This window comes from Xanthomonas sp. (genome assembly GCF_017163755.1).
Taxonomy (GTDB): domain Bacteria; phylum Pseudomonadota; class Gammaproteobacteria; order Xanthomonadales; family Xanthomonadaceae; genus Xanthomonas_A.
Map to the genome: position 1 here is coordinate 1 of NZ_JAFIWC010000025.1, position 57671 is coordinate 57671.

Annotated in this window: 41 protein-coding genes, 1 tRNA gene and 2 pseudogenes; 23 read left to right on the forward strand and 21 right to left on the reverse strand. The window is 69.3% G+C overall.

What is annotated here, in order from left to right:
* The first annotated feature begins 543 nt into the window (after positions 1-543).
* Positions 544-1443, forward strand: a complete 900-nt coding sequence (locus JR065_RS16280; RefSeq protein WP_206235357.1) for an alpha/beta fold hydrolase — start codon at positions 544-546, stop codon at positions 1441-1443.
* A gap of 176 nt (positions 1444-1619) precedes the next feature.
* On the opposite strand, the gene JR065_RS16285 is transcribed toward JR065_RS16280, so the two are convergent.
* Positions 1620-2159 (reverse strand): O-acetyl-ADP-ribose deacetylase, encoded by a 540-nt coding sequence (locus JR065_RS16285; RefSeq protein WP_206235358.1) that lies wholly within the window; start codon positions 2157-2159, stop codon positions 1620-1622.
* Between the two features lie 126 nt (positions 2160-2285).
* Between JR065_RS16285 and JR065_RS16290 the strand changes: the two genes are divergently transcribed.
* The gene (locus JR065_RS16290; protein ID WP_206235359.1) at positions 2286-2954 is read left to right on the forward strand and encodes a hypothetical protein; all 669 of its coding nucleotides are present in this window, start codon (positions 2286-2288) and stop codon (positions 2952-2954) included.
* Between the two features lie 104 nt (positions 2955-3058).
* Here JR065_RS16290 and JR065_RS16295 read toward each other — a convergent pair whose 3' ends face one another.
* The gene (locus JR065_RS16295; RefSeq protein WP_206235360.1) at positions 3059-3565 is read right to left on the reverse strand and encodes a methyltransferase family protein; all 507 of its coding nucleotides are present in this window, start codon (positions 3563-3565) and stop codon (positions 3059-3061) included.
* A 308-nt stretch (positions 3566-3873) separates the two neighbouring features.
* Here JR065_RS16295 and JR065_RS16300 point away from each other — a divergent pair, with 308 nt between their 5' ends.
* Positions 3874-4128 (forward strand): hypothetical protein, encoded by a 255-nt coding sequence (locus JR065_RS16300; protein ID WP_206235361.1) that lies wholly within the window; start codon positions 3874-3876, stop codon positions 4126-4128.
* Between the two features lie 249 nt (positions 4129-4377).
* Positions 4378-5484, forward strand: coding sequence for a nucleoside hydrolase (locus JR065_RS16305; RefSeq protein WP_206235362.1), 1107 nt, complete (start codon positions 4378-4380; stop codon positions 5482-5484).
* A gap of 268 nt (positions 5485-5752) precedes the next feature.
* On the opposite strand, the gene cysK is transcribed toward JR065_RS16305, so the two are convergent.
* Both cysK and cobA read right to left on the reverse strand, forming a co-directional pair.
* On the reverse strand, positions 5753-6712 hold the full coding sequence (gene cysK / locus JR065_RS16310; RefSeq protein WP_206235363.1) for a cysteine synthase A: 960 nt from the start codon (positions 6710-6712) through the stop codon (positions 5753-5755).
* A gap of 26 nt (positions 6713-6738) precedes the next feature.
* Positions 6739-7938: a uroporphyrinogen-III C-methyltransferase gene (cobA, locus tag JR065_RS16315; RefSeq protein ID WP_206235364.1), complete on the reverse strand. Its 1200-nt coding sequence runs from the start codon at positions 7936-7938 to the stop codon at positions 6739-6741.
* Positions 7939-8102: 164 nt separating this feature from the next.
* On the opposite strand from cobA, the gene JR065_RS16320 reads away from it, so the two are divergent.
* Positions 8103-9086: a LysR family transcriptional regulator gene (locus JR065_RS16320; protein ID WP_206235365.1), complete on the forward strand. Its 984-nt coding sequence runs from the start codon at positions 8103-8105 to the stop codon at positions 9084-9086.
* Positions 9087-9152: 66 nt separating this feature from the next.
* Here the strand turns inward: JR065_RS16320 and arsH are convergent, their stop codons facing one another.
* The 3 genes from arsH to JR065_RS16335 form a co-directional block, all read right to left on the reverse strand.
* Complete coding sequence (gene arsH / locus JR065_RS16325) at positions 9153-9881, reverse strand: arsenical resistance protein ArsH (protein WP_206235366.1); 729 nt, start codon at positions 9879-9881, stop codon at positions 9153-9155.
* 19 nt (positions 9882-9900) lie between these two features.
* Positions 9901-10326 (reverse strand): arsenate reductase (glutaredoxin), encoded by a 426-nt coding sequence (arsC, locus tag JR065_RS16330; RefSeq protein ID WP_206235367.1) that lies wholly within the window; start codon positions 10324-10326, stop codon positions 9901-9903.
* A gap of 71 nt (positions 10327-10397) precedes the next feature.
* Positions 10398-10718, reverse strand: coding sequence for an ArsR/SmtB family transcription factor (locus JR065_RS16335; protein WP_206235368.1), 321 nt, complete (start codon positions 10716-10718; stop codon positions 10398-10400).
* A gap of 137 nt (positions 10719-10855) precedes the next feature.
* Between JR065_RS16335 and JR065_RS16340 the strand changes: the two genes are divergently transcribed.
* The 3 genes and pseudogenes from JR065_RS16340 to JR065_RS16350 all read left to right on the forward strand — a co-directional run bounded on the left by JR065_RS16340 (position 10856) and on the right by JR065_RS16350 (position 13189).
* Positions 10856-11224, forward strand: coding sequence for a DUF2946 family protein (locus JR065_RS16340; RefSeq protein ID WP_343237288.1), 369 nt, complete (start codon positions 10856-10858; stop codon positions 11222-11224).
* A gap of 91 nt (positions 11225-11315) precedes the next feature.
* Positions 11316-11711 (forward strand): annotated as a pseudogene (locus JR065_RS16345) (TonB-dependent receptor domain-containing protein); the annotation flags it as partial.
* On the forward strand, positions 11708-13189 hold the full coding sequence (locus JR065_RS16350; protein ID WP_206235370.1) for a PepSY-associated TM helix domain-containing protein: 1482 nt from the start codon (positions 11708-11710) through the stop codon (positions 13187-13189). The pseudogene JR065_RS16345 and the gene JR065_RS16350, both read left to right, overlap by 4 nt.
* Before the next feature lie 516 nt (positions 13190-13705).
* Here JR065_RS16350 and JR065_RS16355 read toward each other — a convergent pair.
* The 3 genes from JR065_RS16355 to JR065_RS16365 form a co-directional block, all read right to left on the reverse strand.
* Positions 13706-14446 (reverse strand): phosphoadenylyl-sulfate reductase, encoded by a 741-nt coding sequence (locus JR065_RS16355; RefSeq protein WP_206235371.1) that lies wholly within the window; start codon positions 14444-14446, stop codon positions 13706-13708.
* The gene (gene cysI / locus JR065_RS16360) at positions 14443-16167 is read right to left on the reverse strand and encodes an assimilatory sulfite reductase (NADPH) hemoprotein subunit (protein ID WP_206235372.1); all 1725 of its coding nucleotides are present in this window, start codon (positions 16165-16167) and stop codon (positions 14443-14445) included. Before cysI ends, JR065_RS16355 begins: the two co-directional genes overlap by 4 nt.
* A 120-nt stretch (positions 16168-16287) precedes the next feature.
* Entirely contained in the window at positions 16288-18156 is a 1869-nt protein-coding gene (locus JR065_RS16365; protein WP_206235373.1) for an assimilatory sulfite reductase (NADPH) flavoprotein subunit, read from the reverse strand.
* 202 nt (positions 18157-18358) lie between these two features.
* Between JR065_RS16365 and cysD the strand changes: the two genes are divergently transcribed.
* From cysD to JR065_RS16405, 8 genes are all read left to right on the forward strand, one after another.
* A complete protein-coding gene (cysD, locus tag JR065_RS16370; protein WP_206235374.1) occupies positions 18359-19267 on the forward strand; it encodes a sulfate adenylyltransferase subunit CysD in 909 nt (302 codons plus the stop codon).
* The gene (gene cysN, locus JR065_RS16375; RefSeq protein WP_241093686.1) at positions 19267-21318 is read left to right on the forward strand and encodes a sulfate adenylyltransferase subunit CysN; all 2052 of its coding nucleotides are present in this window, start codon (positions 19267-19269) and stop codon (positions 21316-21318) included. Before cysD ends, cysN begins: the two co-directional genes overlap by 1 nt.
* Before the next feature lie 524 nt (positions 21319-21842).
* The gene (locus tag JR065_RS16380) at positions 21843-22916 is read left to right on the forward strand and encodes an efflux RND transporter periplasmic adaptor subunit (protein WP_206235376.1); all 1074 of its coding nucleotides are present in this window, start codon (positions 21843-21845) and stop codon (positions 22914-22916) included.
* A complete protein-coding gene (locus JR065_RS16385) occupies positions 22913-26038 on the forward strand; it encodes an efflux RND transporter permease subunit (protein WP_206235377.1) in 3126 nt (1041 codons plus the stop codon). The genes JR065_RS16380 and JR065_RS16385 overlap by 4 nt, the downstream gene beginning before the upstream one ends.
* Positions 26039-26193: 155 nt before the next feature.
* Complete coding sequence (locus tag JR065_RS16390) at positions 26194-26697, forward strand: GNAT family N-acetyltransferase (protein ID WP_206235416.1); 504 nt, start codon at positions 26194-26196, stop codon at positions 26695-26697.
* A gap of 153 nt (positions 26698-26850) precedes the next feature.
* Positions 26851-28365 carry an alanine/glycine:cation symporter family protein gene (locus tag JR065_RS16395; protein ID WP_206235378.1) on the forward strand — a complete coding sequence of 505 codons (1515 nt, stop codon included), beginning with the start codon at positions 26851-26853 and terminating at the stop codon, positions 28363-28365.
* Complete coding sequence (locus tag JR065_RS16400) at positions 28358-29197, forward strand: TrmH family RNA methyltransferase (protein ID WP_206235379.1); 840 nt, start codon at positions 28358-28360, stop codon at positions 29195-29197. The genes JR065_RS16395 and JR065_RS16400 overlap by 8 nt, the downstream gene beginning before the upstream one ends.
* A 4-nt stretch (positions 29198-29201) precedes the next feature.
* Positions 29202-30767, forward strand: coding sequence for a carboxylesterase family protein (locus JR065_RS16405; protein ID WP_206235380.1), 1566 nt, complete (start codon positions 29202-29204; stop codon positions 30765-30767).
* 472 nt (positions 30768-31239) lie between these two features.
* On the opposite strand, the gene JR065_RS16410 is transcribed toward JR065_RS16405, so the two are convergent.
* Positions 31240-33210, reverse strand: coding sequence for a glycoside hydrolase family 97 protein (locus JR065_RS16410; RefSeq protein ID WP_206235381.1), 1971 nt, complete (start codon positions 33208-33210; stop codon positions 31240-31242).
* Positions 33211-33387: 177 nt separating this feature from the next.
* Between JR065_RS16410 and JR065_RS16415 the strand changes: the two genes are divergently transcribed.
* The 4 genes from JR065_RS16415 (at position 33388) to JR065_RS16430 (ending at position 45355) form a co-directional block, all read left to right on the forward strand.
* Positions 33388-36858, forward strand: a complete 3471-nt coding sequence (locus tag JR065_RS16415) for a glycosyl hydrolase 2 galactose-binding domain-containing protein (protein ID WP_206235382.1) — start codon at positions 33388-33390, stop codon at positions 36856-36858.
* A 148-nt stretch (positions 36859-37006) separates the two neighbouring features.
* Entirely contained in the window at positions 37007-39958 is a 2952-nt protein-coding gene (locus tag JR065_RS16420) for a TonB-dependent receptor (RefSeq protein ID WP_206235383.1), read from the forward strand.
* Positions 39959-40367: 409 nt separating this feature from the next.
* Entirely contained in the window at positions 40368-44870 is a 4503-nt protein-coding gene (locus tag JR065_RS16425) for an RHS repeat-associated core domain-containing protein (protein WP_206235384.1), read from the forward strand.
* On the forward strand, positions 44870-45355 hold the full coding sequence (locus JR065_RS16430; protein ID WP_206235385.1) for a hypothetical protein: 486 nt from the start codon (positions 44870-44872) through the stop codon (positions 45353-45355). Before JR065_RS16425 ends, JR065_RS16430 begins: the two co-directional genes overlap by 1 nt.
* Before the next feature lie 296 nt (positions 45356-45651).
* Here JR065_RS16430 and JR065_RS16435 read toward each other — a convergent pair whose 3' ends face one another.
* The 6 genes and pseudogenes from JR065_RS16435 to JR065_RS16460 form a co-directional block, all read right to left on the reverse strand.
* The gene (locus tag JR065_RS16435; RefSeq protein ID WP_206235386.1) at positions 45652-46698 is read right to left on the reverse strand and encodes a LacI family DNA-binding transcriptional regulator; all 1047 of its coding nucleotides are present in this window, start codon (positions 46696-46698) and stop codon (positions 45652-45654) included.
* Positions 46699-46764: 66 nt separating this feature from the next.
* The gene (locus tag JR065_RS16440) at positions 46765-48180 is read right to left on the reverse strand and encodes a M28 family peptidase (protein WP_206235387.1); all 1416 of its coding nucleotides are present in this window, start codon (positions 48178-48180) and stop codon (positions 46765-46767) included.
* 68 nt (positions 48181-48248) lie between these two features.
* The gene (gene mscL, locus JR065_RS16445) at positions 48249-48677 is read right to left on the reverse strand and encodes a large-conductance mechanosensitive channel protein MscL (protein WP_206235388.1); all 429 of its coding nucleotides are present in this window, start codon (positions 48675-48677) and stop codon (positions 48249-48251) included.
* 369 nt (positions 48678-49046) lie between these two features.
* Positions 49047-49231, reverse strand: a pseudogene (locus JR065_RS21905) (hypothetical protein); the annotation flags it as partial.
* A 26-nt stretch (positions 49232-49257) separates the two neighbouring features.
* Complete coding sequence (locus tag JR065_RS16455; protein WP_206235389.1) at positions 49258-49968, reverse strand: fumarylacetoacetate hydrolase family protein; 711 nt, start codon at positions 49966-49968, stop codon at positions 49258-49260.
* 95 nt (positions 49969-50063) lie between these two features.
* Positions 50064-50327: a hypothetical protein gene (locus JR065_RS16460; protein WP_206235390.1), complete on the reverse strand. Its 264-nt coding sequence runs from the start codon at positions 50325-50327 to the stop codon at positions 50064-50066.
* A 300-nt stretch (positions 50328-50627) separates the two neighbouring features.
* On the opposite strand from JR065_RS16460, the gene JR065_RS16465 reads away from it, so the two are divergent.
* Entirely contained in the window at positions 50628-50966 is a 339-nt protein-coding gene (locus tag JR065_RS16465; protein ID WP_206235391.1) for a Rieske (2Fe-2S) protein, read from the forward strand.
* A gap of 258 nt (positions 50967-51224) precedes the next feature.
* Here the strand turns inward: JR065_RS16465 and JR065_RS16470 are convergent, their stop codons facing one another.
* From JR065_RS16470 to thiS, 4 genes are all read right to left on the reverse strand, one after another.
* Entirely contained in the window at positions 51225-53093 is a 1869-nt protein-coding gene (locus tag JR065_RS16470) for an SLC13 family permease (RefSeq protein ID WP_206235392.1), read from the reverse strand.
* Between the two features lie 113 nt (positions 53094-53206).
* A complete protein-coding gene (trmB, locus tag JR065_RS16475) occupies positions 53207-53965 on the reverse strand; it encodes a tRNA (guanosine(46)-N7)-methyltransferase TrmB (RefSeq protein ID WP_206235393.1) in 759 nt (252 codons plus the stop codon).
* A gap of 10 nt (positions 53966-53975) precedes the next feature.
* Complete coding sequence (locus JR065_RS16480; RefSeq protein WP_206235394.1) at positions 53976-54770, reverse strand: thiazole synthase; 795 nt, start codon at positions 54768-54770, stop codon at positions 53976-53978.
* 76 nt (positions 54771-54846) lie between these two features.
* On the reverse strand, positions 54847-55047 hold the full coding sequence (thiS, locus tag JR065_RS16485) for a sulfur carrier protein ThiS (RefSeq protein ID WP_206235395.1): 201 nt from the start codon (positions 55045-55047) through the stop codon (positions 54847-54849).
* Positions 55048-55204: 157 nt separating this feature from the next.
* Between thiS and JR065_RS16490 the strand changes: the two genes are divergently transcribed.
* Positions 55205-57025, forward strand: a complete 1821-nt coding sequence (locus JR065_RS16490) for an autotransporter outer membrane beta-barrel domain-containing protein (protein ID WP_206235396.1) — start codon at positions 55205-55207, stop codon at positions 57023-57025.
* A 210-nt stretch (positions 57026-57235) separates the two neighbouring features.
* Positions 57236-57309 (forward strand) — tRNA-Gly (locus tag JR065_RS16495).
* The last annotated feature ends 362 nt before the right edge of the window (positions 57310-57671 follow it).

Genomic DNA, 57671 nt, shown 5'->3' on the forward strand with positions numbered 1-57671 from the left:
CAGCGACTGCGAGAACTTCCGGAACACGTCCTCGACCAGATGGTTGCCCCTTCATGAAAAACGTGGGGATGCCTCAGGGTCGGACCGCTTTCCCGCCGGAACGCGCATCCAGGTGCCCACCGGCGTGGCGGCCTTTCCCGATCCGGTGTTCTGCCCACTCCGCGCACGTTCGCCGAGAAGACGTATCCCATCGTGCATTGGAGCCAGATGCGCAGAGGCGGCCACTTCGCCGCCTGGGAGGAGCCGCAGCTGATGCTCGACGACCTGCGCGCCTTCGTCGCCACGGTGCTGGCGCGCTCCTGAAGGCGATGACGCCGCTTTTCGAAGCGCGGCGCGCGGGGCTTGCGGTGCAGTCCTGCACTGCTGCGCAGGCACTGCGGCATCGGTGGCGCGCACGGGTGGGGCGCAGGTTCTTCGCCCGCTGCTGCATGCCGCGTTTCCCGCACGGATTCCATGACAAGGCAGACGTGCCGTCCTGCCGCAATGCCGAAGCGCTGTTTCGGCCTATCGGGAACGGACGTCTGGCAACCGAGGTGAATCGCTATGAACGAGCAGAGAGAACGTAGCGTCGAGACCGATACCCTGCGGATCGCCTATGTCGAGCATGGCCCCGCCGGGGGCTGGCCCGTGATCCTGTCCCACGGGTTTCCCTATGACATCCATGCCTTCGACGAGGTGGCCGCGGTGCTCGCCGGCGCGGGCGCGCGGGTCGTGGTTCCCTATACCCGCGGGTTCGGTCCGACCGGCTTCGTTTCCGATGCCATCATGCGCAGTGGCCAGCAAGCCGCGCGCGGCCGCGACATCGTCCAGCTTGCCGACGCCCTGGGCCTGGAGCGCCCGATCCTGGCCGGTTTCGATTGGGGCGGCAACGCGTCCTGCGTGGCGGCGGCGCTGTGGCCCGAGCGCATCGGCGGCCTGGTCTGCTACGCCGGCTACGACATCATCGACGTGCATGCGCAACGGCTTGCGGCCACGCCCTCGCTCGAGCGCGTCTGCTGGTATCAGCATCTTTTCCAGACCGAACGCGGGCGCCAATGCTTGGCCGGGCATCGCCGCGACCTGTGCCGCCTGCTGTGGGAGGCGTGGTCGCCCGGCTGGCAGTTCGACGATGCGACCTTCAGGCAGAGCGCAAGCGCGTTCGACAACCCGGACTTCGTGGACGTGGTGATCCACGCCTACCGCCACGCGTTCGGCCGGGAAGCCGGCGACCCGGCGTTGCAGCCACTCGAAGACCGCCTGGCGGGCCGGCCGCCGATAACGGTTCCGGCGGTGACGCTCGACGGCACGAGCGACCCGCTCAAGCCGGGAGGGACCGGGAGCCACGCGCCCATGTTCGTCGGGTTGCACGAGCACCGGGTCGTCGATGCCGGGCACAACCTGCCGCAGCAGCGGCCGCAGGCGTTCGCCGACGCGGTAATGAACGTCCACGGGTGGCTCGACTGACGCCAACGATGGCGAGGCCTGCCAGCGCTGCTACGCGGCCTGCGCGCACCCATCGAACGCGTAGCGCCTCGGAAGATGCCGGCCAGACCCACTAATCCTGTCAGGCCCGGCAGGCTATTGAAGAAAGCGTTGTGAGGCGGTCGCGGCCAGCCTGCGTCGGCCGTGGGCCGCGCAGCTCAGGCGACCTGCAGCTGGCTCTGCGTCAGCGCCTGCTGGTAGGCCTTGTAGGCCGCCTCGTTGTAGGCGACCAGGATCACCCGCTTGGGGACCGCGTGCGCGCGCTGCCAGGCGGTGGTCTCGGCCACCGCGATGCGCGCGGCCTGGTGCAGCGGATAGCCGTACACGCCGCAGCTGATCGCCGGGAACGCCACCGAGTGCAGGCCCATCTGCTCGGCCAGGCGCAGCGAACGCCAATAGCAGTTGGCCAGCAGCGCCGGCTCGTCGTGGGCGCCGTCGCGCCACACCGGGCCCACGGCATGCAATACGTGCCGCGCCTTGAGCCGATGGCCGGCGGTGGCGCGCACCTCGCCCACCGGGCAGCGCACGCCGGGCTTGAGTTCGGGCAGCTGCCGGCATTCCTCGAGCAGCGCCGGGCCGGCCGCACGGTGGATCGCGCCGTCCACGCCGCCCCCGCCGAGCAGGGATTCGTTGGCGGCGTTGACGATGGCGTCCACGTCCAGTTCGGTGATGTCGCCTTGCCAGATTTCGATCTTCATGCGCTGATCTTTATGCGGTTCCAATGATGGAGACGTGATGAGCGAGGCGGCCAGGCCACGCCAGGCCAACGGCGCCTTAACCCCTGAACGCGGAGACTGCTCTTCCTTCATCTCATCGCCTGCGACATGCCCCCGACCTTGCCGCCGCCGCTCGTCGCCGATGCCCTTGCCCACGGCAACATCATCCTTGCAATCAAGCTGTTACGCGACCAGACCGGAATGGACCTGGGCAGCGCCAAGCGCCAGGTCGACCGCTGGATGCAGGAGGGCGCCGCGCAGGCCGTCTCGGCCGCGCTGAGCCGGCACGGCAGCGCGCCGTCCGCGCACGGCGGCGGGTTCCGGGCCGACGCGCTGCCGCCGGCCGCGGTGCTGGCGGTGGGGCAGGGCAACCCGATCCAGGCGATCAAGCTGACCCGCGAGCACCATCCGGGCCTGTCGCTGGCCGAGGCCAAGGCGATGGTGGAGGACTATCGCGACCGGCACCCGCTGCAGGCGGAGACGCGTCCGGCCGTCGCGCACGGCGGCGGGTTCCGGGCCGACGCGCTGCCGCCGGCCGCGGTGCTGGCGGTGGGGCAGGGCAACCTGATCCAGGCGATCAAGCTGACCCGCGAGCACCATCCGGGCCTGTCGCTGGCCGAGGCCAAGACGATGGTGGAGGACTATCGCGACCGGCACCCGCTGCAGGTGGGGACGCGGCCGACCGTGGCCAGCGGCGACCGGCCCGGCGGGATCTGGCTGTGGGGCATGCTGGCGTTGCTGGCCGGCGCCGCGCTCGCCTGGTGGCTGCGCGGCTAGCGCATCGCCGACGGACGGCTTGCCGCGCCGTGCCGGCGCGCTGGCTTGCACCACGTCACGCTGCCGGCTGCGCTGGCTCGCCCTGCGTCACGCTTGAAGCGGCGCTACAGCCAGCGCGGAACCTCGGCGCAGTAGCGTTCGTAGGCGCCGCCGAACTGCGCGCGCAGCCGCGCTTCCTCGAACGGGATCACCACCCGCTGCAGCGCCAGCCAGGGTAGCGGCAACAGCAGCGCCGCCCAGGGCAGTCCGGTCTGCACGCACAGCCCGACATAGCTCAGGACCAGGCTCACATACATCGGGTTGCGGCTGTAGCGATACGGGCCGCGCAGCACCAGGCTGGACGGCGGCTGCGCCGGCAGGATCGTGGTCCTGCGCCGCGCGAACAGCACGAAACAGGCCAGCGCCAGCAGCAACCCGGCGCCGGCGATGGCGCCGCCGCCGATCTGCATCCATGCCAGCGCGCGGCCCTGCGGCAACGGCAGGGCGAGCGCGTGCTGCAGCAGGGCGCCGAGCAGCAGCGCGACGAAGAAGTGCACTGGCGAAGTGGAACGTACCAGCAGCGGCACACGTGCAGGCCGGCGCGCGTGCCGGCCAGAAACTCGATTGCTCAACGATCCTTCTCCATTCCCCGGGCTCCCAGCGCGGCTACTTTAGCGTGCCGGTCGGGGGAGGTGGCAAAAGCTGCACTGCTAGTCTGGAAATAGTGGAACACGTGTCGCAGGGACGGTATGAGCGGATTGACGGATTTCCATCTTTTCTGGGGCGCTGCCATGGGCGTCGCGGAACAAGGGCCCGCGTCGGTGGAGGAGGAGGGTGCGGAGGATTTCGTCGAGGCCTTTACGGCGAGTATGTCGCGCAAGGCTCTCCGAAGAACAAGAAGCAATGGTTGTCGGAGCGCCTGAAGAACGAGTTTCTTTGCTTGAACGAAAATCCGGTGTGGGTAGGCGAGCCAGCCTGGGCGTACCACCGGCGGCAGCCAATGGTGTTCCTGCAGCAGGTGCTCGTTGCGCCCTCGGCGCAGCACATCAAGGAAAGGCTGTCGCTTGGCGATACCGTCTACGTGTTCGGATCCAGGCATCGTCTCAAGCGGTCGCCAGAGGAGAAGGGATCGGACGTCTATCGGACGGCAGTCCAGACCTTCGAAGCGAACGCCGCATACGGGATCCGGGAATAGGACGCCAGATCCGGCGCTCTGGCCGGTAAGGGACGCGCCTATCGCTCGCAGGGCCGGGCAGGCCGGGCCAAGCGGCCGCATACGCGCACATCGCGTTTGCCGATGCGCCATTGCCAAGACGTATGGATAGCGTCTGCGGTGCAAACCCCGCTACCCTAGGCGATCGTCCGATGCCGGTATTTCCCACGCGTGGCGTCGTGCGCGCGCTGCCCAAGCGCCTCGCATTTCCTCCCTCGCCAGTTCCGATCCATGCCCACGCCACAAGCCTCCGCCGACGCCGCATCCGTCCCGCGCCGCCGCGTCATCCTCGAAGACGACATCGATGGCTTCACCCCGGCGCAGCTGTTGCTGCTGCAGTCGCCGGAGGTCGAGGTGCTCGGCATTTCCGTGGTCAGCGGCAACGTCTGGCGCGACGAGGCGCTGGCGCATACGCGCCGGCTGCTGGAGATCGCCGGGCGCCCGGAGATCCCGGTGCTGCCCGGGCCGGTGCACCCGCTGCTCAACAGCGAACTGGCCACTGAACGCTGGGAGGCGCTGTACGGCAGGCTGTTGTGGAAGGGCGCGTGGACCCGGCAGTGGGTGGAGCACGACACGGTGCAGAGTTCGCCGCGCTACCACGCCCACGACGTGGTGCCGGACCTGGCGCTGGGCAATCCGTCGGTGGTCGAGGCGGCCAGCGAGCCGGCGGCGATGTTCATGATCCGCAAGGTGCGCGAGTTTCCCGGCGAGGTCAGCATCGTCGCCACCGGCCCGCTGACCAACCTGGCGCTGGCGCAGCGGCTGGACCCGCAGTTCGCATCGCTGGCCAAGGAGCTGGTGTACATGGGCGGCAGCCTCAATCCGCGGCAGCGGCGCGACAGCGTGTCGGCGCGGCAGTTCGCGCGCGAGTTCGTCAATTCGCCGCGGCGCGAATTCAATATCCGCTGGGACCCGGAGGCGGCGAGCATCGTGATGCGCGCGCCCTGGCGGCACATGGTGATGGTGCCGGTCGATCCGTCCACCGCCACCGAGCTGACCCCGCAATTGCTGGCGCGCATGAGCGCCGCCGACACGCCGATCGGGCACGCGCTGCGCCGGCGCGAGCCGGGCTTCCCGCTGTGGGACGAGCTGGCCACGGCGTTGTGGCTGCGCCCGGAGCTGGCCACGCTCAGCGAGCGGCTCTACATCGATGCCAACACCGAGTTCGGCGCCGGCTACGGCGACATCCTGTCGTGGGCCCCCGGCTATCAGCCGGGGCTGGGCGAACAGGCGCAGACGGTGGTGCGCGAGGTGGACGTGGAAGCGATCGAGCAACTGTTGGTGGAGCGTTTGACCGCGCCGCAGCCGCCGGCGCGGGGCGCGCCGTTGCCGGGCTAGCATGTCGGCTCGGCTGTTTGCGCCGCGAAGCGCTGCAGGTGCGGCTCTGTACTCCTGTAGGAGCGGCTTCAGTCGCGACGAGCGAAGCGGTGGTCGCTCCGGCGCCGGAACCGGTCGGGGCTGAAGCCCCTCCTACAGTGCACCCAGCGCCGGCAGCAAGTTCACTGTGGGAGCGACTTCAGTCGCGACGAGCGAAGCGGCGCACTGCCCGATATCGGAAGCATCGGGGCCGACGTCCAGCATGACGCGCCGCCACGCTAGTTCCCGGTCACGGCAGGCCGGCCAGCCAGTCGTCGTCGGAGCCTTCGTTGATGTCGGCGAACAGCGGGGTGGAGAAGTAGCGTTCGCCGGTGTCGGGCAGCATCGCCAGGATCACCGAGCCGGGCACCGCGGTTTCGGCTACGCGCAGCGCGGTGGCGACGGTGGCGCCACCGGAGATGCCGGTGAAGATGCCTTCCTCGGCGGCCAGCCGGCGCGAGGTGGCGATGGCGTCGCTGTCCTCCACGCTCAGCACCTGGTCGTAGACCTCGCGGTTGAGCACTTCCGGCACGAAGTCCGGGGTCCAGCCCTGGATCTTGTGCGGCTGCCAGTCCTTGCCCTGCAGCAGCGCCGCGCCGGCCGGCTCGGTGGCGGTGATCTTGACGTCCGGGCGCGCCACGCGCAGCACTTCGCCGACGCCGGTGAGGGTGCCGCCGGTGCCCCAGCCGCTGACGAAATGGTCGAGCCGGCGCCCGGCGAAGTCGCGAAGGATCTCCGCGGCGGTGGTGCTGCGGTGGTAGGCCGGGTTGGCCGGGTTGGCGAACTGCCGCGCCAGGAACCAGCCGTGCTGCTGGGCCAGTTCCTCGGCCTTGCGCACCATGCCGCTGCCGCGCTCGGCGGCCGGGGTCAGGATCACCTTGGCGCCGAACGCGCGCATCAGCTTGCGGCGCTCGATCGAGAACGTCTCCACCATCGTCGCCACGAACTTGTAGCCGCGCGCGGCGGCGACCATCGCCAGCGCCACGCCGGTGTTGCCGGAGGTGGCCTCGACGATGGTGTCGCCGGGCTTGAGCAGGCCCTTGGCCTCGGCGTCGAGCACGATCGCCAGCGCCAGGCGATCCTTGACCGAGCCGCCGGGATTGAACGCCTCGACCTTGACGTAGAGGCTGACGTGCTCGGGCGGCAGGCGGTGCAGCCGGACCACGGGCGTGTGACCGATGGTGTCGAGGATGTTGTCGTAGATGGCCATGCGGAAATCTCCGTGGAGGATTCGGGCTAAGCGGCGTGCGCCAGGGTAGGCGCGTGCGGCTTCGGAAAAAGTGATGGGGTGGCGCCCAGCGGCGGCGCGCCGAACCAGTGCAGCGACGCAGCCAGCGCGGCCACTTCGCCGACGATCAGCAACGCCGGCGAGCGCACCCGATGCGCGCGCGCGGTGTCGGGCAGGTCGTCCAGGGTGCCGGTGACCACGCGCTGTTCGGGGCGCGAGCCGTTCTCGACCAGCGCGAACGGCGTGGCCGGCGCGCGTCCGGCCAGCAGCAGGCGCTCGCGCACCGTGTCCAGCCCGGCTACGCCCATGTACACCGCCAGGGTCTGCCGCTCCTGCGCCAATGCCGCCCAGTCCAGCGTGTCGAGCGAATCCTTGCAGTGCGCGGTGGCCAGGCGCAGCGACTGGGCATGGTCGCGATGGGTCAACGGGATGCCGGCGTAGGCGGCGCAGGCCAGCGCCGCGGTGATGCCGGGCACCACCGCGTAGGCGATGCCGTGGGCGCGCAGGAATTCCAGTTCCTCGCCGCCGCGCCCGAACACGAACGGGTCGCCGCCCTTCAGCCGCACCACGCGGTGGCCGGCGCGCGCGTGCTCGAGCATCAGTGCGTGGATCTGCTCCTGGCGAACGCTGTGGCCCTGCGCCGACTTGCCGACCTCGATGCGCTGCGCATCGGCGCGGCCCAGTCGCAGGATCGCCGCGCTGACCAGGCGGTCGTGCAGGATCACGTCGGCCTCGTCGAGGGCACGCAGCGCGTTCACGGTGAGCAGGCCCGGATCGCCCGGCCCGGCGCCGACCAGGGTCACGCTGCCCGGGCGCAGCGCGCGTGGCGAGGGCTGCGCAGCGGCGGTGTCGGCCGTTGGCGACGCGACGGCATCCGCCACCGCGATAGCGTCCACGGTGTGCACCAGCAGCCGTCGCGATGCGGCGGCGTCGGTGGCGTCGCGGTTGACGCCGGCGTCGGCGCTGGCGGCGACCACCAGCCATGTCTCGTCCAGCCAGGCCGGGTCGAAGCGCCCTGGCAGCCAGCGCACCCGCTGCGCATCGGCCAGCCCGTGCAGGCCGGCGCTCAGCGCCGGGGCGCCGACCAGCGGCCGCGCGCCGGCGGCAAGCAGTGCCTGCACCTGGCGTTCGGCCGCCAGGCCGCCGCCGACCACCAGTACCGGGCGGTCGCGCAGGTCGGCGGACAGGGAGAACGGGGCAGGGCTCACGGCGGTCGCGGCATAGGAGAGCGGGAGGCGTGACCGTAGCGCCGGCTTATAGCCACCGGAAATGACTTCATGCATCCGCCAGATAGCTTTCGGTTATAAGGTGGATATGCTATTTCCACTACAGTCGTGACCTGCTCCCGCCAGGCGGCGCCTCCCCCGATCCGATGACGCTGACCCAACTCCGCTACCTCGTGGCGATCGCCGACGCCGACCTCAACATCACCCTGGCGGCGGCGCGCGTGCATGCCACCCAGCCCGGCCTGTCCAAGCAGCTCAAGCAGCTGGAGGACGAATTGGGCTTCCTGTTGTTCGTGCGCAAGGGACGCAGCCTGGAAGCGGTGACGCCGGCCGGCCGCGAGGTGATCGAGCGCTCGCGCGCGGTGCTGGCCGAAGCCAACAACATCCGCACCTACGCCGCCAACCAGCGCCGCGAGAGCCAGGGCCAGCTGACCCTGACCACCACGCATACGCAGGCGCGCTTCGTGCTGCCGCCGGCGGTGGCGCAGATCAAGCAGGCCTACCCGCAGGTCAGCGTGCACCTGCAGCAGGCCGCCGAGAGCGCGGCGCTGGACCTGCTCAGCCAGGGCGACGCCGACATCGCCATCGTCAGCACCGCCGGCAGCGAGCCCGGCGCCGGCATCGCGGTGCCGCTGTACCGCTGGCGGCGGCTGGTGCTGGTGCCGCGCGGGCATGCGCTGGACACGCCCAAGCGCGTGCCGGACATGGCCGCGCTGGCCGCGCAGCCGCTGATCAGCTACGAATCCTCGACCCGCTCCGGCTCGTCGTTGCAGCGCGCCTTCGCCAGGCTCGGCCTGGAACCGAGCATCGCGCTCACCGCGCTGGACGCCGACCTGATCAAGACCTACGTGCGCGCCGGCCTGGGCGTGGGCCTGCTCGCCGAGATGGCGGTGCACGCCGGCGACACCGACCTGCGCGCATGGCCGGCGCCGGCGGAGATTCCCGAATGCACCGCCTGGGCGGTGCTGCCGCGCGACCGCGTGCTGCGCGACTACGCGCTTGAACTGGTGCACGTGCTGGCCCCGCAGATCGACACGCGCGACCTGCGCCGGGTGATGGAAGGCAACCAGGAACCGGACTGGCCGACCCCGCCGACCTGGGAAGCGCTGACCCAGACCATCACCAGCTAGGCGGCCGCGGACTCGCTTCGCGTGGCCGCCGTGCTGCAGGCTGGCCACGCCGCCGCAGCGCAGCGCTCAGCTGCTCGCCGCGCCCGACGCGGCCGCCAGCGCGCCGGACGTGGCGATCTGGCGGCGTTCGCTGTAGCGGTCCACCAGGTACGGCGCCACGTCGCGGGTGAGCAGGGTGAACTTGACCAGTTCCTCCATCACGTCCACCACCCGGTCGTAGTAGTCCGACGGCCGCATCCGCCCCGGCTCGTCGAACTCCTGCCAGGCCTTGGCCACCGAGGACTGGTTGGGGATCGTCAGCATCCGCATCCAGCGGCCGAGCACGCGCATCTGGTTGACCGCGTTGAACGACTGCGAGCCGCCGGAAACCTGCATCAGCGCCAGGGTCTTGCCCTGGGTCGGGCGCAGCGCGCCGTGGCTGAGCGGGATCCAGTCGATCTGTGCCTTGAGGACGCCGCTCATCGCCCCGTGCCGTTCCGGCGAGGACCACACCATGCCTTCGCTCCACAGCGCCAGCTCGCGCAGTTCCTGCACCTTCGCGTCGCTGTCGGGCACCGCGTCGGGCAGCGGCAGGCCGGTGGGATCGAAGACGCGCGTTTCGGCGCCCATCGCCTGCAGCAGCCGTGCCGCTTCCAGCGCCAGCAGCTTGCTGTAGGAGCGCGTGCGCAGCGAGCCGTACAGCAGCAGGATGCGCGGCCGATGGCCGGCGCGCGCGGGTGCGGCGAGCGTGGCGGGGTCCGGGCGCGCGAACGCGTCGGCCTGCAGGTTCGGCAGCGTGCTCAGGTCGGCGGACATGTGGGCAGCGCTGCGCGGGTCAGAGGACACGTCGGCCATCGGCATCGATCACCTGTTCGCCGTCTTCCTTGGCGAAGGGGCCGCGCTGCGGCGACGGCAGGATGTCCAGCACCGCCTCGGACGGGCGGCACAGGCGGGCGCCCAGCGCGGTGACCACGATCGGCCGGTTGATCAGGATCGGGTGCTGCAGCATCGCGTCGATCAGCGCGTCGTCGTCCAGGACGGGATCGTCCAGGCCCAGTTCCGCGTACGGCGTGCCCTTGCGCCGCATCAGGTCGCGTACCGGCAGGCCGATGGCGGCGATCAGCTCCTGCAGCGTGGCGCGGTCCGGCGGCGTCTTCAGGTATTCGATGACGGTGGGCTCGGCGCCGCTGTTGCGGATCAGCGCCAGCGTATTGCGCGAAGTGCCGCAGGCGGGGTTGTGGTAGATCGTGATCGCGTTCATCGCATGCTCTCGAGGGAAAGGGAAGGCGCCGTGCGCGCGTGCGCCAGGCAGGGCCGGCGCCGGTGCCGTGGTCAGCCGCTGCGCGCCGGTGCGGGCGCCGCGCAGCGTTCGCCGGCGCAGCAGTTTTCGGTAAGGAAGCCGATCAGGCCGTACATGCGCGCGTAGTCGGCACGCAGGCGGATCACCCGGCCCTGGCGCTGGTCGACGATGAGCCCGGCGCCGCGCAGCACGTTGAGATGCGCGGTGAGCGTGGCCGCCGGCAGGTCCAGCGCGGCGCGCAGTTCGCCGACCGCCATGCCGTCGGCACCGGCCTGGACCAGGGCGCGATAGGCGGCCAGTCGATGCGCATGGGCCAAGGCGCGCAGCGCGGCGAGGGTGGTGGCGGTGTCCATGATTCGATAATTCCAGAATTATCGAATTGGCGCAAGCCATGCCGCGCCGCCGGCTGGCCCGCCCGACGGCCGCTCGCTAGACTGCGGCGATGATCCGCCAGCGACGGTTCCAGCACAGCCTGCACATGCTCGCCACCGTGGCGGTGCTGCTGATGCTGTGCGCGCCGTTGCTCAGCCGCTGGGGGCAGTCGCGCGACAACGGCATAGCTGCCGCGCTGTCGGCGTTGTGCAGCAACCGCAGCATGGACGTCATTCCCTCCCATGCGCTGCCGACGTCGCATCCGCTTGCCGGTGCGGGTGCGGGCGATGGCGAGCACGGCATGGCGGACGAAGCGGCGTGCGACTACTGCCTGCTTGCGGCGCGCCTGCTGCCGTGGCTGGCGGCGCTGGTGCTGTTGCTGCCGCTGCTTCGCAGCGCCGCGGCGTCGCCGGCAGGGCGGCGGCCCTCGTCGCGTTCCCTGGTCTGGCGCGCTCACGCCGCACGCGCGCCGCCGCTGTTCTCCTGAGTCACGAGCCTTCTGTCCGTGCCGCGCCCGCGCGGTGCGTCTTCGTGCCCATGGAGTGCGTTTCATGCCGTTTTCCTTCTTCGCGCCGTGGCTGTGGCTGGCGTATTCGCGGCAGCGTGCGACCCTCGTGGTTCCCGATCCCACCGCGCCTGCAACGCGGGGCAGGGAGATCGGGAACGTGCCGCGCTACCCGGCCACTGCCGGCATCGACTGGCAGGCGACGCCGCGGCTGAAGCTGTCGGCCTGGGGCAACGCGCCGGGCGACTGCTACGTGGAGCGCAGCAACACGCTTGGCCGCTACGGCGGCCACGCGCTGGCGAACCTAGGCGCGAACTGGGCCTGGCGCGAGCGCCGCGAGCTGTCGTTGCAGCTGAAGAATCTCGCTGGCCGCAATTACCTATACGCCTGGTACGACAGTGGCGCGTCGCGCTATTGGCCGGGCGACGGGCGCGCGCTATACCTCAGCGTCAGCTGGGGGCGGCGATGAACGCGGCCGTGCAATCGCCGGCAGCGGCGTGGCGCTTCTACCGCGCGGTGTGGCGCTGGCATTTCTACGCCGGCCTGCTGGTGCTGCCGTTTCTGGTGTGGCTGGCGGTCACCGGCGCCGCCTTCGTCTACCAGCAGCCCATCGACCGCTACTTCCACGCTGCGCTGAAGACGGTAGCGGTACCGCCGCACGTCGCGACGCTGTCGCCGCAGCGGCTGCTGGATGCGGCGCTGGCCGCGCAGCCCGGCCGCGCGCTGCGCTATACCTCGCCGCCACAGGCCGACGCGAGCGCCGAGGTGCTGGTGGCGGGCGCGGATGGCCGCCGCACGGTGGTGTACGTGGACCCGTACCGCGCCCGCGCGCTGGGCGCCTTGCCCGAGCGCGGCACGCTGGCATGGACGATCCGCCGCCTGCACAGCCTCGACTACCTCGGCGCCTTCGCCAACGCGCTGATCGAGGTGGCGGCCGGCTGGGCGATCCTGCTGGTGCTCAGCGGCGTGTACCTGTGGTGGCCGCGCGGTCGCCGCGGCGGCGTGCTGAGCGTGCGCGGGCGGCCCGCGCAGCGCGTGTTCTGGCGCGACCTGCATGCGGTCACCGGCGTGTTCGTCGGCGCGATGCTGCTGTTCCTGGCGCTGACCGGCATGCCGTGGTCGTGGTTCTGGGGCGAGCAGGTCAACCGGATCGCCAACGGGCACCACTACGGTTATCCGGCCGGCGTGCGCGTGGACGTGCCGATGTCGACGCAGCGCTTGCGCGACGAAGGCGTGCCGGCTTGGTCGCTGCGCCAGGCGCGAGTGCCGCAGTCCGCGCTGCCGCAGGCTGAGGCTGAGTCGATGCCGATGCCAGCAGGGGCGCATGCGCCCCCGGTGCCAAGCATCGAGGACAGCGGCAACGCGGCACATGCGGAGCATGCCGCGCATGGCGCCATGGCGATGGACGCGATGGCGCAGGCGCAGGCGCCTGCGGCACCCGGCGCGATCGGCCTGGACGCGGCGGTGGCGCGATTCCAGGCGCGCGGCATCGCCGCCGGCTACAGCGTCAGCTTGCCGGTCGGCGCGCGTGGCGTGTACACCGCATCGGTGTATCCGCCCGACCTGGCGCAGCAGCGGGTGATCCACCTCGATCAGTACAGCGGCAAGGTGCTGCTGGATATGCGCTATGCCGACTACGGCCCGCTGGCCAAGGCGTTGGAATGGGGCATCAACGTGCACCTGGGGCAGCAGTACGGCACGTTCAACCAGTGGCTGCTGATCGCCTCGTGCGTGGGGATCGTGGTGCTGTGCGCCAGCGCGGCGGCGATGTGGTGGAAACGGCGCCCGGCCGGCGCGCTGGGCGTGCCGCCGCTGCCGGCGGACCGGCGCACGTTGCACGTGGTGATCGCGCTGCTAGCGATCGGCGGGTTGCTGTTCCCGTTGGTCGGCGTATCGCTGCTGCTGATGCTGGCGCTGGACTGGGTGTGCGTGTTGCGGCGGGCGTGAGCGATGCGGCTGGCCAGGCCTCGAGCCTTGGCCGCAGAGGTTGTGGGTATGGCTCCAGTACCGGCGACGACTGGAGCCGGAAGGCCCACCACTTCGTTCCACCGGGAGAGGATTGGGGGAGAGTACGGAACGGGTCGTTGGGTTTGGGTGCGCAGGGGCTTCGCCCCGTACCCTCATCCGGCCCTGCGGGCCACCTTCTCCCGGTGGGAGAAGGAACAGCCTGGCGACTCTGGCCCATCTCCCACCGGAGAGGGTTGGGGCGGGGGCACGGGTGCACTGTAGGAGGGGCTTCAGCCCCGACAGTATCCGAAACCGGAAGGTTCATCGCGCCGTTCGTCGCGGCCGAAGCCGCTCCACAGGGAGCGGCGATCAGCACGCTAGGTGCACTGTAGGAGGGCTTCAACCCCGACAGTGTCCGGAGCCGGAAGGTCCATCGCGCCGTTCGTCGCGGCTGAAGCCGCTCCTACAGGAGCTCGCGATGAGCTGTGGGCGCCTGGGCAACACCTCGCGTCGAGGTCAGATGTCCTCGTGGATACCGCACTCGCGCTTGAGGCCGAAGAAGCGCGTGTCTTCCTCGCGCATGCCCGGTTCCCAGCGGCGGGTGGTGTGGAAGTCGCCGATCGACACGTAGCCTTCCTCCCACAGCGGGTGGTAGGGCAGGCCGTGCTGCTGCATGTACTGCCACAGGTCGCGGTCGCTCCAGTCGGCGATCGGGTTGATCTTGTAGCGCTCGCCGCGCTTCTGCACGAACGGGGTCTGCGCGCGGCTGTCGGACTGGCTGCGGCGCAGGCCGGTGAACCAGGTGCCCACGTGCAGTTCGTCCAGCGCGCGCCGCATCGGCTCGACCTTGCGCAGGTTGTTGTACTGCTCGATGCCGACCATGCCCTGTTCCCACAGCCGGCCATGGCGCGCTTCCATCCAGGCGCGGCTGACCAGCGGCCGGTACACCTTCAGGTTGAGCTTGAGCTTGTCGGTGAGCTCGTCGGCGAAGCGGTAGGTCTCGGCGAACAGGTAGCCGGTGTCGATCAGGATCACCGGGATCTCCGGCAACTGCTGGGTCAGCAGGTGCAGCGTCGCCGCCGACTGCGCGCCGAAGCTGGACGACAGCGCGGCTTCCGCCGGGCCGTGCTGCAGCGCCCAGGCCACGCGCTGCGGTGCGGTCATCGGCGCCAGCAGCGCGTTGACCGCGTCGAGGTCCCACGCGGTCGCCGGCGCATTGGCGGAGTCTTGTTGGGCGGAGGCGGGCAGGGCGCTCATGCGTGCAGTTCCGAAGGGATGAGGTGGCGGTGGGTGGGATAAGGCGGCAGGTCGACCAGGCCGCTGCGGTGCAGGAAGTCGCCGAACCCCTCGTCGCGCTCGCGTTCGCCGGCGTAGCGCGCGAACAGCGGGTCCAGCGCGTCGAGGATCTCCGGCTCGGTGATGTTCTCGCGGTACAGCGTGTTCAGGCGCTGGCCGCGGTGATCGGCGCCGAGCATCAGGTTGTAGCGTCCGGGGGCCTTGCCGACCAGCGCGATCTCGGCCAGGTACGGCCGCGAGCAGCCGTTCGGGCAGCCGGAGATGCGCAGCAGGATCGGCGCCTCGCGCAGCCCGTGCCGGTCCAGCAGCGGTTCCAGCTTGCCGGCGAAGTCGGGCAGGTAGCGCTCGGCCTCGGCCATCGCCAGGCCACAGGTCGGCAGTGCCACGCAGGCCATCGCCGCGCGCGCCAGCGCGGTACGCGCCCGGTTGCCGGTGTCCAGCGCGTGCGCGCGCACCAGCGTGTCGATCGCCTCGCGCTGGGCGGCGGGAATGCCGGCGATGACCAGGTTCTGGTTCGCGGTCATGCGCAGGTGCGCGCCTTCGCCGTCGCGCTGCAGGTGCCGGGCGATCTCGCGCAGGCCGCTGAGATGGGGCGCACCATCGTCGTGGTCGGCGATGCGACCGGCCGGCAGCGACAGGGTCAGGTGCCAGCGCCCGTCTTCGCCTTCGCTCCAGCCGTAGCGGTCGCCGTTGTGGTCGAAGGAGAAGGCGCGGGTCGGCTGCAGGCGCACGCCGGCACGGCGCTCGATCTGCGCCACGACGGTATCCAGGCCGTGGTCGTCGATGGTGTACTTGAAACGCGCGCGCTTGCGCACCAGGCGGTTGCCGAGATCGCGCTGGGTGGTGACCACCGCGGTGGCGACGTCGAGCAGGCGGTCGCGTTCGATGAAGCCGATGACGTTGGCCACGCGCGGATAGGTCTCCGCGTCGCCGTGGCTGGCGCCCATGCCGCCGCCGATGCTGACGTTGTAGCCGACCAACTCGCCGTCGGCACCCGGTACGCCGATGAAGCCCAGGTCGTTGGCGAACACGTCCACGTCGTTGACCGGCGGCAGCGCGAAGCCGATCTTGAACTTGCGCGGCAGGTACGTGTCGCCGTACACCGGCTCGTCTTCCTGGCCGCTGCCGACCACCTGTTCCTCGTCCAGCCAGATCTCGTAGTAGGCGCGGGTATTGGGCAGCAGGTGCTCGGATACGCGCGCGGCATCGGCGTACAGCGTGGCGTGCGCGCGCGAGGCCAGCGGGTTGGCGGCGACCTGCACGTTGCGGTTGACGTCGCCGCAGGCGGCCAGGGTGTCGATCAGCGCGGCGTTGATCGCCTGCATCGTCGCCTTGAGCTCGCGCTTGATCACGCCGTGGAACTGGAACGCCTGGCGCGTGGTCACGCGCAGCGAGTGGTTGCCGTAGGTGGTGGCGATGGCGTCGAGCTTGAGCCACTGCTCCGGGGTGATGACCCCGCCCGGCGTGCGCGTGCGGATCATGAACTGGTAGGCCGGCTCGAGCTTCTGCCGGCGGCGTTCGTCGCGCAGGTCGCGGTCGTCCTGCTGGTAGCTGCCGTGGTACTTGATCAGCGTCTGGTCGTCCTCGCGCAACGCCCCGGTGACCGGATCGGCCAGGCTCTGCAGCAGCGACCCGCGCAGGCGGCGGCTTTCGGCCTTGATGTCTTCGACGGAGTGGCTCATGGGCGTGGGGACCGGGGACCGGGGACCAGGGAACGGGGAAAGTCACCAGCAACGGCAAAGGCGGCAGCTGGCGTCGTTGCTGTTCCGGGTCCCCGGTCCCCGGTCCCCGGTCCCCAAAGATCAATAGACATCGCGCGCATACCGTCCCTCCCGCTGCAACGAAGTGAGATAGGCCGCCGCGTCCTCGGCGGACAGCGCGCCGTGCTCGACCACGATCTGCTGCAGCGCCGCGTGCACGTCCTTGCCCATGCCGATCGCGCCGCACACGTACAGGTGCGCGCCGCTCTGCAGCCAGTCGTAGACGTCGCGGCCGTGCTCGCGCAGGCGCTGCTGCACGTAGACCTTCTGCGGCGCCGCATCTTCGCGCACCGGCTGCACGTCGCGCGAGAACGCCAGGTCCAGCCGGTGCAGTTCGCCGCTGCGCAGCGCCTGCTGCCACTCGGCCTGGTACAGGAAGTCCTGGTTGAAGTGGCGCGCGCCGAAGAACAGCCAGTTGCGCCCGCTGGCGCCGCTCTCGGCACGTTCCTGGACGAAGCCGCGGAACGGCGCCACGCCGGTGCCGGGGCCGATCATCAGGATGTCGCGGCTGCCGTCGGCCGGCACCTGGAAGCGTTCGTTGGGTTCGATGTAGACCGGGGCGGTGTCGCCCTCGGCCAGCGCCGCCAGATAGCCGCTGGCCGCGCCGCCATGGACGTGGCCGTGGGCCTGGTAGGCCAGCACGTCGACGGTGAGGTGGACCTCGTCGCCGACCCGCTTGCGGCTGGAGGCGATGGAATACAGGCGGGGCGCCAGGGGCCGCAGCGCTTCCAGCAGTGCGCTGTGGTCCCAATCCGCCGGCCAGCGTCGCAGCACGTCGATCACCTGGTGATCGGCCAGCAACGCCGCCAGACCGGCGGTCTGGGTAGGGTCGAGCAGCTGTTCCAGCGCCGGTGCGGCTGAGCGGCGGGCCACCGCGGCCAGGAACGGCCGCGATGCCCGGGTCAGTTCGCGATGCGCGGCGAGCCACTCGTGCAGGGAGAGAGTTTCCGCACCGACGGTGACGTCTGCGTGACCGTCCAGTCGCGTCGCCGTCAGCACGGCCTCGACCAGCGCCGGCGGGTTGCGGTGGCGGATGCCGAGCGCGTCGCCCGGCTCGTAGTGCAGGCCGCTGCCGGCCAGCGACAGCTCGATATGGCGCACGTCCTTGTCGGCACCGCCGTGCGCGGCGTAGCGCGGGCCCTTGAAGTCGCGTCCGCTGATCGGCTGGTTGGCCAGCACCTCGGCCGCGAACGGGCGCTCGTGAGTCCAGCTGGCCGCGCTGCGCAGCGGCGTCACCGTCGCCGAGGGCGCGGCGGGCGCGCCCTTGAGCAATTCGCGCGCTTGCGCCAGGGCCTGCGCGCGCCACGGCGCGGCGACGGTATCGATGTCCAGGTCGGCCTCGCCCAGCGGCAGCACGCGCTGCGCGCCGAGTTCGGCCAGGCGCGCGTCGATGCGCTTGCCGATGCCGCAGAAGTCGGCGTAGCTCGAATCGCCCAGGCCCAGCACCGCGTACCTGAGCTCGGGCAGCTTGGGCGCGCGGCGGCCCTGCAGGAACTCGACCAGGCCGATCGCGTCGTCCGGCGGATCGCCCTCGCCCTGGGTGCTGATGACCACGTACAGCAGGCGTTCGCCGGCCAGTTCGCGGGTCGGGTAGGCGTCGGCGCGCAGCAGGCGGACCGCCAGGCCGGCCGCTTCGGCCTCGGCGGCGACCTGCTCGGCGGCGCGGCGGGCGTTGCCGGTCTGGCTGCCGTAGACCACGGTCAGGCGCTGGCTGGCCTGCGCCGAGGCGGCGCCGCCCGGCAGTACCGCCAGCGTCGGCGGCGGGTGCCCCTGGGCCTGGGCCAGGCCGGCGGCATAGCCGGACAGCCACCACAGGCTGGCGCCGTCCAGGCCTTCCACGGTCCGCGCCAGCAGCGCCTTGCGTTCGTCGGGCAAGGGGCTGGGCGGCAGAGCGGGTGAGGCGGCGGTCATGGCCGGTCCGGTGGGAGCTAGGGATGACCGATGTTAGGGATGCGTTGCCCCGTGCAGAAAGGAACAGGGGTTATCGGCTTATGCCCGGCGCTTATTTCGACCTGCACCGGCGGCGCGACACACTGCCGGCCCAGGCCAGACCCGGCGCATCCCCGCGCTGCTACCCTGGAACCGGCCCGTAATGACTGTCGCGTTGCCCTTGATGACTGCCAGTGCCCTGTCCCACCTCGACCGGCTCGAGGCCGAGAGCGTCCACATCCTGCGCGAGGTCGCGGCGGAATTCCGCAACCCGGTGCTGCTGTATTCGGTGGGCAAGGACAGCTCGGTGCTGCTGCACCTGCTGCTGAAGGCGTTCGCGCCCGGGCCGCCGCCGATCCCGCTGCTGCACGTGGACACGCGCTGGAAGTTCCGCGAGATGATCGCCTTCCGCGACCGCCGCGCCGCCGAGACCGGGGTGGACCTGCGCGTGCACATCAATCCCGACGGCATCGCCCAGGACATCGGGCCGTTCACCCACGGCGCCACCGTGCATACCGACGTGATGAAGACCCAGGGCCTGAAGCAGGCGCTGGACCAGGGCAGGTTCGACGCGGCAATCGGCGGGGCGCGCCGCGACGAGGAGAAGGCGCGGGCCAAGGAGCGAGTGTTCTCGTTCCGCAACGACCGCCACCGCTGGGACCCGAAGAACCAGCGCCCGGAGCTGTGGAACCTGTACAACCCGCGCATCCATTCCGGCGAGAGCGTGCGGGTGTTCCCGCTGTCCAACTGGACCGAGCTGGATATCTGGCTGTACATCTATCGCGAGCGCATCGCGGTGGTGCCGCTGTACTTCGCCGCCGAGCGTCCGGTGGTGGAGCGCGATGGCGCATTGATCCTGGTCGACGACGAGCGGCTGCCGTTGCGCGAGGGCGAGCGTCCGCAGCTGCGGCAGGTGCGGTTCCGCACCCTGGGCTGTTATCCGTTGACCGGAGCAATTGAGTCGCAGGCCGATACGCTGGAGAAGATCATCGCCGAGATGCTGCTGGCGACGTCGTCGGAACGGCAGGGGCGGGTGATCGACCAGGATCCTTCGGCGTCGATGGAGAAGAAGAAGCTGGAAGGGTATTTCTGATGGCTATTAATGCGGGACCCGGGACCCGGGACTCGGGACTCGGCGTAAAGCCGGGATTCGCGACGGGGAATTCTGTGCCGGATATGGCAGGCGGCGCCGGCCGATCGCCTGGAGCCGAGGCGGACCCGCAGCCCGCGGGATCCTCCGAGTCCCGAGTCCCGAGTCCCGAGTCCCGCAGCGGCGGCGACGCCATCGCCGCCTACCTGCAGCAACACGAACACAAGCCGCTGCTGCGCTTCATCACCTGCGGCAGCGTCGACGACGGCAAGAGCACCTTGATCGGGCGGTTGCTGTACGACAGCAAGCGCCTGTTCGACGACCAGCTCGCCGCGCTCAGCGCCGACAGCAAGCGCCACGGCACCCGCGGCGGGGAGATCGACTACGCGCTGCTGCTCGACGGTCTGGCCGCCGAGCGCGAGCAGGGCATCACCATCGACGTGGCCTACCGCTACTTCGATACCGACAAGCGCAAGTTCATCGTCGCCGATTGCCCCGGCCACGAGCAGTACACCCGCAACATGGCCACCGGCGCGTCCACCGCCGACGTGGCGGTGGTGCTGGTCGACGCGCGCAAGGGCCTGCTGACCCAGACCCGTCGCCACAGCTACATCGTCTCGCTGCTCGGCATCCGCCACGTGGTGCTGGCGGTCAACAAGATGGACCTGGTCGGTTTCGACCAGGCCGCCTTCGACGCGATCGCCGCCAGCTACCAGGCGCTGGCCGCGCAGCTGGGCATCGCCCAGGCGCAGTGCATTCCGCTGTCGGCGCTGGACGGCGACAACCTGTCGCAGCGTTCGCCGCGCACACCGTGGTACGCCGGCCCGGCGCTGCTGGAACACCTGGAAGGCCTGGACCTGGACGCGCGCGATGCCGACAGCGGGCTGCGCCTGCCGGTGCAGTGGGTCAACCGGCCGAACCAGCACTTCCGTGGCTTCGCCGGCACCATCGCCGCCGGCCAGGTGCGCCCGGGCGACGCGGTGGTGGTGCTGCCGTCGGCGCGCCGCTCCACCGTCGCCACGGTGCTCGACGTCAACGGCGAGGTCGCATCGGCCGGCGCCGGGCAGGCGGTGACGCTGACCCTGCGCGACGAGATCGACATCAGCCGCGGCGACGTCATCGCCGCCGCCGACGACCCGCCGGAGGTGGCCGACCAGTTCGCCGCGCACGTGCTGTGGATGGACGATGCCGCGTTGCTGCCGGGCCGTCCGTACTGGCTGAAGATCGGCGCGCGCACGGTGTCGGCCAGCGTCAGCGAGATCAAGCACCGCATCGACGTCAACACCCAGGAGCGGCTGGCGGCCAAGCGCCTGGAGTTGAACGAGGTCGGCTACTGCAACCTGGCGCTGGACGAGCCGGTGGCGTTCGCCGCGTACGCGCGCAACCGCGCGCTCGGCGGTTTCATCCTGATCGACCGGCAGAGCAACGCCACCGTCGCCGCCGGCACCCTGGACTTCGCGCTGCGCCGCGCCGGCAACGTGCACTGGCAGCACCTGGACGTGGACAAGGCGGCGCGCGCGCGGATCAAGGGCCAGGCGCCGAAGGTGCTGTGGTTCACCGGCCTGTCCGGCGCCGGCAAGTCGACCATCGCCAACCTGGTCGAAAAGCGCCTGCACGCGCAGGGCCGGCATACCTTCCTGCTCGACGGCGACAACGTGCGCCACGGGCTCAACCGCGACCTGGGCTTTACCGACGAGGACCGGGTGGAGAACATCCGCCGCGTCGCCGAGGTGGCCAGGCTGATGGCCGATGCCGGGCTGATCGTGCTGGTCAGCTTCATCTCGCCGTTCCGCGCCGAACGCGAGATGGCGCGCGCGCGCTTCGACGCCGGCGAATTCGTCGAGGTGTTCGTCGACGTGCCGCTGGCGCTGGCCGAGCAGCGCGACGTCAAGGGCCTGTATCGCAAGGCGCGCGCCGGGCAGATCCCGAACTTCACCGGCATCGATTCGCCGTACGAGGCGCCGGAGCGTCCCGAGCTGCACCTGCGCGCCGGGGACGCCAGCCCCGAGGCATTGGCCGCCCAGGTGCTGGCCTGGCTGGGCGCGAACGACTAGGGCCTGTCAACGCGATCGGGATAGGCCACGCCGCGCCTGGGCGCGTGCGGGGCAGGCAGGAGCGAGGGCGCTTATGCCGATAGGCGACCGAGTGATGACGCTGCACCGTGCGTGCCCGAGCACGGCCCTTCTTGGGCTGCCCTGTCCGGCCCAAGCGGCCGCGCGCGGCTTGGACAGGCAGCGAGCCTGCCGCGCCGCCGCACACGGCCGCCTGGACGCCGGACATGACAACATGACCTATCCCGATAGCGTTGACAGGCCCTAAGCCGCAGCGCGGCGTTCGCCGCTCTATTCGGTGGCGTACGGACGCGCTCGCGTTCGCGGCGCGTATCGAACCTCAAATGCCGTTCGCGGCGGCAAGCGCCAGTTGCCGCGGCGCGTCCGCGCCGCGGTGGCACCGTGGCGGCGCCGGCCAATGCCGCATCGCGCGTGCCGGCAAGGGTCTTTGGTCATGGTCGATGCGTGTCAACGGCCGTCACGCCGGGCCGTTAAACTGGGCTGAACCTCACGTGCCCGGAATCCTCATGCCGCACCGTCCACACGCCGGCGTCCGTCTGGCGTGCCTCGTCTCGCTGTCCGTCGCCCTGCTCGCCTGCGGCAAGCCGCCCGTCCCGGCGAAGGCCGCCGAGGCGGTCCCGGTGACGCTGCAGACGGTGGCCACGCAGCGCTGGAGCGACAGTCTGTCGTCGCTGGGCACCGTGCGGGCGCGCGAATCGGTGACCCTGACCGCCAAGGTCAGCGAGATCGTCGAGCGGGTGCATTTCGACAGCGGGCAGGAAGTGAGCGCCGGCACGCCGCTGGTGACGCTGCGCGGGCAGAGCCAGCTGGCGGCGCTGCGCGAGGCCGAGGCCACCTTCACCGAAGCCGAGCAGCTGTACCGGCGGCAGAGCGAGCTGGTCGGGCGGCAGCTGGTGTCCAAGGCGCAGCTGGACACCCAGCGCGCCCTGCGCGACGCCGCCGAGGCGCGGGTGCTGCAGATGCGCGCGGACATCGGCGACCGCAGCGTGCGCGCGCCGTTCGCCGGCGTGCTCGGCCTGCGCCAGATCAGCCCCGGCTCGCTGCTGACCCCGGACACCGCCATCGCCACGCTCGACGACATCGCCCGGGTCTATGTCGATTTCCAGGTGCCGGAGGCGTCGATGGCGTCGGTGACCGTGGGCGACAAGGTCAGCGGCCGCAGCGTGGCCTATCCGGCGCGCGAATTCGTCGGCGCGGTCAGCACCGTCGATGCGCGGGTGGATACCGCCACCCGCGCGGTGACCGTGCGCGCCGACTTCCCCAACCCCGACCGCGCGCTGCGCCCGGGCATGCTGATCGACGTGCGCATCTACCGCCCCGAGCGGCAGGCGCTGGTGATCCCGGAGATCGCGGTGGTGCAGGTCGGCCGCGACTCGTTCGTCTACCGTGTCGGCGACGGCGGCACGGTCGAGCGCGCCGACGTGCGCACCGGCGTGCGCCGCAGCGGACGGGTGGAGATCCTCGACGGGCTCGCCGTCGGCGACCGCATCGTGGTCGACGGCACCGGCAAGCTGCGGCCCGGGGCCAGCGTGGTCGACACCCAGGACGCCGCGCCGCGCCGCGCCGGAGCCGCCGGATGAAGCTGTCGGACGTCTCGATCACGCGGCCGGTGTTCGCCGCGGTGATGAGCCTGCTGCTGCTGGTGCTCGGGGTGATGTCGTACAGCCGGCTGACGCTGCGCGAACTGCCGGCGATCGATCCGCCGATCGTCTCGGTCGAAGTGCGCTATCCGGGCGCGTCGGCGGCGGTGGTGGAAAGCCGCATCACCCAGGTGCTGGAGGACGCGCTGGCCGGCATCGAGGGCATCGAGACCATCGAGGCGCGCAGTTCCAACGGCGTGGCCGACATCAGCATCGAGTTCCGCGCCAGCCGCGACATCGAGGCCGCGGCCAACGACGTGCGCGACGCGGTCAGCCGCGTGCTCGACCGCATGCCCGACGAGGCCGACGCGCCGGAGATCGCCAAGGTCGAGGCCGACGCCGACGCGATCATCTGGCTCAACATGAGCTCCAGCACGATGGACGCGCTGCAGCTGTCCGACTACGCCGAGCGCTACGTGGTCGACCGCCTGTCCAGCATCGACGGCGTGGCCCAGGTGCGCCTGGGCGGGCGCCAGCGCTACGCGATGCGGATCTGGCTGGACCGCGACCAGCTGGCCGCGCGCAACCTCACCGTCAACGACGTGGAGAACGCGCTCGACCGCGAGAACGTCGAGCTGCCGGCCGGGCGCCTGGAATCGGCCGACCGCGATTTCACTCTGCGCGTGGAGCGCGGCTACCGCGAGCCGGCCGATTTCGCCTCGATCCCGCTCGGCAAGGGCGCCGACGGCTACGTGGTGCGCCTGGGCGACGTGGCCAAGGTGGAACTGGCCTCGTCCGAGCGCCGCGCCTATTTCCGCAGCAACGGCGTGCCCAACGTCGGCCTGGGCATCGTCAAGACCTCCACCGCCAACAGCCTGGACGTGGCCCGCGCCGCGCGGGTGGAGGCGGAGCGGATCCAGCAGGCCCTGCCCAAGGGCACCAACATCTTCGTCGCCTTCGACACCACCATCTTCATCGACGCGTCGGTGGAGCGGGTCTACCACACGCTGGTGGAGGCGGTGGTGCTGGTGCTGGTGGTGATCTGGCTGTTCCTGGGCAGCGTGCGCGCCGCGCTGATCCCGGCGGTGACGGTGCCGGTGTGCCTGATCGCCGCGTTCATCGCGCTGTACGCGTTCGGCTTCTCGATCAACCTGCTGACCCTGCTCGCGCTGGTGCTGTGCATCGGCCTGGTGGTCGACGACGCGATCGTGGTGGTGGAGAACATCCAGCGCCGCGTGGACCTGGGCGAGCCGGCGCTGGTCGCCGCGCGCCGCGGCACCGCGCAGGTGGCGTTCGCGGTGATCGCCACCACTGCGGTGCTGGTGGCGGTGTTCCTGCCGGTCGGCTTCCTCGAGGGCAATACCGGGCGCCTGTTCCGCGAGCTGGCGGTGGCGCTGGCCGCGGCGGTGGCGATCTCCGCGTTCGTCGCGCTGACCCTGACCCCGATGATGTCGTCCAAGCTGCTCAAGGCGCATGCCAAGGAGAAGCCCAACCGCGTGCACGGCTGGATCAACGCGCGGCTGCAGCGGGTCAGCGACGGCTACCGCCGCGTGCTCGAGCGCCACGTCGGCCGCTACTGGCTGTTCGGCGCGCTGATGCTGGCGGCGATCGCCGCCAGCGGCGTGCTGGCGCACTACATTCCTTCCGAGCTGGCGCCGCCGGAGGACCGCGGTTCGTTCCAGGTGATGATCGATGCGCCGGAAGGCGCCGGTTTCGACTACACGGTCGGGCAGATGCAGCAGGTGGAGAAGATCCTCGACCGCCACCGCGGCGACGGCAAGCCGATCCAGCGCGCCAACCCGCGCGTGCCCGGCGGTTGGGGCGCGACCGAGGAAATGCACACCGGCCGGGTCAGCGTGTTCCTGCGCGAGTGGGGGCAGCGCGACGTGGCCACCGCGCAGGTCGCCGCGCAGCTGCAGCAGGACCTGGCCGCATTGCCCGGCGTGCGCGCGCGCACCCAGGTCGGCGGCGGGCTGGTCAACAGCCGCGGGCAGCCGTTCCAGATCGTGCTCGGCGGCCCGGAGTACACCGAGATCGCGCAGTGGCGCGACCGCATCCTGGCGCGCATCGCCGACAACCCCGGCCTGGTCGGCGCCGATTCGGACTACAAGGAGACCCGGCCGCAGATGCGGGTGGAGATCGACCGCCAGCGCGCGGCCGACCTGGGCGTGCCGGTGACCGAGATCGGCCGCGCGCTGGAGACGCTGATGGGCTCGCGCCAGGTCACCACCTTCGTCGACAACGGCGAGGAGTACGACGTGATGCTGCAGGCCAGCCGCGACGGCCGCGCCACGCCGGACGACCTGGCCGCGATCCGGGTGCGCGCCGACAGCGGCCAGCTGATCCCGTTGTCGAACCTGGTGTCGCTGCGCGAGGTCGCCGAGCCCGGCAGCCTGCAGCGCTTCAACCGGCTGCGCGCGATCACCATCAGCGCCGGGCTGGCGCCGGGCTACCGGCTGGGCGATGCGATCGTCTGGGCGCAGCAGGTGGCGCGCGAGGAACTGCCCGACTACGCGCAGATCGACTGGAAGGGCGAGTCGCGCGAATACCAGAAGGCCGGCGGCGCGGTGCTGCTGACCTTCACCCTGGCGCTGCTGATCGTGTACCTGGTGCTGGCGGCGCAGTTCGAGAGCTTCATCCATCCGCTGGTGATCATGCTGACCGTGCCGCTGGGCGTGCTCGGCGCGCTGATCGGCCTGGCGGTCAGCGGCGGCACGCTCAACCTGTTCAGCCAGATCGGCATCGTCATGCTGGTGGGGCTGGCGGCCAAGAACGGCATCCTGATCGTGGAGTTCGCCAACCAGCTGCGCGACGAAGGCCGCAGCGTGCGCGAGGCGATCGTCGAGTCGGCCGCGGTGCGCCTGCGCCCGATCCTGATGACCTCGCTGGCCACGGTGGTCGGCGCGGTGCCGCTGGTGGTCGCCGGCGGCCCGGGCTCGGCCAGCCGCGCGACGATCGGCATCGTGGTGATCTTCGGCGTGTCGGTGTCCACGCTGCTGTCGCTGTTCGTGGTGCCGGCGTTCTACGCGCTGCTGGCGCCGTACACGCGCTCGCCGGAGGCGGTGAAGCAGCGCCTGGAGCTGCTGGAACGGCAGACGCCGGCGGTCGGCGGGCACGCCTGAGGCCATGGCGTCCCTGCGCGGCGCCGTGTGCGCCGCGCGCCGTGCGGGTTATCTTCGTCGCCCAGCCCCAGCCGACGAGCCAGCCGATGACCCACGCGGATCCTGCGACCGCCGACGCCGACCCCTGGCGCGACCTGCGCCTGCCGGTGGACGCCATGCGCCTGCGCCGCTGGCGCGCCGACGACCTGCCGGCGCTGCTGCGCCATGCCGACGACGCGCAGGTGGTGCGCGGGCTCAGCGAGCGCTTCCCGCATCCGTACACGCGCGCCGACGGCGAGGCGTTCCTGGCCGGGCGCGTGGTCGACCTGCGCCATCCGGTGCTGGCGATCGAGATCGACGGCCAGGCCTGCGGCAGCATCGCCGCGCGCCTGGGCCAGGGCGAGCGCCGCCACAGCGCCGAGCTCGGCTACTGGCTGGGGCGCGCCTACTGGGGCCAGGGGCGCATGACCCGGATCGTGGCCGCGTACGCGGACTGGGCGATGCGCACGCTGCCGCTGTACCGCCTGGCCGCGACCGTGCTCGACAGCAATCCGGCCTCGGCGCGGGTGCTGCTGAAGAACGGCTTCGTCGAGGAGGGCACGCAGCGCGCCGCGCTGCTCAAGCCCGACGGCGTGCACGACCTGCGCTGCTTCGCGCGCGTGGCGCTGCCGCCGGGCTGAGCCGCGGCGGCGGACGCGGCCAGCGGCGGGCGTGGCCATGGCCGCCGGCAGAGGCGGGTTTTTCGCCAATTCGCCCCGTGCCGGGCGTTTTCGGTAAGAATCGCGGGGTCCCCACTCACGGGGTTATCCATCCTCGACGCGCCGGAGCCCCGCATGGAGAATGTCATCTCGGTCATCAACAGCATCATCTGGAGCAAGGCGCTGATCTTCATGTGCCTGGCCGCCGGCCTCTACTTCACGCTGCGCACCGGCTTCATGCAGGTGCGCGGGTTCGTGGAGATGATCCGCCTGACCGCGGGCGGGCAGAAGTCCGACGCGGGCGTGTCCTCGTTCCAGGCGCTGGCGATGTCCATGGCCGGGCGCATCGGCATCGGCAACATCGCCGGCGTGGCCACCGCGATCGCCTTCGGCGGGCCCGGCGCGATCTTCTGGATGTGGGTGATGGGCTTCCTCGGCGCGTCCACCTCGTACGTGGAGTCCACCCTGGCGCAGATCTACAAGGTCAAGGACGCCGAGGGCCGCTATCGCGGCGGCCCGGCGTACTACATCGAGAAGGCGATGGGCCTGAAGTGGTACGCGCTGATGTTCGCCGTCGCCACCATCGTCGCCACCGGCTTCCTGATGCCCGGCGTGCAGGCCAACGCGATCGCCGACAGCGTCGCCAACGCCTGCCAGGGCACCGCGCTGTGCGGTCCGCTGGATACGCAGTGGCTGGGCATGCCGGTGCGCGACGCGCTCAAGCTGGGGATCGGCATCGCGGTGGCGCTGCTGCTGGCGGTGATCATCTTCGGCGGGGTCAAGCGCATCGCCAACTTCGCCGAGATCGTGGTGCCGTTCATGGCGCTGGGCTACATCCTGACCGCGGTGGTGGTGATGCTGCTCAACGCCGAGCGCGTGCCGGAGATGTTCGGCACCATCTTCAGCAGCGCCTTCGGCACCCATGCCGCGTTCGGCGGGTTGATCGGGCTGGCGGTGGAATGGGGCGTGAAGCGCGGCATCTACGCCAACGAGGCCGGGCAGGGCACCGGCCCGCACGCCGCCGCCGCCGCCGAGGTCTCGCATCCGGCCAAGCAGGGCTACGTGCAGGCGTTCGCGATCTATTTCGACACCATGATGGTGTGCACCGCGACCGCGTTCCTGATCCTGTCCACCGGCATGTACAACGTGCGTTCGCCCGACGGCGGCGCGCCGCTGCACGCGGGGCTGGTGGGGGTGGAAGAAGGCCCGGGCTACGCGCAGGCGGCGGTGGAATCGGTGTTTCCCGGCCTGGGCGCCGGCTTCGTCGCGGTGGCGATGTTCTTCTTCGCCTTCACCACGATCATGGCGTACTACTACATGGCCGAGACCAACCTGAGCTACATCAACGGCAAGAACCGGCGTCCGCTGACCGTGCTGCTGCTGCGCCTGGGCATCATGTTCATGGTCGTGTTCGGCGCCTTCCACAACGCCAGCCAGGCGTGGGCGCTGGGCGACATCGGCGTGGGCCTGATGGCGTGGCTCAACATCATCGCCATCCTGATCCTGCACAAGCCGGCGATGCTGGCCCTGCGCGACTACGAGCGGCAGAAGAAGCTCGGCCTGGACCCGGTGTTCGACCCGGAGCCGCTGGGGATCAAGAACGCCGATTTCTGGCGCGAACGCGTACTGGAGAAGAACAGAAGTGAATGACCCCTGGAGCGCTTCGCGCGGCTCGGCGCCGCGCCCGCCGCGCGCCGCGCGCGACGCCGGCGAGGAAGGCACCGCGCCGCGGCGCGGCGGCCACGACGAACTGCGCCTGTACGGGCTCAACGCGGTGCGCGCGGTGCATGCGCGCCGGCCCGAGGCGATCCGCAAGCTGTACCTGGCGCAGGCGCGCATCCCGGTGCTGCAGCCGCTGCTGAAGTGGTGCGTGTCCAACCGCGTGGGCTACCGCGTGGTCGAGGAGGCCGACCTGAACAAGCTCGCCGCCAGCGCGCACCACGAAGGCGTGGTGGCCGACGTGCTGCGCGAGGAGCCGCTGGCGCTGGCGCCGTGGCTGCAGGCGCTTGCGCCGGGGCCGGCGCTGGCGTTGTGGCTGGACGGGGTAGGCAACCCGCACAACTTCGGCGCGATCCTGCGCTCGGCGGCGCACTTCGGCGCCTCTGCGATCCTGCTGCCGGAGACGGCGACGCTGGCCTTGTCCGGCGCCGCCGCGCGCGTGGCCGAAGGCGGCGCCGAGGCGGTGCCGCTGGTGCGGCTGCCGCCGACCGCGCAGGCCATGGCGCAGCTGCGCGCGGCCGGCTTCGCGCTGGCGGCGACGCTGGTCGACGGCGGCGACGACGTGTTCGCCGCGGCGCTGCCGCCGCGGCTGGTGTACGTGATGGGCGCCGAGCGCGAAGGCATGGACCGCGAGTTCGCGCGCCAGTGCGAACAGCGGCTGTCGATTCCCGGCACCGGCGTGGTCGAGAGCCTCAACGTCGCCGCGGCGACGGCGGTGCTGCTCGGCGCCTGGCGCAGCCGGGTCGGCGCGCATACGGGCTGAGCCGATGGACCTGGGCCGGCGTCGGCATCGGGCGGTTTCCCTCGCGTTGGCGCTGGCCTGCGCCGCGTGCCCCCTGCCCGCCTTGTCGACCGCGGCGGCGGCCGGGCCAGCCGCCGCGCCGCAGGTGACGATCGCCGACGGCGCCCTGCGCGGACAGCGGCAGGCCGACGGCAGCGTGCTGTTCCGCGCGATTCCGTTCGCCGCGCCGCCCACCGGCGCGCGGCGCTGGCGCCCGCCGCAGCCGCCGGCGCGCTGGCACGACGTGCGCGATGCGACGCAGCCGGCACCGACCTGCGCGCAGCCGGCGATCGGCTGGAACGACGCGCTCGCGCGCCGCTCCAGCGAGGATTGCCTGTACGTGGAAGTGCAGACGCCGCGCCTGGACCCGGCGGCCAGGCAGCCGGTGATGGTGTGGATCCACGGCGGCGCCAACGTCGCCGGCGGCGCCGACATCCTGCCGTCGCGGCTGGTCGAGCAGGGCGTGGTGCTGGTCACCGTGCAGTACCGGCTCGGCGTGTTCGGCTTCCTGTCGCTGCCGGAACTCAGCGCCGAATCCGCGCAGCGCGCGTCCGGCCATTACGCGCTGCTCGACCAGATCGCGGCATTGCGCTGGGTGCGCGACAACATCGCCCGTTTCGGCGGCGACCCGGCGCGGGTGACCGTGTTCGGCCAGTCCGCTGGCGCCCAGGACGTGGGCCTGCTGCTGCTGTCGCCGCTGTCCAAGGGCCTGTTCGGCGCGGCGATCGAACACAGCGGCACCGCCGGGTTCGGCCTGCCGCCGCGCAGCCTGGGCGAGAACGAGGCGCTGGGCCAGCGCATCGCCCAGCGCGCCGGCGCGGACGCCGCGCCCGCCACCGCACCGTCGGATGCGCGCCTGGCGACGCTGCGGCGCCTGCCGCCGGCGCGGCTGATCGCGGCCGCGCAGGGCATCGACGTGCCGGCGATCGACGACGACGGTTACCTCTGGCTGCAGGCCATCGTCGACGGCTACGTGATTCCGCGCGCGCCGGCGGCGATGCTGGCGGCGGGCGAGCAGCATCGCGTGCCGTTGCTGCTGGGCAGCGTGGCGCAGGAACTGACCTACGGCGGCGCGGGCGGCGCGCAGGCGCGGCTGCGGCGCGACTATCCGGCGCAGGCCGAGCGCGTGCTGGCGCTGTATCGCGACGGCGCGGCGCATGCCGATCCGCGCTACGGCGACGTCGCGATGCAGCTGGCCACCGACCTGACCTTCCGCTGCCCGGCCGGCGCGGTGGCCGCGCGCCAGGCCGCGCTCGGCCAGCCGGTATGGCAGTACGAGTTCGACCTGGCCGCGCCCGGCGGGCGCGTCACCCACAGCGCGGAACTGCCGTTCGTGTTCCGCGCGCTGCCGCTCCAGGCGCACGGCGATCCGTCGGTGACGCTGTCGCGCTACTGGGCCGCGTTCGCGCGCCACGGCGACCCGAACGCGGACGGCCTGCCGCGCTGGCCGCGCCATGCCGACGATGCGGGCTACCTGCGCTTCGGCGAAGGCGGCCCGGTGCCGGGGCACCGGTTGCGCGGCGAGATCTGCCGCTGGCTGGATCGGCCCTGAGCGATATTGCGTAGTTTTCCAGGAGGCTCTCGGACACAGCCGGCGAGGTGTCTGGGGGTGTTCGGCGCAGCGCGGCGTCGCGAGCCGGCGATCCTCGTCGGCGTTGCAGACGAAGTCCTGTTCGGCGCGGTTGTGCGAATGGCCGTCGCGGTCGTCGAGGTAGCGGATGTGGGCCGGTCGTGGCTGTGCGACAACGCCTTTTCGCGGCCGTAGCTTCGTGATGGACGATATCGACAGAGGCCTGCCGCGCCGATCGCCAGATCGCCAGCGGCGCTTCCATGACGTTCCGTCGCGCTTGAACATGCTCAGCGTGCGGCGACTTCGGCGCCACGCACGTGCTGCCGCTGCTGCATCCGCGAGCCGCGGGATCGTTCTTTCCCGCCCCTTCTCCGTCCCTGAAATCCCGAGCAGTTTCCCTCCCCCCCGGCTAGCAGGGGAGGGACGCGAAGGGCGGATGGGAAGGTGGGCGGACCTACTTCGCCGGGCTCAGCTTCACCGCCGCGCCGCCGTTGGCCGCCAGCTTCAGCGCCAGCCTGCGTGCCTTGCGCTCCAGCGTGCGGGTGTCGATGTTCACTTCGGCCGGCGCCGCGCCGTCGGCGTAGACCGTGGCCTGCCAGCGGCCCGCGGGCAGGAAATCCAGCGCCACGTCCAGTTCGCGCGCGGTCTCGTTGGTCATCGCGCCCAGGTACCAGTCGCGGCCGCTGCGGCGCGCGACCACGATCTGCTCGCCGATCGTGCCCGACAGCACCCGGGTCTCGTCCCAGCTGGCCGGCACCTCGCGCAGGAACTGCGTCGCCGGCGCCCCGACGTACTGCTCCGGGCTGTCGGCGACCACCGCGAACGGGCTCTCGTAGACCACGTACATCGCCAGCTGCTGCGCGCGCGTGGTCATCACCTGCGGCGCCAGGTGGCTGGGCTGGAACTGCGCCGGCGCGACGTTGCGGAAACCGCCGGGCGTGTAGTCCATCGGCCCGAGCAGCATGCGCGTGAACGGCAGGGTCAGGTTGTGCGTGGCGGTGATGCGCCGGGTCCACTTGTTGTATTCGGCGCCGAGCACGCCTTCCTGGGTCAGGAAGTTCGGATAGGTGCGGGCCAGCCCGGTGGGGTGGTAGGCGCCGTGCAGGTTCACCAGCAGCTTGTGCTGCGCGGCCGCGGCGAGCAGGCGGTGGTAGAAATCGACCATCTGCTGGTCGTCGCGGTCCATGAAGTCGACCTTGATGCCCTTGATGCCGAGCTTCTGGTAGTACGCCAGCGCCGGCTCCATGCGTTCGTCCAGCGATTTCCAGTGCGCCCAGACCCACAGGCCGACGCCGCGCTGCTCGCCGTACTTCACCAGCGCCGGCAGGTCGATCTCCGGTATCGCGCGGGTGATGTCGGCATCGGCGTTGTAGCGGCCGTTGCCGGTGCTGCCGTGGTACCAGCCGTCGTCGATCAGCATGTACTGCAGCCGCAGCTGTTGCGCGTGGTCGATGTAGCGGCGCATCGTGGCGTCGTTCATGCCGGCGTTGGGCACGTCGGCGGCCAGGCTGCCGGACCACCAGTCCCACGCCGACTTGCCCGGCTTGATCCAGCGCGTGTCGGCGATCGCCGACGGCGGGTTGAGGTTCTGCACCAGCGTGGAGGCGATCAGCTCGCCAGGCGCCGCGCCGAGCATCAGCACCCGCCACGGCGTCTGGAAGTCCTTGCCCTGCGCATCCAGCTGCACCGCCAGGCGCGGGGTGTCCAGCCGCGGCGACAGCTTGGCGTCCACGCCGAGCGTGCCGTCGGCGCGGCCGGTCAGGTACAGCCCGGCGTAGTCGCGCAGGTCGGCTTCGGCGATCGCCAGCGTGGTGCCTTGCGCATCGGCCTGGCACACCAGCGGCAGTTCGATCAGGTTGTGCGGGCGCAGCCGCGAGGCGGCGACCGGATCGTATTCGCCCTCGTGGCTGGTGCCGAAGCGGCCGAGGTTCAACGCCCAGCACGGATAGTCGCGCGGGAACGCGAACCCGGTCAGTTCGTTGCGGATGCGCACCTGCTGCGCGCGCGGCAAGCGGTAGCGCAGCGCCATGCCGTCGTCGTAGGCGCGCAGGACCACGTCCACGCGGCGGTCGTTCGCGTCGGCCAGGCGCACGGTCAGTTCGCGGTAGCGGTCGCGCGCCTGCGAGGTCTTGCCGGCCAGCAACCGGTAGCGCTGGTCGCGCTGCGTGCGCGCGCTGCCGAGCACCCGCAGCCGTTCGGCGAACTTGCCGTCCTCGCCCAGGTCCAGGCCGAGCGGCGAGGCATCGAGTACGGTGCGGCCGCGGTACTGCACGCTGTAGGTCGGTTTGCCGCCGGCGTCCAGCGCGAAACTGACCTGGGTCAGGGCGTCGGGGGATTGCAGGGTCAGTGGTTTGTCCTGCGCGGCGACGGGAGCCGACAGGGCGAGACAGCAAAGCAGACCGGCGAGCTGGCGGAGATGGCGCATCGGGTTCCTCCCTGGGTGCGAACGGCGGCAGTTGTGTCGCGGCGATGACTCGGATAACGTTACCACGCACCAAGGCCGCCGCATGATCGTACAGGGGGGGTAGCCGAAGGCGGAGTCCGTGTCTGTGCGCGCGGGCTTCCACATCGATGCTGGCTTAGAGCTTGGGAGAGACCTCTAATGCTGAAGTGCGGTCGGTCGGTCCGTTCGTGGGCCTGTGGTTTCGTGCTGTGCCTGTCGTGGCTGTCCCCTGTCTGCGCGAGCGCGCAGCCTGCGGCCGAGGCGTCCAGTGGTCCGTACGACGTGCGCGTGCTGGCAGGAGGCGTGGGGCTGGACAAGCCGCTGCCCGCCGCCACGCCGTGGCTGCGCGCCGACGCCGAATGGACGATGCGCGCCTGGGTGCGCCCCAGCCTGGCGCCGTCCGGACGCTCGCTGATCGCCGGCGTCGGCGATCCGGCGAGCAACGGCCGCTTTCTGGCCATCGACGCGGGAACGCTGGCGTTCTGGCAGGACGGGCAGGCCACGCTGCGTTCCGACGCCCGCCTGCCGGCCGGACGCTGGCATGCGCTGGCGGCGGTGGCGCAGGGCGGACGCGTGGCGCTGTATGTGGACGGCCGCCGCGTCGCCGATGGCGCGCTGCGCAGCGCGGCGGTCGCGCCGCGGCTGGCGTTCGGCCCGCACATCCAGCCGTGGACGCAGGCCACGCACTTCGCCGGCGATATTGCCGGTTTCAGCGTGGCGGCGGGCGCGCAGGACGCCGCCGCGCTGGCCGCGGCATCCGCGGCGCCGCCCGACGACGCGCTGGCCCGGTTCGAGGACGCCGCGCCGACCTGGCCGGTGCAGACCAAGCAGATGGCCGGACAGCGGGCGCCGCAGCCGGCCGCCACCCTGCCGCGCAGCGCCGCGCCGTATTCGGCGCCGGTGGCGCGCGCGCCTGCCGATGTCGCGGCGCTGCAGCCGCTGCAATCGCAGACCTGGCGCATCAACGCCTGGCAGCTGGCGGCGGCGCCGGAACTGGGCCAGGCCGATGGCGCGGCGCTGTCGCGCGCGGACTACGCCGGCGGCGCGGCGTGGCGCGCGGCGACCGTGCCGGGCACGGTGCTGACCACGCTGGTCGACCGCGGCGTGTATCCGGATCCGGATTTCGGCCTCAACAACCTGGCCATCCCCGAGTCGCTGAACCAGCACGACTGGTGGTACCGCAGCGCGTTCGAGGTGCCGGCGGCGCTGGCCGGGCAGCGCCTGCAACTGCTGTTCAACGGCATCAACTACGCCGGCGAAATCTGGGTCAACGGCGCGCGCGTCGGCCAGACCCGCGGCGCGTTCGCGCGCGGCGGCTTCGACGTCAGCGCGCACCTGCAGCCGGGACGGCGCAACGTGGTCGCGGTGCGGGTGTCGCCGCCGCCGCACCCGGGGCTGCCGCACGAGCAGTCGATGAGCGCCGGCGTCGGCGAGAACGGCGGCATGCAGGCGCTGGACGGGCCGACCTTCATCGCCAGCGAAGGCTGGGACTGGATCCCGGCGGTGCGCGACCGCAACACCGGCCTGTGGCAGGACGTGCAGCTGCGCGCCACCGGCGCGGTGGCGATCGGCGACACCCAGGTGATCACCGCCCGGCTGGCGCCGGACCATCGCCGCGCCGAACTGCTGCTGCGCATCCCGCTGCGCAACGACGGCGACGCGCCGGTACAGGGCGAACTGAGCGCGGCGTTCGGCGACGTGCGCATCGCGCGCCCGGTCAGCGTGCCGCCGGGCGGCACCACGGTGGAGTGGAACGCGGCCGAGGTGCCGCAGCTGGCCATCGCGCAGCCGCGGCTGTGGTGGCCGAACGGCTACGGCGAACCGGCGCTGTACACGCTGGAGGTGGGCTTCGACAGCGGCGGGCAGCGCTCGGACGCGCAGCGCATCCGCTTCGGCATCCGCGAGGTGAGCTACGAGCTGTCGCTGTTCGACGAACAGGGCCAGCTGCAGCGCGTGCTGGTGGACCTGAACCAGGCGCGCGCGCGCGGCGAGCGCATCGTCGACGTGCGCCACGGCGCGATCCGGCCGGTGCCCGGCGGCAACGCGGCTTCGCTGTACCCGGGCGCGTTGCGTTCGCCGGCGGTGCGCAAGCTCGACGACGCGCGCCTGGCGCCGCACCTGGCGATCCGCATCAACGGCGTGCGCATCGCGGTGAAGGGCGGCAACTGGGGCATGGACGACTGGCGCAAGCGCGTGTCGCGCGAACGCCTGGAGCCGTACTTCCGCCTGCAGCGCGAGGCGCACTTCAACGTGGTGCGCAACTGGGTCGGGCAGAACACCGAGGCCGCGTTCTACGAGCTGGCCGACGAATACGGCATGCTGGTGTTCAGCGATTTCTGGGCGTCCACGCAGAACTACAACCTGGAACCGCAGGACGAGGCGCTGTTCCTGGCCAACGCCGCCGAGGTGATCCGCCGCTTCCGCAACCATCCCTCGATCGTGCTGTGGTTCGGCCGCAACGAGGGCGTGCCGCAGCCGCTGCTCAACGAGGGGCTGGACGCGCTGGTCGCCGAGCTCGACGGCACCCGCTGGTACACCGGCAGTTCCAACGAGATCAACCTGCAGCGCAGCGGCCCGTACAACTACCGCGAGCCGGTAGCCTATTTCACCGAGCTGGCGCAGGGTTTCTCGGTGGAGGTGGGCACGCCGTCGTTCTCCACCCTCGAATCGTTCAAGGCCTCGGTCGCCGAGCCGGACTGGTGGCCGATCGGCGATGCCTGGGCGTACCACGACTGGCACCAGTCGGGCAACGGCGACACCGCCAGCTTCATGCGCGCGATGCGCGCCAAGCTCGGCGCGCCCACCGGGCTGGAGGATTTCGAGCGCAAGGCGCAGCTGCTGAACTACGAGACCCACCGCGCCATCTTCGAAGGCTTCAACGCCCAGCTGTGGAGCAAGAACAGCGGCCGCCTGCTGTGGATGAGCCATCCGGCCTGGCCGAGCAACGTGTGGCAGATCTACAGCCACGACTACGACACGCATGCCGCCTACTACGGCGTGCGCGCGGCGTCCGAACCGGTGCACGTACAGATGAACCTGCCCGATCGCCAGCTGGCCGTGGTCAACAACACCGCACAGGCGCTGCAAGGCCTGCGCGTGGTCGCGCTAGTGCATGCGCGCGACGGCCGTGCGCTGGGCGAGTGCGAAACCGTGCTGTCGGCGCCGGCGCTGGCGACCACGCCGGTGGCGCTGTCGCTGGCGCCGCTGCTGCAACGGCAGGACGGCCTGGGCTTCGTGAGCCTGCAGCTGCACGACCGCGGCGGGCAGCTGCTGTCGCGCAACTTCTACTGGGTGGCCAAGGACGACGCGGCGATGCAGGGCCTGAACGCCTTGCCGCCGGCGCCGCTGCAGCTGCAGTCGCAACTGCTGGCCGACGGCGGCGAACCGCGCCTGCGCGTGGCGCTGCGCAACCCCACCGCGCAGGTGGCGTTGAGCGCCAAGCTCACCGTGGTCGACGCGCACGGCCAGCGCCTGCTGCCGGCGTACTACAGCGACAACTACGTGAGCCTGTTGCCGGGCGAGTCGCGCCAGGTCGAGATCCGCGGCCCATCGGCCGAGCAGTTGCGCAACGCCCGCGTGCAGTTGCGCGGCTGGAACGTGCCGGCCGCACAGGTGCCCGCGCAGCCGTAAGCGTTTGCCGCATTGCCGTGCGGCGGAGCAACGCGCCGCGCGGACGTTCAAGGAGCAGGAGAAATGCGGCCGGTACGCGCCGCCGCCATACCAACCCGTCGAAAGATTGCGTTACCTACGGTCGGACAGACATCCCTGGGAGGGGACCATGAACCATCTGCACAAGCAGCAGTACTCACGCAATGCGCTGGCCGCCGCGCTGGCGATGTCGTTGGCGGCGCTGGCCGCCGCGCCGGCGCTGGCCCAGCAGGCGCAGCCCCCGGCGTCGGAACGGTCGGTGACCGAGCTGGATTCGGTGATGGTGCGCGGCGTGCGCGGCGCCCAGGCCGAGGCGATCGAGAACAAGCGCAGCGCCGCGCAGATCATCGACTCGATCTCCGCCGAGGACATCGGCAAGCTGCCCGACGTCACCATCACCGATTCGCTGCAGCGCGTGCCCGGCGTGCAGATCCGGCGCTCGGCCGGCGAGGGCTCGCAGCTCAACATCCGCGGCATGCCGCAGGTGCAGACCACGATGAACGGCGAGCTGTACCTCAGCGCCGGCGGCGGCGACCAGTACGGCCAGCCCAACATCGGCCGCGCGCAGCCGGACTTCGTCGACATCCCGCCGACGCTGTTCAGCGGCGTGGACGTGATCAAGTCGCCGACCGCGGCCGACCTGGACGGCGGCATCAGCGGCACGGTGTCGCTGAAGACGCGGCGCCCGTTCGACCTGCCCGAAGGCTGGACCTTCAGCGGCCAGGCCGAAGGCTCCTACGGCGACCGCGTGGAGGAACTCAACGAACTGTATTCCGGCCTGGCCAGCTACCGCACCGAGCGCTGGGGCGCGTTGCTGGCGGTGTCGTATTCCGACGCCACGCTGGAGAACAAGCACCCCAGCGTGTATTCCAACGGCGCGCAGAAATCCACCGAGCAGAACGTGGGCTTCGACTTCAACGGCGACGGCGCGCTCGGCGGCAACACCGATCCGTCCAACCTGCCGCGCGACTACTTCTACAACTGGGTGGCCACCGAACTGGACAACCGCAGCACCGACCGCCAGCGCACCGGCGTCAACGGCTCGTTCCAGTTCAACATCAACGAATCGTGGACGCTGCTGGCCGACGCGGCCTACACCAAGCTCGAGGACCTGGACACCTCGGTCGCCGCGCAGCTGCACACCGGCTGGGCCACCAACCAGCTGCAGCCCGGCTCCATCGTCGACGGCAACGGCGTGCTCGAGTACGGCCAGTTCCGCTACAACCGCTTCCAGGCGCATTCGATGGCCGGCGTCGGCGATTCGGACGCGCTCAACACCAACGTCGAACTGCGCTTCGACGACGGCGGCCCGCTGCGCGCGTCGTTTCGCTGGGTACACGGCGATTCGGAGCGCACCTACGACGAGGCGCGCGCCGACTCGGTGGTCACGCGCGGCGACCAGATCACCCGCGCCGGCGGCGTCACCCAGTGGGCCAACGCCAACGGCCTGCCCACGGTGGACGCGTCGGTGGATTTCCGCGGCACCTACCCGGCGATCAACCTGGCCACCGACGTCTCCAACCCGGACAACTGGCAGCTGATGTCGACCTGGGCGCAGGGCAACCACATCGAAGCCAAGATGGACGCGTTCCGCGCCGACGGCACCTTCGAGTTCGAAGACGGCGTGGTGCGCAGCTTCCAGTTCGGCCTGCGCTACGGCGAGCGCGACTTCAAGCTCGACACCTACCGCTACCTGTCGCCGGTGTCGTCCAGCTGCGCCGATCCCAACCGCGCGCTGTACTACTACAAGGACCCGCTGATCGCCGACACCTGCAGCGGCGTGTCCGAGGCGCGGCTGCTGCCGTTCAGTTCGATCCCCGGCTACTGGAGCTACTTCAACGACTTCTCGCCGGTGACCGTCAACGGCCTCGGCGCGCAGGGCCTGCCGGCGATCAACCCGGAAGTGATGAAGGATCCGGTGGCGTACCTCGACAGCCTGTATCCGGGCAACGTGGCCTACCAGCAGGCGGCCGACTCGTACCAGGTCAAGGAGAAGAGCAGTTCGGCCTACTTCATGGCCAGCCTGGAAGGCGGCACCGGCGGGCGCGTGCCGTGGAGCGCCAACATCGGCGCGCGCATCGTGCAGACCAAGCTGCTGATCGACCAGTACCTGAGCAGCGGCAGCGTGTACATCGGCAACGTCGAGTGGAACGGCGTCAGCCCGGCGATCGGCAGCAACCGGCTGGTGCGCCAGTACACCGACGTGCTGCCCAGCGGCAACCTGTCGCTGGACATCACCGACACGCAGAAGCTGCGCTTCGCCTACAACAAGGCGGTGGCGCGCCAGGACCTGCCCGACCTGGGCCGCGGCCTGGTCAGCTTCTACGCGGTCAATGGCACGCCGCCGCGCAACCCGTCGCTGCCGGCCGACGCGGTGCTGTTCCTCAACGGCCGCTCCGGCAACCCGGACCTGGAGCCGTACCGCGCCAGCAACTACAACGCCTCGTGGGAGTGGTACTTCGCCGACACCTCGCTGCTCAACGTCGGCGTGTTCCTGATCGACGTGAAGTCGTTCCCGACCACGGTCACCGAGATCGAACCGATGCCCGACGCCGACGGCGTGGTGCGTGCCGGCGGCCCGGTGGAGCGCATCGTCAACGGCGGCGGCGGCAAGATCAAGGGCTTCGAGATCGGCTACCAGCAGGCCTTCGACTTCCTGCCCGGCTGGCTCAGCGGCTTCGGCACCAACGTCAACTACACCTATTCCGACGCGGACACCGACAACACCGACATCGAAGGCGACAGCCTGCCCATCGGCGACAACTCCAAGCACCAGGCCAACGCCGTGCTGTGGTACCAGAAGGACAAGCTGCAGGCGCGCGTGGCCTACAACTGGCGCAGCAAGCGCTTCAGCCAGATCAACAGCTCCGCGTGGGGCGACGAACTGGCCATCTGGAACGACGACGTCGGCTACCTGGACGCCTCGGTCAGCTACGACATCAACGACAACGTCACGCTCTACCTGCAGGGCACCAACCTGACCGGCGAAAGCGAACGCCGCTACGCGCAGTGGAGCAACCACTACTACGACCAGAACATCTTCGAGCGGCGCTACTACGCCGGCATCCGGGTGCGCTTCTGATCGGCTTGTGACGATGCGGCCCGGCAACGCCGGGCCGCACGCAAATCCCGTGGGCGGTTCCCGCCGCAGCCACGGCGCAACGGTCCGGCTGTGCCGGGCCCCTCCCATTCGGCCGCACCGGCGGGAACCGGTGCGGTCGTTTTTTTAAGAATGGATCTAACAGAGCTTTTGCGTATCAAATAGTGGTCCTCGACGCGGACTGCTGATCTATCTCCGGCCCTTTTCCAAGCGGCGCTTGCGGGTAGGGAAAGACCGATGCTACTTTGTCGACGAGGAAGCTAACGGGATATCCGGTCAACTTTTTGCTGAGCTTAGTGGGACTAGAGCCACTAAGTCGCGAATTTTGAAACCAATTACCTGATGTAGTGCGAAAGGGATTTCAATGGTTAGATGTTTGATATTTATTCTTATGGCCTCGCTGTTCGGGGCAGCGAGTGCGCAAGACTTTAGTCGTATTCCTGCGCTCACCATATATGGCGCACCTTTAGTCGACCGGTTCCTTGAGGTTCCCAATATCGGCTGTGAGATGACAGCCGTTTTCGCCAATTCTACCCAAGGGCCTTTCTACCCCGGCTGGGTGGAGTTTATTAACCCCAGGTATACCAGTGATTTTTTGAGGGATGGCCAGGCCTATGGCCCTGGTTGTATTTATGACCTTGTGTACCATGGAGGGTTTCAGGGAAATCCAGAAGGATATGTTGAGCGTGATAGTTATGGCCAAAATCATGTCTATCCAACATACTACTGCCCGACCGATTATGTGTACGTCAGGCAGTATAATCCTGATGGCTCGGAAAGTTCGTTCTGCTCGCGCCCTTTGTTTTCTGAATCCAAGTCCGGGTCGTGTTTGCGCGAAAAAATTATAGGAAATCCTATTTCTTGTAATACTGGTAGGAAGATCGAGTACGCAACTGATGCGCAGTTTGGAACTGTTGCTATCAAGAGGGTATTTAGATCGGGCGGACGCTGGCCAGGACTCCGTGTTTCGAGCGAATTTGGCGATGGTTGGAATGGTTTATTTAATGCCAGGATATCTTATGTGCCCGCCACCCAATATTCGGAAGCTGTTGTATATGCTTTCCGGCATGATGGGACAGTGCTTCCTTTTCTTTCCGGCGATGACGATGCATGGGTAGGAGAAGTTGATACGTTGGCAACTGTTCTTCTCGAGAACAGAGATGAGAGTGGCGAGATAATAGGCTGGACTCTGAAAGCCGCCGATGGAGTCGAGGAGATGTATGACAGAGAAGGACTCCTTCTTACTGTCAAACGCGATGGCGTGCCAGAGATGGTTCTAAATAGAAGTAGTTCTGGAAAGCTTCTATCGCTTAGTGATGCACAAGGACGTAAGGCGCCCATCAGCCATGACTCGAACGGACGTATTGACAGGATTAATCTTCCAGACGGCCAGAGCGTGAAATACGGCTATGACGTCAATAATAGGCTGGTTTCAGTGGATCGCATGGGGCACGTGATTGCGTATCAGTACGTTGATGTTTCCGGGCGGCAAGGAGTATATCTGTCTGCAGTGGTCGATGAGGATGGCAGGGCATTTGCAGAGTTTGATTATAGCCAAGATGGCAAGGCCGTTGGCACTAAGCATATTGGCGACGTGGATAAATATGTCATAAGCTACAGTGATGATGGTGGTGGTGCGAACGTTGCTTTTCCAAGTGGGCGTGTCGAGAAGTATGAATTCGAATCAATGTTCGGTGTGCGAAGACTGGTTTCTTCGTCAATAGATTGCGTGGGCTGCCCTGATGGGGGGGTGGCGTATACCTATGATGCTTCTGGTTATGCGAATACTGTAACCGATGCCCTTGGATCTATTACTGATTATGACTATGGAATTAATGGTGTTCTTAATCAAAAGGCCGAGGCCGCCAACGATGCCTTCGGCAACAAGCGCGTCACACAGATCGACTGGCACCCCGAGCTGCGTGTGCCTTTAGAACGTCGAAACTACGATGCATCGGGCGCCTTGATCGGGAAATCAGCTCGGACATATAACAGCCGAGGTCAAGTCCTGACCTTCTCTGCTACGGACCCTATGACCGGCATCAACCGGACCACCAGAACCACCTATTGCGAGCAACCCGGTCTAGATGCAGGCGCCTGTCCATTGCTTGGCTTGGTGACGTCGACCGACGGCACGCGCAGTGACGTCTCGGATCTGACGCGTTATAACTACTATGCCGCTGATGATGAAGCCTGCGGTAGCACGATGACCTGTCCGCATCGCAAAGGCGACCTTTGGAAGGTCACCACTTCCACGGGTCAGGTTACCGAGTATCTGTCCTACGACGGCGCCGGCCGAGTCCTGTCGGTCAAGGACGCCAATGGCATCATCACCGACTATACCTACCATCCTCGCGGCTGGCTCACCGCCAGCAAAGTGCGCGGTGCTGACGACAGCGCCGAGAGCGACGATCGCATCACCCGCATCGACTATTGGCCCACCGGCTTGGTCAAGCGCGTGACGCAGCCCGACGGTTCGTTCACGTCATTCACCTATGACGGCGCGCACCGCCTGACCGATATCGCCGACGGCGCCGGCAACACGCTGCACTACACGCTGGACAATGCCGGCAACCGGGTCAAGGAAGACACCAAGGATGCGTCGGGCGCGCTCAAGCGCACGCTGTCGCGGGTCTACAACCAGTTGGGCCAGTTGGCCACGCAAGCCACGGCGAAGGGCGATCCCACAGACTTCAGCTACGATTCGAACGGCAATACCAAGACCGTGACCGATGCGCTCGGCCGCGTCACCCAGAACGACTACGACCCGCTCAGCCGCCTGACGCGCACGCTGCAGGATGTTGGCGGCATCGCCGCGGAAACCAAGTTCGCCTACGACGCGCTGGACAACCTGACCAAGGTGACTGATCCAAAGGGCCTGGATACCAGCTACGAGTACAACGGTTTTGGCGATCTGACTATGCTCACCAGCCCGGATACGGGCACGACCAGCTACACCTACGACAGCGCCGGCAACCGCGCCAGCCAGACCGATGCGCGCGGCATCACCACCACGTACAGCTACGACGCGTTGAACCGCCTTACGCACGTCGCATATCCGGACAGCGAACTGGGTGTCACCTATACCTACGACATCAGCCAGAGCGTATGCGCCAGCGGCGAGACGTTCGCCGTTGGCCGGCTGGCGAAGATGCAGGACGGCGGTGCCATCACCCAGTACTGCTATGACCGCTTCGGCGATCTGGTGCGCAAGGTGCAGACCACCAACGGCCACGCGCTGGTGCTGCGCTACGCGTACACCAAGGCTGGGCAGCTGAGCCGCCTCACCTATCCCGACGGCGCGGTGGTCGACTACGTACGCAACGCGCAAGGCCAGACCACCGAGGTCGGCGTCACCCCGGCGGGCGGTGCGCGCCAGGTGCTGCTGGGCAACGCCACCTACTATCCGTTCGGTCCGGTGGCGGGGTGGTCCTACGGCAACGGCAGGCCGATGCAGCGCCTGCTGGACCAGGACTACCGTCCGTTGGCGATCAGCGACAGTCGCAGCGACGGCCTGGGCGTAGGCTTCGCCTTCGATCCGGCCGGCAATCTCGACGCGCTCACGGCGCCGGGCAATGCCGCACCGGTGATGAGCCTGGGCTACGACGCGCTTGGCCGGCTGACCGAATTCAAGGATGGCCCGACCGGCGCGGTGATCGATGGCTACAGCTACGATGCCACCGGCAATCGCCTCAGCGCGAAGGTCAACGGCGCCACGCAGGCCTACGCCTATCCGGCGACCAGCCATCGCCTGAGCGCCGTGGCCGGCACCGCGCGCACCTACGATGCGGTGGGCAACACCACCGCGATCGGCGGCACCGCCCGCCAGTATGTCTACGATGCCACCGGCCGCATGAGCCAGGCCAAGCGCGCCGGGCAACTGGCGATGAACTACCGCTACAACGGCAGGGGCGAGCAGGTCCGTCGCTTCCTGGGGACGGCCAACACCTACACGCTGTACGACGAAGCTGGCAATTGGATAGGAGACTACGGCGGCGACGGTCAGCCCATTCAGCAGGCAATATGGATGGGGGGAATTCCGGTCGGACTTCTTTCTAATAACAATAAGCTAAGCTACATTGTGCCCGACCACGTTGGAACTCCTCGAGCTGTGGTTGATCCGGTCCGAGATGTCTTCATATGGTCTTGGAACATTAAAGGGGAGGCGTACGGGGCGACCTCTCCAAGTCAGGATACAGATAATGATGGGGTGGAATTTTTATTAGATATGCGATTCCCAGGGCAGCGGTTTGATGCTTTTTCTGGGCTTAATTATAATTATTTCAGAAGCTATGATTTTTCTTCCGGGCGCTATACGCAAAGTGACAAGGCCGGTCTAGCTTCTGGATATTCAACTTTTTCGTACGTTAATGCTGATCCGCTGGGTTCGGTTGATGAGAATGGATTGCAATCTAGGTCCGTCGCTAGACCTAACCCCGGTGGCGTGGGTGGCGTGGGATACAGTGATCCGGATTATGCAGGTTTAGATGGTCATAACAAAGGTTACGGAGCGCCTGCCGTCCAGTTGCCGACTGTCTCTGGCGTGCTGGCCGGATTTTTGCAATTTTCTAGTGCGTTGCCCGTCGCCTCTGTGGCGGGTCAGTCAGTAGCGATAGCCCAAAATCTTTGTCCTGATGGCGGTGAAGATGAGTGTGACCGGCTACGGGCCAAGGTAAGGGCAGCCAAAGCTGCAGTGAGCGTTGTTGGAGCCTGCAGGGTCGGGATGTCTTGGGGACAGCTTGCTGTCAGGCATAGGGCTTGGGTGGAACTAGCTGCCGCTCGCGCTCAGCGGGATCAAAAGTGCTATGCAGGAGGCGACGACGGTCACCAGCAAGCTCAGGCTGATGCATGGCAAAATGCAGGTGCTTGTAACCGGATGATGAGCGGGATGTGATGGATAGCACCGGTCTTCTTAAGGGGATTGAGGGGGCATTTGGGTGGCGCGACAGTGTCCCTCGGCTAGTTGTTGCCGATGCGCCCAAAGATGAAATCTATGCTGACGTGCAGTCTTTTTCTGGTCTACATTGGCGAGAGTTAACAGCAGAGAAGCTGCGGTCCTCTCCGGATGCTATATATGGTTTGGCGCCGGAAGCATTTAAGTACTTTCTTCCTGGGTTTTTGAGTGTCCCGGTGAAGGTGGGGAGTGTGGATTTCCTGGTGTGTCATTCATTGGTGGGGATGTTGAATAGAGGGAGCGACCCAGCATTGTGGGATGTCTTTTTTTTAGAGCGATGGTCTGGGCTCACGCTCGCCGAGTATGGAATTTCTCAAGATTGGTTGCTTTGGGTATCCGAGGTGAATAGTGGTAATTTTGAAGATGTGGAGCTAAGTCGAGCTTTCGATACCATTGGTCTGCTTTCTGCTCTTACATTCAAATGATTCGAATGAACAAGAGCATCTTGCATTCGAAGCTGGGGATGATGGTGAGTCGTATCAACCGCCGCTGAAAGCACTATTGGCGTTTGGCAATACCTTTTTTGGTCGCTGGACCTAAGCCGGCCCGCCGTAAACTGCCGCGTCACCGATGTGTACTTATTACCTAGTGGCACCCGCAGCGGTTGCCCAGGTCGTCACGGTGCTGGTGAATCTCACTGAGCAGCAGCAGCGACACCGCGATGGCCGGTAAGTGGATGGTCAGTTTTCGGGCTGCAGTCCGTCGTGATTGACTTGGAGTATTAAGCCGGCCCCGCCGTAGACCCGCGCGTCACCAGCGTGTACTTCATCACCTGGTGGATGCCGCGGCTGCCCAGGCCGTCGCGGCGCTGGCGGATCTCGCTGAGCAGCAGCGATACCGCGGCGCGGCCCATCGCGGTGACCGGCTGGTGGATGGTGGTCAGTTCGGGCCAGATCGTGGTCGCGACCGGGGTGTCGTCGAAGCCGGTGACCGACAGGTCTTCCGGCACGCGCAGGCCCAGGCCGTGGGCGACGGCGACCGCGGCGGCGGCCATGTCGTCGTTGCTGCAGATGATCGCGGTGGGGCGCGGGCTGGACTGCAGCAGCGCGCTCGCGGCGAGCAGGCCGGAGCGGTAGGTGAACAGGCCCTCGGCCACGCGCGCGTCGGGCACGCTCAGGCCGGCTTCGGCCATCGTGTCGAAGAAGGCGCTGGCGCGTAGCGCGGTCGGGGTGTGCTTGGGGTCGCCGGTGATGAAGCCGATGTCGCGGTGGCCCAGTTCGATCAGGTGGCGGGTGATCGCGCGCGCGCCCTGGTAGTCGTCGATGCGTACCGAGCTGACGCCCTGCATCGGCGTGCCGGTGGCCACGGCCACGACCGGGATGCCGCGCGCGTCCAGTTCCTCGATGGTCTGCCGCGAGTCGCACAGCGGCGGCGGCAGGATCACCCCGTCCACGCCGGCGTCGAGCAGGCGCTCGGTGGCGCTGCGCTGGCTGGTGATGTCGTCGCTCTTCTCCACCAGCACCTGGCTGCCGTCCAGGCTGCTCTGCTCGAGGATGCCGAGCATGAACTGGTTGAGGTAGGCCGCGCTGGGATTGCTGTACAGCACGCCGATCCGCGCCAGGCTCGCGGTGCGCAGCGAGCGGCCGGCGAGGTTGGGGCGGTAGCCCAGCGCCTTGATCGAGGCCTCGACGCGTTCGCGCATCGCCACGCCCACGCGCGGGTGCCGGTTGATCACGCGCGAGGCGGTCATCGGCGACACGCCCGCGTGTCGGGCCACATCCAGCAGAGTCACCGCTGAGCCTGCGCGACTTTGCCGTTTGGCCATCATGGTTCCTGGCGACAGTGCGAAAGAAAGGGAGGGCGCCTGCGCGCGTCGTGCGGCAGGCGGTTGAGCTTACTCCTGGGGCGGTTCCACTGTCTTGGCCTGGCTGCCGAAACCGCCGTCGGCTTCGGCGGCCAGGTAGGCGAACACGGTGTAGGCGGCGACGTTCTGCGCCAGCGCCGTGGGGTCGATCTTGTCCAGGGTGTCGTCGGCGGTGTGGTGCAGGTCGAAGTAGTCGGTCCCGTCCTGCGCCAGCCACGCCCAGGCGCCGCCCTTGGCCGCGAGCGGGCCGACGTCGGGGCCGGGGCCGCCCTTGTCCGGCGCGTACTCGATGCCCAGTGGCGCCAGCGCCTCGGCGATCTGCCGGGTCGCCTCGCGCGAGCCGGCCGCGTCGCCGGAGCCGGTGTTGAACGCGTAGATGCGGCCGGCGCCGAAGTCGCTCTCGGCGGCGACCTGGTGCAGCGCCACGTCCTTGGCGTGCGCCTGCGCGTAGGCCTTGCCGCCATACAGGCCCTGCTCCTCGTTGGCGAAGGCCACCACGCGGATGCTGCGCTTGGGCGCTTGCTTGAGCTGGCCGATCAGGTGCCCGGCGGCCATGGTGATGCCGACGCCGGCGCCGTCGTCGATCGCGCCGGTGCCCAGGTCCCACGAATCCAGGTGGCCGCCGATCACCACCACTTCCTTGGGCTTGCTGCGCCCGGTGATCTCGCCGATCACGTTGTACGAGGTGGCTTCGCCGTCCCAGCCGCAGTCCAGCGCCAGGCGCAGGCGGGTGGGGCCGCGCGCGACCAGCCGCGCCAGCTGGTTGGCGTCGGGCACCGACAGCGCCGCCGCCGGCACCGGGGTCAGGCCTTCGTCGAAGCGGGTGATGCCGGTGTGCGGCACGCGGTGCGAGTCGGTGCCGGCCGAGCGCATCACGAAGCCGATCGCGCCCTTGCGGATCGCTTCGGACGGCCCCTTGCTGCGCACCGCGCCGCCGTTGCCGTAGTCCTTGCCGTCGCGCGCCTTGACCATCTGGTAGTCGACGAAGGCGATCTTGCCGCTCAGCGAGCCGGCCGGCGCGGCCTGCAGCGCGGCCAGGTCGGGAAAGCGCACGACCTCGGCCTCGACGGTGCCGGCCGGGCTGCCGCCCAATGCGGTGACGGTCAACGGCTGCGCGTGCGCGCCGAGCACCTGCGCGTGCTCGCTGCGGCGCTCCCACTTCGGAAACGTCACCGGCTCGGTCCACACCTTGTCGAAGCCCAGCGCCTTGAACTTGGCCTTGGCCCACGCAACCGCGCGCGCGTCGGCTTCGCCGCCGGCGATGCGCGGGCCGACCTCGGTGGTCAGCGATTCGACCACCTTCCAGCCGGTGTCGTCGGCCAGCGCCTGCTCGCGCAGCGTGGACGCGGTGGCCAGCGCCGCCGGCGGAATGCGCGTGCCGTCCGCGGCGATGGCGGAAGAGGTGGCGAGCACGGCGGCGATGACGGCGGCAAGACGACGGGGCATGGGCGACTCCGCAAGCAGGGGAAGCGCCGAGCTTAGCAGCGCGTGGCCGGCGCGCCCTGTGCGGGAGGTCACCCCTCGCGGGTGGTCGGCGCGGGCTTCTGCAGCGAATCGCGGATCTCGCGCAGCAGCACCACTTCCTCGCTCGGTGCCTTGGGCGCCGGCGGTTCCTTGCGCGCGATGCGGTTGATGGCCTTGACCAGCATGAAGATCGCGAAGGCGACGATCACGAACTGGATGATGGTGTTGAGGAAGTCGCCGATGCCGACCACCACCGCCGGCACTTCCTTGCCGGCCGCATCGACGCTGGCCGCCTTCAGCGTCCACGCCCAGCGCGAGAAATCCACGCCGCCGGCCAGCAGGCCGATCGGCGGCATGATCACCTTCTCCACCAGCGCGGTGACGATCTTGCCGAACGCGGCGCCGAGCACCACGCCCACGGCCAGGTCCAGTACGTTGCCGCGCATGGCGAATTCCTTGAACTCGCTGATCATGCCCATCGGGAACTCCTCATTCGTTCGCGGGCCTGTCGCCGCGGCGTCAGCCTACCGCAGCCGGTGTCGGTGGTGGATCAAGCCGACTGCATCGGTCGGCGCGTTTGTCGATGCAGCGATGCATGCGGGCCGGCGGCGCCGGCAAAGCGTCGGGACTGAAGTCCCTCCTACAGAAGCGCTAAGCGGCGGGATATGTGTCGCCGGGAGTCATCGCTGCAGAGCCAAGTCCTGGGCGAGCCAAGCGTTGGGCTTGGCGAGCACAGGGCATCATGTCGATGGACGTCAACGTGCAACCGCACCCAGTTGCCCGCGTTGAACAGGCTGCGTAACGGATCCGGCACCGGCCCGCCGAACGCAAGCAGGCGGCCCCGGAAGACCACCGTCGGCATGCACCTGCGCCAGCACCGAATCGCCCAGGCGCTGCTTGCCGCCGCGCAGGCCGATCAGCCACGGCTCGCTGTCGGTATCGCGCGCCAGCAGCGGGGCCGGCCGGGGCCGCGCATCGACCACTGGCGCGAACGTGGACACGATCAGGGAGACGGGGAAACGCTCTCGTGCGTGGCGCCGCGGCCGCCGAACCGAAGGCTCACGCGCCGCCGATCACGCCATGGCGCTCGGCGACGTTCTCCAGCCGCGCGCTGAAGCGGTCGCCCGGCTGCAGCGCGGCAACGCCGGCCGGCGTGCCCATGAACACCAGGTCGCCGGCGCGCAGCGCGAACAGCTTGGACAGCTCGTGCAGGATCTCCGGCACGTTCCAGATCATCTGGTCCAGCAGCGACTGCTGGCGCACCTGCCCGTTGACTTCCAGCGACAGGTTGAGTGCCTCGAGCGCGCCCACTTCGCCGGCCGGAACCAGTTCGCTGATCGGCGCGGAGAGGTCGAAGCCCTTGCTGATGTCCCACGGCAGGCCCTTGGCCTTGGCCGCGGCCTGCAGGTCGCGGCGGGTCAGGTCCAGGCCCACGCCGTAGGCCAGCACCAGCGCTTCGGCATCCTCGACCGCCAGCACGCCGGCCGGCGCGTCGCGGCCGATCGCCACCACCAGTTCCACTTCGTGGTGCAGCTCGCGGGTGGCGGACGGGTAGGGGATGGATTCGTCGCCGATGACGATCGCATCGGCGGGTTTCATGAAGAAGGTCGGCTGGCCGCGTTCGGCCTTCGAGCCCGGCGCGCTGGCGCCCATCTCGCGCGCATGGTCGGCGAAGTTGCGGCCCACGCAGTAGATGCGATGCACCGGAAACAGCCCGAGCCCGCGCACCGGAACGCGCGGCGCCTGGGCCGCAGCAAACAGATCTTTCATCGCACACGCATCCTGAGAAGGGGATGCGTCAGTCTAGCGTCTCCACGCGCGTGGAGGATTCAGCAGGCGCGCCTTCGCGAATCCCCGATCGTCGCCTACAACGGCAACGCCGGCTTGCGCACCACGCGGTATTCGCCTTCGACCACGCGGGTGGGCGCCGCAGTGCGCTTGTTGCGCTGGCTCAGCAGCTTGAAGGCGATGCCGCCGAGGATCATCGCCGCGCCGACGAACACGCTGACGAACACCAGCACCGCCAGGATCGCCAGGCCCAGCACGCCGGCCGCCAGCTTCATCAGCGGATGGCGGGGCTTGCGCGGCTCGAAGAAGGGCCGGAACTGCTCGGAACTGAAAACGCGCATGGCAGAAGTCTGTGTCAGTTGGAACCGATGTCGCGCAGTATCGGGGCTGGCGTTTGTGACGGAGTGAAAACTTCGTTAAGGGAAAAATTAACAACTCTTTGACGCAGCCCGCCGATGCGCCTGTGCTGGTTCAGCCGCAAACGCTGTGCATGCCGGCGTGTTCGAACGGTCGTGTTCGAGCCAAGGCGCCATATCGCTGCAAGCACAAGGCCTGGCGCCAGCGTCGTCGTCCCTCACAGCGCGGGACCGGCGTCCCGGCCATGCCAGAATGCGGCTACTTCACCGCACAGCCGCGTCTGCATGTCCGACTCCTTTTCCGTCCTGGCGACCCTGAATCAGTTGGAATCCGGCGCCTTTCTCGAGGTCGAGGCGGCGATCGACGGCGAGGCGGAGTCGCTGCTGCTGTATCGCGACGGCGACGCGGTGCGCGCGTGGTTGAACATCTGCCCGCACGCCGGACGCCGGCTCGACTGGGCGCCGGGCCAGTTCCTGAAGAGCCGCGAAGGGCACTTGGTATGCGCTGCGCATGGCGCCGCGTTCGAGCTGCAGCACGGCCAGTGCGTGTCCGGCCCGTGCAAGGGCGATGCGCTGCGCGCGGTGCCGGTGGCGGTGCGCGACGGGCAGGTGCTGCTGGCATAGGCGCGCTGATGCGCCTCCGCCCTGGTGTCGCCAGGACCGGATGGTAGGAGCGGCTCCGGGTGGCCTCGGGCCATCAGTCGCGACAGGCTTGTACGTGCACGGCTGATGGCGCGAAGCCATCCGCAGATGCTCCCGCGAGGTCGTCTGCAACACAGATGGGAAAATCTCCCTGGATGTGGTTCCCGCGCCATCCGCAGCTTCGTCGCGGTCGCGGCTGGCAGGGCTACCTCAAGCCGACGCGCTAGGCGCGCCCCACGCTCAGAACGCGCCCCACCACGCCATCGACATCAGGTTGACCATCAGCACCACGACCAGGGTGTAGATCAGCGACAACGGCGCGCCCACGCGCCACAGCTCGCGCGGCTGGTAGTTGGCCGGGCCGGTGATCATCGAGATCACCGGATTGGACGCGGTCATCAGGTTGTTCGACGCCGACAGCGCCACGATCAGCGCGAACGCGGTCGGGTTGCCGCCGGCCGCCAGCGCCAGGTTGACCGCGATCGGCACCATCACGATGGTCGCGCCGACATGGCTGATCACCAGCGAGAACGCGGTGGCCAGCAGCGCCAACGCGATCTCCAGCGCCCACACCGGCACGCCCTCGGGCAGCTGCGCAATGGTGTGCCCGGCGACCCAGGCCGCCGCGCCGCTGCTGTCCATGGCCCAGCCCAGCGGGATCAGCCCGGCCATCATGAAGATCGTCTTCCAGCTGATCGACGCGTAGGCCTCGTCCATGCGCAGCACGCCGGTCAGCAGCATGCCGGCCACGCCGGTCATCAGGGTCAGCGCCACCGGCAGCTTGGAGGTCAGCGCGATCAGGATGGTCAGCGCGAAGATGGTCATCGCGATCTTGAACTTGTGCGGGCGATGCTCGCCCTTCGGGTAGTCGGTGACCACCACGAAGTCGCGGCTCTCCGAGGCCTGCGCCAGGTCCTGCCAGATGCTGTGGAACACCAGCATGTCGCCGGCGCGCAACGGCACCTTGCGCACGTCCTCGCGGATCACCTGCTTGTCGCGGTTGATCGCCAGCAGGCTGATGCCGGCCTGCTTGCGCAGGCGCAGCTCGGCCGCGCTCTTGCCGATGAAGCGCGAGGTCGGCGGGATCACCGCCTCGGAGATGCCGGCGCGGCTGGGATTGAACAGGTCGCCGAGGTTGCGCAACCGCGAGGACAGGCGCAGGAACTGGTTCTGCGCGAAGTCGGCCACCTGCTGACGCTCGCCCATCACCCCGAGCACGCTGCCGACCCAGATGCGCATGTCCGCCGGCGGCGCCAGGCGGGTGTCGTTGCCGGTCTTCAGCGCCAGCAGCAGCGGCGCCTCGTGCAGCGTCTCCGCCTCGCCCAGGGTCATGCCGACCATCGGGCTGTCGGCGCTGACGATCAGCTCGAACACGTCGCCTTCGATGCCGTAGGTGCGCGCGAAATAGCTCTCGGTGCGCGCCGGGGTGACCCCGTCGTTGATCAGTTGCTCTTCCTCGATCAGCTTCTTGTCGCCGCGCACGCGGAAATAGATCAGCGAGGCCAGCAGCAACGCCAGGCCGATCGGCAGCGGCGCGAACATGCGCAGCGGCTCGATGGTGGCCATGCCCGAGGGCAGGTTGTTGTTGGCCGACTGCAGCAGGTCGTTGAGCAGGATCAGCGGCGAATTGCCGACCATGGTCAGCGCGCCGCCCATCACGATCGCCGCGGCGATGGGCAGCAGCAGGCGCTGCAGGGTCAGCCCGGTGCGCGCGGCCAGGCGCGAGGCCACCGGCAGGTACAGCGCCATCACCGACGGGTTCTGCATGAACGAGGAATTGAGCCCGGCGATGGCGGTGGTCAGCAGCATCAGCCGCTCCTCCACCCCGCGCGCGCGGCGCAGCAGCCACGAGGCCAGCCGGTTCAGCGCGCCGGTGCGTTCCAGCCCGGCGCCGAGGATGGTGGTGGCGATGATGCTCATCACCGCGTTGCCGGAGAAGCCGCTGAACAGCTCTTCCGGCGGGATCAGCCCGGTCACCCCGAGCACCACCAGCACCACCAGCGCGACCACGTCGGCACGGATGCGCTCGAACACGAACATCGCCATGGTGAAGCCGACCAGCCCGAGCACGAGCCTCATGTCGTTGGTCAGCGTCAGCGCGGTGTCCATGGGAGGCCGGGATTGGGGATGGGGGATTCGGGATTAGATGACGGCGGGAATCGGGGCCGGCCGCGGCAATGGCGTGCCGAAGCATTGCGTGCGGATGGTGGCGGATTCGCTCCTCATCCCTGATCCCGAATCCTCAATCCCGGCTTGTCGTACACCAAATCCCACACGCCGTGGCCAAGCTTCTGCCCGCGGGTCTCGAAGTGGGTCTGCGGGCGCCATGGCGGGCGCGGCACGTGGCCGCGCGGGCCGGCGCGGTTGACCAGCCCGTCGGTGGCGTCGAGCACGTCCCACATCTGCTGGGCGTAGTCGGCCCAGTCGGTGGCCGCGTGCAGGCGGCCGCCGTCGCGCAGCTTGCGCACCAGCAGCGCGGCGAACGCCGGCTGCAGCAGGCGGCGCTTGTTGTGGCGCTTCTTGTGCCAGGGGTCGGGGAAGTAGATCCGCACCTCGTCCAGCGCGCCGTCGGCGATCTCGCGTTCGAGCACCTCCACCGCGTCGTGGTGGTACAGGCGCACGTTGTCGCTGCCATCGGCGGCCAGCGCGTTGAGCACGCGGCCCACGCCGGGCGCATGCACCTCGATGCCGATGTAGTCGCGCGCGGGGTCCTGGCGCGCGGCGAAGCGCAGGGCCTCGCCGTTGCCGAAGCCGATCTCCAGCACCTTCGGCGCGGGCCGGCCGAACGCCGCGTCCAGGTCGCGCGGGGCGCCGGCGTAGTCCAGGCCGAAGCGCGGCCACAGTTCGTCGAACGCGCGCTGCTGGGCCGGGGTGAAGCGGCCCTGGCGCAGCACGAAGCTGCGCACCTGGCGGCGGCCTTCCTCGACGGTGAAGGGCTTGGGCGGGGTCTTGGCGCCGGCGCTGGAAAAGGGATCGGTCATCGGCGCGGCCTCAGCCGATCAGTCCGTCCACCGGCGAGGACGCGCTGGCGTAGCGCTTGCGCGGAATGCGCCCGGCCAGGAACGCCTCGCGCCCGGCCTCGACCGCCTTGCGCATCGCGCTGGCCATCAGCACCGGGTTGCGCGCGCCGGCGATGGCGGTGTTCATCAGCACGCCGTCGCAGCCCAGCTCCATCGCGATCGCCGCGTCCGAGGCGGTGCCGACACCGGCGTCGACGATGATCGGCACCTTGGCGTTGTCGATGATCTCCATCAGGTTGTAGCGGTTCTGGATGCCCAGGCCCGAGCCGATCGGCGCGGCCAGCGGCATCACCGCCACGCAGCCGATCTCCTCCAGGCGCTTGGCCAGGATCGGGTCGTCGCTGGTGTAGACCATCACCTCGAATCCTTCGGCGACCAGCGTCTCGGCCGCCTTCAGGGTCTGGACCACGTCGGGGAACAGGGTGCGCTGGTCGCCGAGCACTTCCAGCTTGGTCAGATTGTGGCCGTCGAGCAGCTCGCGCGCCAGGCGGCAGGTGCGCACCGCATCCTCGGCGGTGTAGCAGCCGGCGGTGTTGGGCAGGATGGTGTAGCGCTCCGGCGGCAGCACGTCGAGCAGGTTGGGCTCGCCGGGGTTCTGGCCGATGTTGCTGCGGCGGATCGCCACGGTGACGATCTGCGCGCCGGCGGCCTCGGTGGCCAGGCGGGTCTCGTCGAGATCCTTGAACTTGCCGGTGCCGGTGAGCAGGCGGGAACGGTAGGGTTTGCCGGCGATCAACAGCGCGTCGTGGGGGGCTTGTGCGGTCATCCCGGGATTATCGCCCATCGCGCGCGGCGCTGCCGAGCGCGCGCGCGCCGCGGCAGCCCGGGCGGTAGGCGAACGCTCAGCCGCCGCCGAGCGCGTGCACGATCTCGACCCGGTCGCCCTCGCGCAGCGCATGGCTGGCGTGCTGGCCGCGCGGCACGATCGCGCCGTTCACCTCGACCGCGACGCGGCGCTGGGCGAGGCCTTCCTCGTGCAGCAGGTCGGCCACGGTGAGGCCGGATTCGAGCTGGCGGGCTTCGCCGTTGAGTTCGATGTTCATGTCATCATTGTGCCGATGCGCGCCGTGCGGCGCGCGATGTATTGCGGCAGTGCAACGTGAGCGGCGGCGGCAGAGATGGAATCATGCCGACCATGCGGCTACGTATGTTCACGGCCGTTCTCTTGGTTCACCGTCATTATCGCCTGGGAGGGCACCCATGACTTCCTCCATCCGTCCGTTCCGCTCGCTGCTGGCCGCCGCGATCGTGCTCGCCGCCGCGCCCGCGTTCGCGCAGCAGACCTATAGCCGCACCGTGTTCTTCGGCGACAGCCTGACCGACGCCGGCTACTACCGGCCGCTGCTGCCGGCCTCGGCGCAGGCGGTGACCGGCCAGTTCACGACCAATCCGGACTGGGTGTGGGCGCAGTACATCGCCGACTACTACGCCACCAATGCCAGCGCCAACGGCAACGGCCAGGTCGGCGACAACTACGCCGCCGGCAACGCCCGCGTGGGCGTGGCCAATCCCAGCGCGCTGGGCGTGGCGCCGTCGCTGGCGACGCAGGCCGGCAACTACCTGGCCGCCAACGGCGGCAAGGCCGACCCGAACGCGCTGTACAGCGTGTGGGGCGGCGCCAACGACCTGCTCGCGGTCGCGGGCGGCGCGCCGCTGCAGGGCACGGTCGGCAACGCGGTGACCGCGCAGGTCGGCATCGTCGCCAGCCTGCAGGACGCCGGCGCGCGCTACGTCATGGTCACCACCATCCCCGACGTCGGCCTCACCCCGCGGTTCCGCGCCGGCGGCGCGGCGGCGATGGCGCAAGGCACCGCACTGAGCAGCGCCTACAACGATGCGTTGTTCGCCGGGTTGCGCGGCGCCGGGCTGCGGGTGATCCCGGTGGATACCTTCCACCTGCTGCAGGAGGTGGTCGCCAGCCCGTCCACCTACGGCTTCAGCAACGTCACCGGCACCGCCTGCCAGCCGCAGATCACCGCGCAGTCGTTGACCTGCAATCCGACCAGCTACGTCAGCGCCGACGCGCCGGACAGCTACGTGTTCGCCGACGGCATCCATCCCACCGGCCGCACCCACGAACTGCTCGCGCAGTACGCGCTGTCGATCCTGGAAGGCCCGCGCCTGCAGCAGGTGCTGAGCCATTCGGCGCAGGTCACCGGCCGCGCGCGCGCCGACCAGGTCGCCTGGCACGTCGACGGCCGCCCGGAAAGCGACGGCATGCGCTGGTGGGGCAACCTGCGCGGCGACATGCAGCGCTACGCGCACGGCGACCTGTACGACGGCCTGGCGCCGGCCGGCCTGTTCGGCCTGGACTGGTCGCGCGGCGAGTGGGTGTTCGGCGGCTTCGGCGGCTTCGGCCGCGTGGACGCGGACTTCGGCAACAGCGGCGGCGACTACACCCAGGACGACACCACGCTGGGCGGCTTCGCCGGCTGGTACGGCGAACGCGCCTGGGTCAACGCGCAGGTCAGCTACAGCTGGCTGAGCTACGACGTCACCCGCAAGGTCAACCTGGGGCCGGCGACCATCCAGCACGACGGCTCGCCGGACGCCAGCAACCTGACCGCGGCGCTGCAGGGCGGCTACGAGTTCGGCGAAGGCACGTTCAAGCACGGCCCGGTGGCCGCGGCGATCTGGCAGAAGGTCAAGCTCGACGGCTACACCGAGAGCAACCCGAACTCCAGCGCGCTGGGCTACTACGACCGCGACGTCGAGTCGCTGGTCGGCCGCCTGGGCTGGAAGGCGAGCGTCGATGCCGGCGCGGTGAAGCCCTACGTGCAGGCGACCTACGACCACGAGTTCAAGAAGGGCGAGGAAGCCACCGCATGGCTGCAGACCATGCCCGACCTGGGCGCCTACGCGGTGCCGGGGCTGGCCGTGGACCGCAACTACGCCTCGGTGGTGCTGGGCGCGCGCGCCACGCTGTTCGGCCTGGACAGCAACATCGGCATCTCGGCCACCACCGGCCAGGATCGCGCGCACGACACCACGCTGTTCGTGAACTTCGGCGGCAGCTTCTGATCGCAGGCGCTGTCGTCCCGACGTGCCCCGGCGACGTGCCGGGCACGCGGGCTGCTCATGGCCGTCGGCATGCAAGGGCATGCGGCTGCGGCGTCCTGGACGCCACACTGTAGGAGGGGCTTCAGCCCCGACGCTTTCGCGTCGCGCCCGCGCCTGGCGCGGGAATTCTTGCGCAACCGCCAGCCCAGCGCATAAACTGCAGCCGTTGTCGCGGGCGTAGCTCAATGGTAGAGCTGTAGCTTCCCAAGCTACTGACGTGGGTTCGATTCCCATCGCCCGCTCCATTCGCGTCTGCGGACTAGGTTCCGCGCGCCGCTGGACGATCGGCGGCCGTTCTCAAGCACGCCCGGAATGCCTGCCTGACCATCCAAAGCCGACCAGAGCCGATGCTCGAATGGCTCGATCGCGTTGTCGGCCAACCGCGAAGTTGCCGCCATGCCGCGCCGAGATCGCCATGGCATTGTGAGGGACTGTTGCGGCACGCCCTTATGATTTCCGTCTGAATAGTCGCGCGTCAGCGGTTCAAGCCGCAAAGGCGGATGCGCCCTGTTTCCTCTGCGCGCTAACCATGTTCCATGGAGATGCCTCGACCGCAGGCATCGATTGCAGCAGATAAAATCCCGAGAGCTCGGCATGCCTTCCAACG

Coding starts and splice junctions, on each gene's coding strand:
- cysN (WP_241093686.1), top strand. CDS start 19,267: ATGGCTATTAATGCGGGACCCGGGACCCGGGACTCGGGACTCGGCGTA.
- JR065_RS16355 (WP_206235371.1), bottom strand. CDS start 14,446: ATGAGCGCCCTGCCCGCCTCCGCCCAACAAGACTCCGCCAATGCGCCG.
- mscL (WP_206235388.1), bottom strand. CDS start 48,677: ATGGGCATGATCAGCGAGTTCAAGGAATTCGCCATGCGCGGCAACGTA.
- JR065_RS16440 (WP_206235387.1), bottom strand. CDS start 48,180: ATGCCCCGTCGTCTTGCCGCCGTCATCGCCGCCGTGCTCGCCACCTCT.
- JR065_RS16390 (WP_206235416.1), top strand. CDS start 26,194: ATGCGCCTGCGCCGCTGGCGCGCCGACGACCTGCCGGCGCTGCTGCGC.
- JR065_RS16365 (WP_206235373.1), bottom strand. CDS start 18,156: ATGACCGCCGCCTCACCCGCTCTGCCGCCCAGCCCCTTGCCCGACGAA.
- JR065_RS16425 (WP_206235384.1), top strand. CDS start 40,368: ATGGCCTCGCTGTTCGGGGCAGCGAGTGCGCAAGACTTTAGTCGTATT.
- arsC (WP_206235367.1), bottom strand. CDS start 10,326: ATGAACGCGATCACGATCTACCACAACCCCGCCTGCGGCACTTCGCGC.
- JR065_RS16320 (WP_206235365.1), top strand. CDS start 8,103: ATGACGCTGACCCAACTCCGCTACCTCGTGGCGATCGCCGACGCCGAC.
- JR065_RS16335 (WP_206235368.1), bottom strand. CDS start 10,718: ATGGACACCGCCACCACCCTCGCCGCGCTGCGCGCCTTGGCCCATGCG.
- JR065_RS16455 (WP_206235389.1), bottom strand. CDS start 49,968: ATGAAAGATCTGTTTGCTGCGGCCCAGGCGCCGCGCGTTCCGGTGCGC.
- JR065_RS16350 (WP_206235370.1), top strand. CDS start 11,708: ATGAACGCGGCCGTGCAATCGCCGGCAGCGGCGTGGCGCTTCTACCGC.
- JR065_RS16415 (WP_206235382.1), top strand. CDS start 33,388: ATGCTGAAGTGCGGTCGGTCGGTCCGTTCGTGGGCCTGTGGTTTCGTG.
- JR065_RS16410 (WP_206235381.1), bottom strand. CDS start 33,210: ATGCGCCATCTCCGCCAGCTCGCCGGTCTGCTTTGCTGTCTCGCCCTG.
- JR065_RS16465 (WP_206235391.1), top strand. CDS start 50,628: ATGTCCGACTCCTTTTCCGTCCTGGCGACCCTGAATCAGTTGGAATCC.
- JR065_RS16305 (WP_206235362.1), top strand. CDS start 4,378: ATGCCCACGCCACAAGCCTCCGCCGACGCCGCATCCGTCCCGCGCCGC.
- JR065_RS16490 (WP_206235396.1), top strand. CDS start 55,205: ATGACTTCCTCCATCCGTCCGTTCCGCTCGCTGCTGGCCGCCGCGATC.
- JR065_RS16385 (WP_206235377.1), top strand. CDS start 22,913: ATGAAGCTGTCGGACGTCTCGATCACGCGGCCGGTGTTCGCCGCGGTG.
- JR065_RS16285 (WP_206235358.1), bottom strand. CDS start 2,159: ATGAAGATCGAAATCTGGCAAGGCGACATCACCGAACTGGACGTGGAC.
- JR065_RS16380 (WP_206235376.1), top strand. CDS start 21,843: ATGCCGCACCGTCCACACGCCGGCGTCCGTCTGGCGTGCCTCGTCTCG.
- JR065_RS16280 (WP_206235357.1), top strand. CDS start 544: ATGAACGAGCAGAGAGAACGTAGCGTCGAGACCGATACCCTGCGGATC.
- JR065_RS16290 (WP_206235359.1), top strand. CDS start 2,286: ATGCCCCCGACCTTGCCGCCGCCGCTCGTCGCCGATGCCCTTGCCCAC.
- arsH (WP_206235366.1), bottom strand. CDS start 9,881: ATGTCCGCCGACCTGAGCACGCTGCCGAACCTGCAGGCCGACGCGTTC.
- JR065_RS16405 (WP_206235380.1), top strand. CDS start 29,202: ATGGACCTGGGCCGGCGTCGGCATCGGGCGGTTTCCCTCGCGTTGGCG.
- JR065_RS16470 (WP_206235392.1), bottom strand. CDS start 53,093: ATGGACACCGCGCTGACGCTGACCAACGACATGAGGCTCGTGCTCGGG.
- trmB (WP_206235393.1), bottom strand. CDS start 53,965: ATGACCGATCCCTTTTCCAGCGCCGGCGCCAAGACCCCGCCCAAGCCC.
- JR065_RS16460 (WP_206235390.1), bottom strand. CDS start 50,327: ATGCGCGTTTTCAGTTCCGAGCAGTTCCGGCCCTTCTTCGAGCCGCGC.
- JR065_RS16420 (WP_206235383.1), top strand. CDS start 37,007: ATGAACCATCTGCACAAGCAGCAGTACTCACGCAATGCGCTGGCCGCC.
- JR065_RS16480 (WP_206235394.1), bottom strand. CDS start 54,770: ATGACCGCACAAGCCCCCCACGACGCGCTGTTGATCGCCGGCAAACCC.
- JR065_RS16430 (WP_206235385.1), top strand. CDS start 44,870: ATGGATAGCACCGGTCTTCTTAAGGGGATTGAGGGGGCATTTGGGTGG.
- JR065_RS16435 (WP_206235386.1), bottom strand. CDS start 46,698: ATGATGGCCAAACGGCAAAGTCGCGCAGGCTCAGCGGTGACTCTGCTG.
- cysI (WP_206235372.1), bottom strand. CDS start 16,167: ATGAGCCACTCCGTCGAAGACATCAAGGCCGAAAGCCGCCGCCTGCGC.
- cysK (WP_206235363.1), bottom strand. CDS start 6,712: ATGGCCATCTACGACAACATCCTCGACACCATCGGTCACACGCCCGTG.
- cysD (WP_206235374.1), top strand. CDS start 18,359: ATGACTGCCAGTGCCCTGTCCCACCTCGACCGGCTCGAGGCCGAGAGC.
- thiS (WP_206235395.1), bottom strand. CDS start 55,047: ATGAACATCGAACTCAACGGCGAAGCCCGCCAGCTCGAATCCGGCCTC.
- JR065_RS16395 (WP_206235378.1), top strand. CDS start 26,851: ATGGAGAATGTCATCTCGGTCATCAACAGCATCATCTGGAGCAAGGCG.